At 50.2% G+C, this 56858-nt stretch carries 53 protein-coding genes, 7 tRNA genes and 1 other RNA gene (1 of these 61 only partly in view); 25 read left to right on the top strand and 36 right to left on the bottom strand.

Annotated features, from left to right (window positions below):
• Window positions 1-11: 11 nt before the first annotated feature.
• Together HRH59_RS02135 and HRH59_RS02130 are read left to right on the top strand one after the other, a co-directional pair.
• The gene (locus HRH59_RS02135; protein ID WP_173499622.1) at window positions 12-416 is read left to right on the top strand and encodes a glutathione S-transferase N-terminal domain-containing protein; all 405 of its coding nucleotides are present in this window, start codon (window positions 12-14) and stop codon (window positions 414-416) included.
• Between the two features lie 105 nt (window positions 417-521).
• Window positions 522-1268, top strand: coding sequence for a class I SAM-dependent DNA methyltransferase (locus tag HRH59_RS02130; protein ID WP_269435429.1), 747 nt, complete (start codon window positions 522-524; stop codon window positions 1266-1268).
• 176 nt (window positions 1269-1444) lie between these two features.
• Here the strand turns inward: HRH59_RS02130 and HRH59_RS02125 are convergent, their stop codons facing one another.
• On the bottom strand, window positions 1445-1924 hold the full coding sequence (locus HRH59_RS02125) for a carboxymuconolactone decarboxylase family protein (RefSeq protein ID WP_173499621.1): 480 nt from the start codon (window positions 1922-1924) through the stop codon (window positions 1445-1447).
• A 28-nt stretch (window positions 1925-1952) separates the two neighbouring features.
• Window positions 1953-2573 (bottom strand): FMN-dependent NADH-azoreductase, encoded by a 621-nt coding sequence (locus HRH59_RS02120; protein ID WP_173499620.1) that lies wholly within the window; start codon window positions 2571-2573, stop codon window positions 1953-1955.
• Window positions 2574-2691: 118 nt separating this feature from the next.
• Between HRH59_RS02120 and pdxR the strand changes: the two genes are divergently transcribed.
• The 4 genes from pdxR (at window position 2692) to katG (ending at window position 9796) form a co-directional block, all read left to right on the top strand.
• Window positions 2692-4083 (top strand): MocR-like pyridoxine biosynthesis transcription factor PdxR, encoded by a 1392-nt coding sequence (gene pdxR, locus HRH59_RS02115; RefSeq protein ID WP_173499619.1) that lies wholly within the window; start codon window positions 2692-2694, stop codon window positions 4081-4083.
• 127 nt (window positions 4084-4210) lie between these two features.
• A complete protein-coding gene (locus tag HRH59_RS02110) occupies window positions 4211-6448 on the top strand; it encodes a TonB-dependent siderophore receptor (RefSeq protein ID WP_218573437.1) in 2238 nt (745 codons plus the stop codon).
• A 186-nt stretch (window positions 6449-6634) separates the two neighbouring features.
• Window positions 6635-7405, top strand: a complete 771-nt coding sequence (locus tag HRH59_RS02105) for a substrate-binding periplasmic protein (protein ID WP_173499618.1) — start codon at window positions 6635-6637, stop codon at window positions 7403-7405.
• Window positions 7406-7540: 135 nt separating this feature from the next.
• Window positions 7541-9796 carry a catalase/peroxidase HPI gene (gene katG, locus HRH59_RS02100; protein WP_173499617.1) on the top strand — a complete coding sequence of 752 codons (2256 nt, stop codon included), beginning with the start codon at window positions 7541-7543 and terminating at the stop codon, window positions 9794-9796.
• Window positions 9797-9896: 100 nt separating this feature from the next.
• Here katG and HRH59_RS02095 read toward each other — a convergent pair whose 3' ends face one another.
• From HRH59_RS02095 to HRH59_RS02080, 4 genes are read right to left on the bottom strand one after another with little or no spacing between them, the layout of a single operon-like run.
• Window positions 9897-10418 (bottom strand): GNAT family N-acetyltransferase, encoded by a 522-nt coding sequence (locus HRH59_RS02095; protein ID WP_173499616.1) that lies wholly within the window; start codon window positions 10416-10418, stop codon window positions 9897-9899.
• Between the two features lie 40 nt (window positions 10419-10458).
• Complete coding sequence (locus HRH59_RS02090) at window positions 10459-11070, bottom strand: DUF1294 domain-containing protein (RefSeq protein ID WP_173499615.1); 612 nt, start codon at window positions 11068-11070, stop codon at window positions 10459-10461.
• A 27-nt stretch (window positions 11071-11097) separates the two neighbouring features.
• Window positions 11098-11409, bottom strand: coding sequence for a cupin domain-containing protein (locus HRH59_RS02085; protein WP_173499614.1), 312 nt, complete (start codon window positions 11407-11409; stop codon window positions 11098-11100).
• 54 nt (window positions 11410-11463) lie between these two features.
• Complete coding sequence (locus HRH59_RS02080; RefSeq protein ID WP_173499613.1) at window positions 11464-12447, bottom strand: DUF4932 domain-containing protein; 984 nt, start codon at window positions 12445-12447, stop codon at window positions 11464-11466.
• Window positions 12448-12592: 145 nt separating this feature from the next.
• Between HRH59_RS02080 and HRH59_RS02075 the strand changes: the two genes are divergently transcribed.
• Window positions 12593-13057 (top strand): CreA family protein, encoded by a 465-nt coding sequence (locus HRH59_RS02075; protein ID WP_173499612.1) that lies wholly within the window; start codon window positions 12593-12595, stop codon window positions 13055-13057.
• Between the two features lie 89 nt (window positions 13058-13146).
• Here HRH59_RS02075 and HRH59_RS02070 read toward each other — a convergent pair whose 3' ends face one another.
• Both HRH59_RS02070 and HRH59_RS02065 read right to left on the bottom strand, forming a co-directional pair.
• Window positions 13147-15279 (bottom strand): TonB-dependent receptor, encoded by a 2133-nt coding sequence (locus tag HRH59_RS02070; protein WP_173499611.1) that lies wholly within the window; start codon window positions 15277-15279, stop codon window positions 13147-13149.
• Window positions 15280-15526: 247 nt separating this feature from the next.
• Window positions 15527-15856 (bottom strand): winged helix-turn-helix transcriptional regulator, encoded by a 330-nt coding sequence (locus HRH59_RS02065; RefSeq protein ID WP_173499610.1) that lies wholly within the window; start codon window positions 15854-15856, stop codon window positions 15527-15529.
• 93 nt (window positions 15857-15949) lie between these two features.
• On the opposite strand from HRH59_RS02065, the gene HRH59_RS02060 reads away from it, so the two are divergent.
• On the top strand, window positions 15950-16276 hold the full coding sequence (locus HRH59_RS02060) for a nuclear transport factor 2 family protein (protein ID WP_173499609.1): 327 nt from the start codon (window positions 15950-15952) through the stop codon (window positions 16274-16276).
• A 63-nt stretch (window positions 16277-16339) separates the two neighbouring features.
• On the opposite strand, the gene HRH59_RS02055 is transcribed toward HRH59_RS02060, so the two are convergent.
• The 3 genes from HRH59_RS02055 to HRH59_RS02045 all read right to left on the bottom strand — a co-directional run bounded on the left by HRH59_RS02055 (window position 16340) and on the right by HRH59_RS02045 (window position 17657).
• A complete protein-coding gene (locus HRH59_RS02055) occupies window positions 16340-16564 on the bottom strand; it encodes a PhzF family phenazine biosynthesis protein (RefSeq protein WP_408015039.1) in 225 nt (74 codons plus the stop codon).
• 65 nt (window positions 16565-16629) lie between these two features.
• A complete protein-coding gene (locus HRH59_RS02050; RefSeq protein ID WP_173499608.1) occupies window positions 16630-17319 on the bottom strand; it encodes an RluA family pseudouridine synthase in 690 nt (229 codons plus the stop codon).
• An 80-nt stretch (window positions 17320-17399) separates the two neighbouring features.
• Window positions 17400-17657: a type II toxin-antitoxin system ParD family antitoxin gene (locus HRH59_RS02045; protein ID WP_173499607.1), complete on the bottom strand. Its 258-nt coding sequence runs from the start codon at window positions 17655-17657 to the stop codon at window positions 17400-17402.
• An 11-nt stretch (window positions 17658-17668) separates the two neighbouring features.
• On the opposite strand from HRH59_RS02045, the gene HRH59_RS02040 reads away from it, so the two are divergent.
• Complete coding sequence (locus tag HRH59_RS02040; protein WP_173499606.1) at window positions 17669-17917, top strand: type II toxin-antitoxin system YhaV family toxin; 249 nt, start codon at window positions 17669-17671, stop codon at window positions 17915-17917.
• 182 nt (window positions 17918-18099) lie between these two features.
• On the opposite strand, the gene HRH59_RS02035 is transcribed toward HRH59_RS02040, so the two are convergent.
• From HRH59_RS02035 to HRH59_RS02015, 5 genes are all read right to left on the bottom strand, one after another.
• Entirely contained in the window at window positions 18100-19440 is a 1341-nt protein-coding gene (locus HRH59_RS02035; RefSeq protein ID WP_173499605.1) for a PepSY-associated TM helix domain-containing protein, read from the bottom strand.
• Between the two features lie 21 nt (window positions 19441-19461).
• Entirely contained in the window at window positions 19462-21693 is a 2232-nt protein-coding gene (locus HRH59_RS02030) for a TonB-dependent siderophore receptor (RefSeq protein WP_173499604.1), read from the bottom strand.
• A gap of 440 nt (window positions 21694-22133) precedes the next feature.
• Complete coding sequence (locus HRH59_RS02025; RefSeq protein WP_173499603.1) at window positions 22134-22433, bottom strand: HigA family addiction module antitoxin; 300 nt, start codon at window positions 22431-22433, stop codon at window positions 22134-22136.
• A 273-nt stretch (window positions 22434-22706) separates the two neighbouring features.
• The gene (locus HRH59_RS02020) at window positions 22707-23801 is read right to left on the bottom strand and encodes an alpha/beta hydrolase (RefSeq protein WP_173499602.1); all 1095 of its coding nucleotides are present in this window, start codon (window positions 23799-23801) and stop codon (window positions 22707-22709) included.
• A 10-nt stretch (window positions 23802-23811) separates the two neighbouring features.
• On the bottom strand, window positions 23812-24279 hold the full coding sequence (locus HRH59_RS02015) for a cyclophilin-like fold protein (RefSeq protein ID WP_173499601.1): 468 nt from the start codon (window positions 24277-24279) through the stop codon (window positions 23812-23814).
• A 170-nt stretch (window positions 24280-24449) separates the two neighbouring features.
• On the opposite strand from HRH59_RS02015, the gene HRH59_RS02010 reads away from it, so the two are divergent.
• Window positions 24450-25355 (top strand): LysR family transcriptional regulator, encoded by a 906-nt coding sequence (locus HRH59_RS02010; RefSeq protein ID WP_173499600.1) that lies wholly within the window; start codon window positions 24450-24452, stop codon window positions 25353-25355.
• Window positions 25356-25436: 81 nt separating this feature from the next.
• Here HRH59_RS02010 and gcvP read toward each other — a convergent pair whose 3' ends face one another.
• The 6 genes from gcvP to HRH59_RS01980 form a co-directional block, all read right to left on the bottom strand.
• Window positions 25437-28328: an aminomethyl-transferring glycine dehydrogenase gene (gene gcvP / locus HRH59_RS02005; RefSeq protein ID WP_173499599.1), complete on the bottom strand. Its 2892-nt coding sequence runs from the start codon at window positions 28326-28328 to the stop codon at window positions 25437-25439.
• Window positions 28329-28428: 100 nt separating this feature from the next.
• Window positions 28429-28815: a glycine cleavage system protein GcvH gene (gene gcvH / locus HRH59_RS02000; protein WP_173499598.1), complete on the bottom strand. Its 387-nt coding sequence runs from the start codon at window positions 28813-28815 to the stop codon at window positions 28429-28431.
• Window positions 28816-28872: 57 nt separating this feature from the next.
• Entirely contained in the window at window positions 28873-29952 is a 1080-nt protein-coding gene (gcvT, locus tag HRH59_RS01995) for a glycine cleavage system aminomethyltransferase GcvT (protein ID WP_173499597.1), read from the bottom strand.
• A 190-nt stretch (window positions 29953-30142) separates the two neighbouring features.
• On the bottom strand, window positions 30143-31366 hold the full coding sequence (locus tag HRH59_RS01990) for an FAD-dependent monooxygenase (protein WP_173499596.1): 1224 nt from the start codon (window positions 31364-31366) through the stop codon (window positions 30143-30145).
• Between the two features lies 1 nt (window position 31367).
• The gene (gene ubiH / locus HRH59_RS01985) at window positions 31368-32552 is read right to left on the bottom strand and encodes a 2-octaprenyl-6-methoxyphenyl hydroxylase (RefSeq protein ID WP_173499595.1); all 1185 of its coding nucleotides are present in this window, start codon (window positions 32550-32552) and stop codon (window positions 31368-31370) included.
• Window positions 32553-33134, bottom strand: coding sequence for a UPF0149 family protein (locus HRH59_RS01980; protein WP_173499594.1), 582 nt, complete (start codon window positions 33132-33134; stop codon window positions 32553-32555).
• Between the two features lie 195 nt (window positions 33135-33329).
• On the opposite strand from HRH59_RS01980, the gene ssrS reads away from it, so the two are divergent.
• The 4 genes from ssrS (at window position 33330) to serA (ending at window position 36396) form a co-directional block, all read left to right on the top strand.
• Window positions 33330-33514: non-coding RNA, 6S RNA (ssrS, locus tag HRH59_RS01975), on the top strand.
• Between the two features lie 35 nt (window positions 33515-33549).
• Window positions 33550-34170 carry a 5-formyltetrahydrofolate cyclo-ligase gene (locus HRH59_RS01970; protein WP_173499593.1) on the top strand — a complete coding sequence of 207 codons (621 nt, stop codon included), beginning with the start codon at window positions 33550-33552 and terminating at the stop codon, window positions 34168-34170.
• A 259-nt stretch (window positions 34171-34429) separates the two neighbouring features.
• A complete protein-coding gene (gene rpiA, locus HRH59_RS01965) occupies window positions 34430-35086 on the top strand; it encodes a ribose-5-phosphate isomerase RpiA (RefSeq protein WP_173499592.1) in 657 nt (218 codons plus the stop codon).
• 80 nt (window positions 35087-35166) lie between these two features.
• A complete protein-coding gene (gene serA / locus HRH59_RS01960) occupies window positions 35167-36396 on the top strand; it encodes a phosphoglycerate dehydrogenase (protein ID WP_173499591.1) in 1230 nt (409 codons plus the stop codon).
• Window positions 36397-36460: 64 nt separating this feature from the next.
• On the opposite strand, the gene HRH59_RS01955 is transcribed toward serA, so the two are convergent.
• Entirely contained in the window at window positions 36461-37258 is a 798-nt protein-coding gene (locus tag HRH59_RS01955; protein WP_173499590.1) for a DUF481 domain-containing protein, read from the bottom strand.
• 162 nt (window positions 37259-37420) lie between these two features.
• A complete protein-coding gene (gltX, locus tag HRH59_RS01950; RefSeq protein ID WP_173499589.1) occupies window positions 37421-38836 on the bottom strand; it encodes a glutamate--tRNA ligase in 1416 nt (471 codons plus the stop codon).
• Window positions 38837-39036: 200 nt separating this feature from the next.
• Here gltX and HRH59_RS01945 point away from each other — a divergent pair.
• The 8 genes from HRH59_RS01945 (at window position 39037) to HRH59_RS01910 (ending at window position 41969) form a co-directional block, all read left to right on the top strand.
• Window positions 39037-39112 (top strand) — tRNA-Val (locus HRH59_RS01945).
• A 118-nt stretch (window positions 39113-39230) separates the two neighbouring features.
• Window positions 39231-39306 (top strand) — tRNA-Val (locus tag HRH59_RS01940).
• A gap of 34 nt (window positions 39307-39340) precedes the next feature.
• Window positions 39341-39416, top strand: a tRNA-Val gene (locus tag HRH59_RS01935).
• A gap of 118 nt (window positions 39417-39534) precedes the next feature.
• Window positions 39535-39610: transfer RNA gene (locus tag HRH59_RS01930), tRNA-Val, on the top strand.
• Between the two features lie 118 nt (window positions 39611-39728).
• Window positions 39729-39804: transfer RNA gene (locus HRH59_RS01925), tRNA-Val, on the top strand.
• A gap of 118 nt (window positions 39805-39922) precedes the next feature.
• Window positions 39923-39998: transfer RNA gene (locus HRH59_RS01920), tRNA-Val, on the top strand.
• A 34-nt stretch (window positions 39999-40032) separates the two neighbouring features.
• A tRNA-Val gene (locus HRH59_RS01915) sits at window positions 40033-40108 on the top strand.
• A gap of 238 nt (window positions 40109-40346) precedes the next feature.
• Complete coding sequence (locus HRH59_RS01910) at window positions 40347-41969, top strand: tetratricopeptide repeat-containing response regulator (protein ID WP_173499588.1); 1623 nt, start codon at window positions 40347-40349, stop codon at window positions 41967-41969.
• Here HRH59_RS01910 and HRH59_RS01905 read toward each other — a convergent pair.
• The 10 genes from HRH59_RS01905 to HRH59_RS01860 all read right to left on the bottom strand — a co-directional run bounded on the left by HRH59_RS01905 (window position 41966) and on the right by HRH59_RS01860 (window position 52420).
• The gene (locus tag HRH59_RS01905; protein WP_173499587.1) at window positions 41966-42457 is read right to left on the bottom strand and encodes a DUF2919 family protein; all 492 of its coding nucleotides are present in this window, start codon (window positions 42455-42457) and stop codon (window positions 41966-41968) included. The two genes, HRH59_RS01910 and HRH59_RS01905, sit on opposite strands and share 4 nt — an antisense overlap.
• Window positions 42454-42789, bottom strand: a complete 336-nt coding sequence (locus tag HRH59_RS01900; RefSeq protein WP_173499586.1) for a DUF3392 domain-containing protein — start codon at window positions 42787-42789, stop codon at window positions 42454-42456. The genes HRH59_RS01905 and HRH59_RS01900 overlap by 4 nt, the downstream gene beginning before the upstream one ends.
• Window position 42790: 1 nt before the next feature.
• Complete coding sequence (ligA, locus tag HRH59_RS01895) at window positions 42791-44833, bottom strand: NAD-dependent DNA ligase LigA (protein ID WP_331460144.1); 2043 nt, start codon at window positions 44831-44833, stop codon at window positions 42791-42793.
• A gap of 99 nt (window positions 44834-44932) precedes the next feature.
• Window positions 44933-45796 (bottom strand): cell division protein ZipA, encoded by an 864-nt coding sequence (zipA, locus tag HRH59_RS01890; protein WP_173499584.1) that lies wholly within the window; start codon window positions 45794-45796, stop codon window positions 44933-44935.
• 14 nt (window positions 45797-45810) lie between these two features.
• Window positions 45811-49224, bottom strand: a complete 3414-nt coding sequence (gene smc, locus HRH59_RS01885) for a chromosome segregation protein SMC (RefSeq protein ID WP_173499583.1) — start codon at window positions 49222-49224, stop codon at window positions 45811-45813.
• 76 nt (window positions 49225-49300) lie between these two features.
• The gene (locus tag HRH59_RS01880; RefSeq protein ID WP_173499582.1) at window positions 49301-49918 is read right to left on the bottom strand and encodes a mechanosensitive ion channel domain-containing protein; all 618 of its coding nucleotides are present in this window, start codon (window positions 49916-49918) and stop codon (window positions 49301-49303) included.
• Window positions 49919-49942: 24 nt separating this feature from the next.
• The gene (locus tag HRH59_RS01875; protein ID WP_173499581.1) at window positions 49943-50437 is read right to left on the bottom strand and encodes a YcgN family cysteine cluster protein; all 495 of its coding nucleotides are present in this window, start codon (window positions 50435-50437) and stop codon (window positions 49943-49945) included.
• Between the two features lie 2 nt (window positions 50438-50439).
• Window positions 50440-51102 (bottom strand): fumarylacetoacetate hydrolase family protein, encoded by a 663-nt coding sequence (locus tag HRH59_RS01870; RefSeq protein WP_173499580.1) that lies wholly within the window; start codon window positions 51100-51102, stop codon window positions 50440-50442.
• 4 nt (window positions 51103-51106) lie between these two features.
• Window positions 51107-52123, bottom strand: coding sequence for a lytic murein transglycosylase (locus HRH59_RS01865; RefSeq protein ID WP_173499579.1), 1017 nt, complete (start codon window positions 52121-52123; stop codon window positions 51107-51109).
• A gap of 24 nt (window positions 52124-52147) precedes the next feature.
• Complete coding sequence (locus HRH59_RS01860; RefSeq protein ID WP_173499578.1) at window positions 52148-52420, bottom strand: YcgL domain-containing protein; 273 nt, start codon at window positions 52418-52420, stop codon at window positions 52148-52150.
• 163 nt (window positions 52421-52583) lie between these two features.
• Between HRH59_RS01860 and minC the strand changes: the two genes are divergently transcribed.
• From minC to minE, 3 genes are read left to right on the top strand one after another with little or no spacing between them, the layout of a single operon-like run.
• Window positions 52584-53315 (top strand): septum site-determining protein MinC, encoded by a 732-nt coding sequence (minC, locus tag HRH59_RS01855; protein ID WP_173499577.1) that lies wholly within the window; start codon window positions 52584-52586, stop codon window positions 53313-53315.
• A gap of 10 nt (window positions 53316-53325) precedes the next feature.
• A complete protein-coding gene (minD, locus tag HRH59_RS01850; RefSeq protein ID WP_173499576.1) occupies window positions 53326-54135 on the top strand; it encodes a septum site-determining protein MinD in 810 nt (269 codons plus the stop codon).
• Window positions 54136-54138: 3 nt separating this feature from the next.
• Window positions 54139-54399, top strand: a complete 261-nt coding sequence (gene minE / locus HRH59_RS01845) for a cell division topological specificity factor MinE (protein ID WP_173499575.1) — start codon at window positions 54139-54141, stop codon at window positions 54397-54399.
• Window positions 54400-54503: 104 nt separating this feature from the next.
• Here the strand turns inward: minE and HRH59_RS01840 are convergent, their stop codons facing one another.
• Both HRH59_RS01840 and rnd read right to left on the bottom strand, forming a co-directional pair.
• The gene (locus HRH59_RS01840) at window positions 54504-55883 is read right to left on the bottom strand and encodes a DUF4397 domain-containing protein (RefSeq protein WP_173499574.1); all 1380 of its coding nucleotides are present in this window, start codon (window positions 55881-55883) and stop codon (window positions 54504-54506) included.
• Between the two features lie 147 nt (window positions 55884-56030).
• Window positions 56031-56858 carry the 3' portion of a ribonuclease D gene (rnd, locus tag HRH59_RS01835; protein WP_173499573.1) on the bottom strand. It continues 306 nt past the right edge of the window, so 828 of the gene's 1134 nt are visible here — the last part of the coding sequence; its start codon lies off the right edge, out of view — the gene reads right to left on this strand; its stop codon occupies window positions 56031-56033.

The raw sequence follows: 56858 nt of genomic DNA, 5'->3' as shown, positions 1-56858 counted from the left end.
CAGAGTAGTCTATGCGCTTGTTTATTCGTTTATTTTTCCGCTTTATTCGCCTGATCTTAACGCCGTTTATGCTACTGGCAGAAAAGCTTACTACGCCCAAAGCCATAGTGCGCAGCCAGGCAGAACAACAAGATATCGATGCCGCCTGCCGGCAACTGGCACTGTATCAATTCAGTGCTTGCCCGTTTTGCATCAAAGTACGCAAAGAAATGGCACGGCTGGGGCTTAATATCAGCAAACGCGATGCGCAGCATAATCAGCAATACCGTAGCGAGCTTGAAACTGCCGGTGGCAAGATAAAGGTGCCCTGCCTGCGCATTGAAACAAGCGCCGGTGATACAGAATGGCTGTATGAATCGACGGCTATTATCGCGTATTTACAACAACGTTTTGAGCAAAGCCCGGCTAAGGCATAGCGGTATCTGCCGCGAAATAATCCTGCTTCGCAAAACAGCTTAACTGCTATAGAATGCGCCACCCTAAATTGTGCCTGCGCACGTTGTAACAATGGTTATGCAGCAATGATGTCGTCCAATGCGTTATACACGGATTTATCCGGCTACTATGATTTAATGTGCTGCGACATCAACTACCCGGCGCAGAGCAATACCGTACACCGCTTAAACCGTTTGCTGGGTAACGGTGGCAATAACCATCTTGATTTAGCCTGCGGCACCGGGCCGCATATCCGCCACTTTATCGACTATGGTTACCACAGCAGCGGGCTGGATATAAACCAGCCTATGCTGGATTTGGCCAAAGCCCGCTGCCCGCAAGCCAACTTTATGCTGCAAAATATGTGCAGCTTTACGCCGGATAAACCGGTGGATTTAATTACCTGCTTTTTATATTCAATTCATTACAATCAGAATATTGCCCTGTTGGCGCAATGCATTGCCAGTGTTTATGCCGCCTTAACCCCGGGCGGGGTATTTTGCTTTAACGCGGTAGATAAAGACAAAATTTGTAACCACAGCGCCGTGCGCCACAGCACTGTGCACGACGACAGCTATTTTGTATTTGAATCGCTGTGGCATTACCGCGGCGATGGCGAGCAACAAGCACTGCGGCTGAGCATCGCAAAAACCAACAGCGGCAATACTCAGCTGTGGCAAGACGAACACTCCATGGTAGCCGTCAGTTTTGCACAGTTACAGGCGCTGTTAAGCCCTTATTTTGACGTGCATATGCTGGCGCACGACTACGACAAAATATCCCCCTGGGACACCACTTCCGGCAATGCATTATTTGCCTGTGTAAAACGCTGATTGCTATCGTCACTTTCTGCCGCGTTTAATAGCCCGGCAGCGTGTTACTTGCAAAACATGGCAACGGACTACTTAGCGCGACATTACAGTTTTTGTCACCGAAATGACCGGCCCTCATAGCGATTTATAATAGTAAAGCCGGAGGTGCAGTGGCACCTCCTGCTTTAAGCGGCTAATCAGTTCAAACCAGCTTTAGTTAAACCAAAAGCCGCATCTTGCGAGCCAGGCTGCATCAATGCCAAAATCTGCATCCGGTTCCAAAAGTTAATCAGGCCAATGCTGTAGGTCAGTTCAGACATTTCTACATCGGTGAAATGCTCTTTTGTGGCCGTGTACAGCTCGTCGCTGACACCGGTATCCGGCAATTTTGTTAACGCTTCGGTTAACGCCAGGGCGGCTTTTTCTTTGGCGTTAAATAGTGGTGATTCGCGCCAGATAGCCACATGGTAAATACGCAATTCACGCTCGCCTTTAATTTTTGCCTGTTTGATATGCATATCCAGACAAAAGGCACAGCCGTTTAACTGCGATGCACGAATATCGATCAGGCTTTTGATCAACGGATCAATTGAGGTTTTGTAAGCTGCCATGCTGGCATCCATCAACGCCTTGGTTAAAGCCGGTGTGGTTTCAAAGTGGTTTAGTCTTGTAGTCATGGTAATTACTCCGGTGTTTAAGGTTAAGTTAAGCGGGTAACATGTTGACGAGCAGATCAGCAGCAGCGATAGCCTCCGGTACCGCTGCTGTTTTAGTTAATGGATGATGGGTACCGTCGACCCGGATAAAACGCACATCGGTAATGCCGATGTAACGCAAAGCTGTGGTGATATAAGGGGTAAACTGGTCGTCCGCTTCAGTGGGCCAGCCAATAAGAGGTGTGCCGTTAGCCAGCACAACAAAAACTTTTTTATCAGTTACCAGGCCGACTTTTTCGCCTTCGGCGGTAAAAGCAAAGGTGCGACCGGCGCGGGTAATATGGTCAAACCAGGCTTTTAATACTGACGGCAGGCCTAAATTCCACATTGGTGATGAGATCAGCAGCGTATCGTGTGCCAGCAATTGATCTACCAGTTGTTCTGATAACGCTAAAGCTTGCCGTTGCTCTGCGCTACGTTCTTCGGCTTTAGTCAAAAATGCACTGACAGTTAACGCATCCAGATGTGGCAGCGGTTGCTGTGCCAAATCCAGTACCGTTTCGGTCAAAGCCCGGTAGCGCTGATTTAATTTGGTCAACAGGTGGTTGGCAACGATTCTGGACGCCGAGCCGGTTAAGTTCGGGCTGACTTTAATATGTAACAGTTTCATACATTCTCCTGGCAAAGCCTTTGGCAATTGGGGCTTGCTGTGTCGTTCTGATGTGCAAAGTCTAGCCTTTCATGCCATATTTGAAAGATACAAAAACAATGTATTTAGGTAGGACATAATGACCGGCTATCAGGCAATTTATCAGCGCTATAAACAGCAAATCTTAAGCGGCAACCTGAAACCGGGCGAAAAAGTACCGGCTATCCGCGTACTGGCGGCAGATCTTGGCGTTGCGAAAAAAACAGTGGAAACGGCCTATAACATTTTGATTGGCGAAGGATATCTAGTCAGCAAAGGCGCGCGCGGCACTCAGGTTAACCCGGATTTGCAGCTGAACATTGCCAGGGTGGCGATAAGCACGCCGGTTGAAGATAGCAAATTGCAGCAATTAATTGATTTGCGCGACAACCCCGGTTTTTTCCGGCTGGGCATTCCGTCACTGGATGAATTTCCGTATAAAAAGTGGTTGCTGCTGTCAGGTAAAGCCATCCGGGCGATGCGGCCCGAACAAATGCTGACACCGCCGGTAATGGGCCACCCGCCGCTGCGTGAAGCTATTGCTAACTACGTTAATATCTCGCGTGGTCTGAATTGCAATGCCAGCCAGATTTGTATTACCAGTGGCTACAAACACAGTATCGCGCTGATTTTACAGGCACTGGCGACACGACAAGATAAAGTCGTATTTGAAGACCCCGGATACTTTTTCGGCCAGAAGCTGTTAAAACGTATTGTTGAAAACCTGCACTACGTGCCGGTTGACCGCCAGGGACTGAATATCGGTTATTTGCTGCAGCACCATCAGGATACCCGCTTTGTCATTACCTCCCCGGCACACCACAGCCCGCTGGCGGTTACGTTGTCACTGCCAAGGCGGCAGCAGTTATTAGACTGGGCGCAAAACCAACGTGCCTGGATAATAGAAGATGATTACGACGGCGAATTTCATTACACCAAAAAAGTGCTGCCTGCGCTAAAGAGCCAGGACGCGGCCGACCGCGTAATTTATGTTGGTACCTTTAGCAAAACCATTATGCCGGCCATGCGCATCAGCTACATAGTGCTGCCCAAAGCGCTGATCAATCGCTTTCATGAAACAGCAGAAATTGTTGAAACCAGCCTGCCGCTGTTACCGCAGCAAATTCTCAGCCGCTTTATTGCTGAAGGACATTTTTTTAAGCACTTAAAAAAGATGCGCACGCTGTATCAGGCGCGCCGGCAAATGGTATTAAACGCCTTACAGCAGGTATACCCAACACAGTTTTATGTCGAGCTAACTGACGGCGGGATGCACATAGTGGCTTTTTTAACAAGCGGTAGCCAGGACGAACAATTAGCCGAAATATGGCAGCAACACCGGTTGTTAGTTTTTCCGCTGTCGGTATGGTACGCCGGCAACAGCAAACGCTATGGTTTGGTGATCGGTTATACCAATATTAAATCAGAGCAGGAAGCCATTGATGCCTTACGCCTGCCCTACCAGCAAACGATAGCGCTACTTGGCGGGTAGCATCGCTGCACTATAGCCGTTGGCTAACGGCAGGTATTTGCTTAGCTTTGACAACTTGTGCTAACTCCAACATATGGTTACAATGCAAATGATAACAATTAGCATTAACATATAAAGGAGTTTCCGCTTGCGCTATCATCCGCTTTTCACTTATGCCTGTTCCGTTAACCCAACTGTTGCAGCACCCGCCTCACGGCCTGACAGTACAACCGGCTCTGCTTTTCGTCCACTGCCGCTGGCGTTAGCGGTTGCTCTGGCGGTTTCGCCGCTCAGTACTCTGGCTGCCACAACAAACGGGCAGGAAGACACACAACAAACTGACTCTTCAGTTGAAACCATCCGTGTTACCGGTAAAAGGTTGTTGGAAAGCACGCCTACCCGCATGCCGCTTACTGCGCGGGAAATACCGCAGTCTGTCAGTGACGTGTCTGCCGAACTGATGGCAGCCGCTAATATGATTGATATCAATGATGTAATGATGAACGTGCCAGGCGTAAATGTTACCTTGTACGACACCCAGCGCCCGTTGTACTTTGCCCGCGGTTTTCAAATCACTGATTTTCAGGTTGACGATATTCCGACTTACAGCGGTAACACTAACCAGGAGTACGACACCGCGCTGTACGAGCGCGTTGAGGTGATCCGCGGCGCCAACGGTTTATTCTCCGGCGTCGGCTCACCCTCAGCTACGGTAAATTTACTGCGTAAACGGCCGGGTAAAGAGCTTGCCGCGTCGTTGTCGGCCAGTATTGGCTCCTGGCAGATGCGCCGCGCAGTGGCTGACGTGAGTACGCCGCTAACGGCAGATGCATCTGTACGCAGCCGGTTAGTAATAGCCGGGTTGGATGCCGACAGTTTTCGCGACCGCTACCGGGAAAAGAAACTGGCCGGTTTACTAATTACCGAAGCCGATTTAACCGACAGCACCACGCTAACTGTAGGTGTGCAAGGCCAGGACAATAAACCGGAAGGCACTATTTGGGGCACCATACCCATTTTTGCCGCTGATGGCAGCGAGGCTAACCTGCCGGTATCTGCCAGCTATGCGCCGACATGGACCCACTGGCAGCGCAACAGCTATACGCTGTTCAGCGATATCAGCCACCGTTTTGACAATAATTGGCACCTCAAAGCCGCTATTAACCAAACCAAAGGCGAAGTGTCCAGTTTGCGGGTGTATGCCAGCGGCTTTCCGGATCCCACTGATGGCAGCGGTTTAACCCTGCTGGCCGGTGTAGGTGCCGGCGAAGATACCCGCAACAGTTTTGATGTTTATCTTACCGGCAGTTATCTGCTGTTGGGCCGGGAACACGATTTAATCGCCGGAGCCTCAGTATCGGAACTGGAAGCCGAAACTACGCTATTCAGTTCAGTAGCCGACTGGTCTTACGCTGTTCCGGATGCATGGCACTATGATGGCACAGCACCAATGCCGCAATACAGTGAAACCGGAGCCTACCGTTTGGCCACGACCAAACAGCACGGTGTTTACCTGGCTAACAGATTCAGGCTGCATGACAACTGGTCACTGGTAGCCGGTGCACGTCTCAGCAGTTGGCAAACCGCGACAGACAACTTTGATACCGGCGGCCAATATACCGCCACCAGCGGCGCCTATAAAGTCAGCAATGAAGTAACACCTTATGTTGGTTTAATTTGGGATCTGTCGCAGCAGCATAGCTTGTATATCAGCTACACCGACATTTTCAGCCCGCAAAACTACAAGGATAAAGACAACAACTTACTTGCACCGGTGCTGGGTGAAAACCTTGAACTGGGCGTTAAGAGCAGTGTATTTGACGGCCAGCTGTCGGTTAATGCTGCTGTTTTCAAAACCAGGCAAGACAACTATGCGGTGCGTGACCTGAGCCAGCCGGAAAACAGCCTGCCGGATGGCAGTTCGGCTTACCGCGGCGTTAACGGCACAGAAAGCAGCGGTTTTGAGATCAGCGCCAGCGGCCATGTATTTGCCGGTTGGCTGCTGAATGCCGGCTACAGCTATGTCGATACCAAGCGCCATGCTAACGATAAAATTTGGACCAACCTGCCGAAGCACTCAGCGCAGCTGTCAACGCATTATCAGTTCAGCGGCAGTCTGGCTAAGTTAATGCTGGGTGGTGGCTTTAACTGGCAGGGCGAAACCGTTGGCTATGGTGTAAGTCATCCGACAGAAACTGCCGGCGTTACCTATACCCAGGATGCCTATGTGCTGGCCAACTTGTTTGCCAGTTGGCAGTTTAACGACAAACTCAGCAGCACCTTAAGCGTAACCAACCTGTTTGATAAGGAGTACTGGGCCAACATTGATTACGCTAACTACGGCAAGCCACGCCAGCTAACCCTGAGCGTACGCTGGCAATATTAACCCCTGTAATATGCGGGCAGCGCCGGTTGCCCGCTTAGTTTAGCGGCAAAACAGCTTAATTTTTCCACATTCTAACAATACACTACATTTTCTTTGTTGCCGTAGCATCAGACACAATACAGACTGGTTAACGCGTACTTTTCACCGTAGACTGATTACGCCATGCTCAACCGGGGTGCTGAAACGATGCTGAAATTGTCTGCCTTATTACTTTGCCTGTTTAGCGTTTATCCGTTACATGCCAAACAGCAACTACGCTGGTGTGCCTGGGAGTTTCCCGGCAATGTTAATTTTGATAACAAGGCCAAACAAGCACAGGGAGTATCAGTTGATTTTATGCAGGAAGTGGCACACCGTGCCGGATTTGAGCTGTTGATCAGTAAAGCCACGCCGCCGGTTCGCTGCCTGAAAGAGCTAAGCGACGGCAACAGTGATCTGGTGATCAACATCATTAAAAGCGGCGACGGCAGGCCGGAAATTGACTATCTGCCTTATGGTGCACGTCAGCCGGACAAAGTGTATTTATCTGCCAGCGATAACCGCCGTCTGGACCAGGTGGCGGCATTGTCTACCATGACGCTGGCGGCGATACGCAACTACGGTTTCCACCCTAAAGTAAAACACATTGTTGATGCCATGCCGGCGGCACAAGTTATACGGGTTAATTCAGTATATTCAGCGCTTGAAGTGGTTGCCAAACAACGGGTAACGGCGGCATTACTGCCCCCCACCCAAGTCGCTGCTGTGCTGCAACAGCACCCGGAGCTTGCCAGCCAAATAAGGGCCGTTAGTTTCCCGGTAAATATTGTTGAACCGCAGCCGGTGTATATTGGCCTGGCTAAACGCTGCCAATGCCCTCAGCTTGCGCAAGCTATCCGGCACAGTCTTGCCGCTATGAGTGAAGATGGCACAACCAAACGCATCATGGGCGACAGAGTCATCGAGTTTACCGATTAACACCATCGCTTTAATTCACATCAATCAATCAGCTTCTTACTATACTCTTGTTGCGGTTATTTAGTTAAGTGCCTGATGCATCACCGCATCAGCGCCGCAGATAACAACAAAACGTTAACTAAAAGGAAGCTGACAATGAATAGACAAACTTTTAAAACCAGGGCGCTGGCCGGCATGATAAGCATGTTGCTGGTATCCGGTGCCGCCTTTGCCAGTGATAAAACCATGACCAAGCCAGCCGGCGCTTCAGGCCAGGGTAGTACTCAGCAAGGTGCCGTAAGAACTAATCAATTTTGGTGGCCGGACCAACTTAATCTGTCGGCACTGCGCGATCACGATGCCCGCTCGAACCCTTACGGTCCCGATTTCAATTATGCCGCCGCGTTTAACAAGCTGGACCTGGACAAGGTAAAGCAGGATATCAACGCGCTGTTAACCCAATCACAAGACTGGTGGCCGGCCGACTTTGGTAACTATGGCCCGTTCTTTATCCGTATGACCTGGCACAGCGCCGGTACTTACCGTACCCTGGACGGCCGCGGCGGTGCAGGTGGCGGTCAGCAACGGTTTGAGCCACTGAACAGTTGGCCCGACAACGCCAGCCTGGATAAAGCCCGCCGCCTGTTGTGGCCGGTAAAACAACAATATGGCGAAGCGCTGTCATGGTCAGATCTAATGGTACTGGCCGGCAATGTCGCACTGGAGAACATGGGCTTTAAAACCTACGGCTTTGCCGGTGGCCGTGCTGACGACTGGGAACCGGATATGGTGTACTGGGGGCCGGAAGTTGAAATGCTGGCCAGCGATCGTGAAGATAACAACGGTAAGCTGCAACGCCCGCTGGGCGCCACCCACATGGGGCTGATTTACGTCAACCCTGAAGGGCCCAAAGGCGTACCGGACCCAATGGGCTCGGCGAAAAATATCCGTGTTGCCTTTGAGCGTATGGCCATGAACGATGAAGAAACCCTGGCGTTAATTGCCGGTGGCCATACCTTCGGTAAAATGCACGGTGCACACAAACCGGCAGATTGCGTCGGCGCAGAACCTGCTGCAGCCGGTATTGAAGAGCAAGGCCTGGGCTGGAAAAACAAATGCGGTAAAGGCCACTCAGAAGATACCGTTACCAGCGGTTTAGAAGGCGCCTGGACTCAAGCGCCAACCCAATGGACATCCTTGTATTTAAGCAACCTGCTTAACTTTGAATGGAAACAAACCCGCAGCCCTGCCGGTGCCATTCAGTGGATCCCAACCGATGAATCACTGCATAAAATCGTACCGGATGCTCATGTTAAAGGCAAGTTTAATGCGCCGGTGATGACAACAGCCGACTTAGCACTGAAGTTTGACCCGGAATATCGCAAAATCGCCGAGCGCTTCCTGGCAGACCCGGAAGAATACCGCTTAGCCTTTGCCAAAGCCTGGTACAAGCTGACCCACCGCGATATGGGGCCACCACGTAACTTTTTGGGTAAAGAAGTACCTAAAGACGTGTTGATTTGGCAAGATCCTATCGACGAGAAAACCCAATCCACCATTAAAGCCGGTGATGTTAAAGCCCTGAAAGCAAAAATTTTGCAATCCGGACTTAGCGTTCCTGAGTTAGTGCGTGTTGCCTGGGGCTCAGCTGCCAGCTACCGTGACACCGATATGCGTGGCGGTGCCAACGGTGCCCGTATTGCGTTAGCGCCGCAAAAAGACTGGGCGGTTAACAACCCGGTCGAAACCGCTAAGGTAGTTAAAGCCTTAAGCGCTATTCAGGCTGATTTTAACAACAGCAGAAGAAAAGTATCACTGGCCGATTTAATTGTGCTTGGTGGTGCGGCGGCAATTGAAAAAGCAGCCAAAGACGCCGGTTATACGGTAACAGTGCCCTTTACCCCGGGCCGCGGTGATGCCACTCAGGACATGACAGACGTTAATGCGTTCAGCCTGCTTGAGCTGACGGCTGACGGTTTCAGAAACTACTTCGACGCGGCAGCAAGCTACAAATCGCCGACAGAGATGCTGGTAGATAAAGCTGACCAACTGGACCTGAGCGTACCGGAAATGACCGTGCTGGTAGGCGGTTTACGCGCACTGGATGCCAACTATCAGGGCGCGAAACACGGTGTGTTCACCGCTAAGCCAGGTACGCTGAATAACGATTTCTTCGTTAACCTGCTGGATATGTCCACAGTGTGGAAGAAATCAGCGACCGACGGCGTATACGAAGGTTTTGACCGTGCATCAGGCAACAAAAAATGGACTGCCACTTCTGTTGATTTGGTTTTCGGCTCAAACTCTGAACTGCGCGCCGTAGCTGAAGTGTATGCTTTTGATACGTCAAAGAAAAAGTTTGTTGACGACTTTATCAAAGCCTGGACCAAGGTAATGAACCTGGACCGTTAACCCCGGCCCCGCAAACCAAAGCGCTGCTACCTGACAAGGTGCAGCGCTTTTTTACTTACGGCAACAGCCTGGGTCGGCTTACTCTGTTGCGACAGCCGCGTCAGGTTTCCTGTGTGATCTGAGTTAATTGCATATAACACGCCTGCTCGCCATGATAACCGGCCAGCGCAGTTATCGCGCTATCCGACAATTGGTTAACCACAGCAAAACCATGGCGTTGCCAATACGGCACCGAGCCCTGCACCGCCACCAGCGCCAGTTTTGTCAGCCCCAGGCTTAACGCATGCTGCTTTGCCTTTGCCAGTAACCGGCTGGCCAGCCCCAAACCGCGCGCGGCCGGGTTTACCGCCATATCGTGTAAATACAGCAGCTCTGGTGCGGCAGCCGGCGCAAAAGCCGACGCCAGCGGCGTAACATAGCCGTTTATGGACGGATAACTGAATAAATACGCCAGCAGCTCACCGGCGCTGCTTTCTGCCAACCAGCAACTGTTAGCCGCCGCTTGCAAGCGCTGGCTTAACAGTGCCGGGCTTTCATATAAGGCATCGCTGTAGCAGCAGTCTTGCAACGCCACAACAGCAGGCAAATCAGCCTGGCTGATTAAACGATAACTAAGGTTCATAACGGTTTTCTGCCACCAACAAAAGGCGCACTATAACAAATTAAGCGGCCGCGATTAACGCTGTTGCCGTTAATCGCAACGGCGATATCAACCAAACTAATGCCGCTATATTTAGCAGCACTGTAACGCAAAACATCAGCCGGAAACTGCGTTTTTTCGATTTATGCCGCAAGCGGCTTTGCGCCAGCCAGGCCCCCGGCCAGCCGCCCGATAATGCCAGCAGATGCAGGGTAGACTCCGGCGTACGCCAGTGGCCTTTTTGCGCTTTGCGTTTATCCCACGCATAGCACAGGTAGGTTATCAGGCTGGCCACGGCATACCCGGCTACAACATACAGCGGCAGCTTACCGGCGTAGCACGCCGCGCCCAGGAGGATAAAAAACAGCAGCACCAAACGCAGCGGCCAGGCAGATGTCTGCTTCGCTGCTTTTAGCTTTAATTTTTCACCGGCAAAAGTAACGCTGTGGGCCTGCCGGCGGCCGTTATTATCTTTAGTTACCGAGTAGGTTACCACATCGCCGCCAAGCGGGCGGCGCCGGCGGTTTTGCAGCGCGTTGGCATGCACAAATACCCGCTCACCGCGTAGCGCCGGCACAATAAAACCAAAGCCTTTGGCATCATCCCATTGCTCTATTTTGCCTTTTAACCGCATTGTTATTCCCTTAAACAGATAAATGCACTACACACTGCCGGCTGTTTCCACCACTAAAATCCGCGCTTCACCTACCGGGTGGGCAACATGCTCGCAGCCGATAGCGGCGTAAAAAATATCCCCCGCTTCTAACCGGCTAACCTGCTCCACCCCACCTTCACGGTAATGCATATCCACGGCACCATTCAGTACTACAAATACTTCTTCACCGTCATTGATATGCCACTTGTACGGCTGATTAGTCCAGTGCAGCCGGGTAGTAATGCCGTTCATACTGGCAATATCCAGCGCCCCCCAGGCACGGCTGGCGGTAAAATCTTTACTGCGGATTATTTTCATTACTTACCTTTAACGGTGCTGATAAACGAATCTTATCTACCCTTTGCCATAACCTTATTGACAATTAAACAGCTGTTTTGTCTGGTCGAACATCGCATTTACATCCGTTAGCTGGGCAAATTTATTGGCCAGGGTCGGTAAATCCTGAAACCCCATATCTTGCTCTTTTTTCACAACCTGAGCTTTGTAAGCAGGCGCCAGCTGTTCGAGCACATTCCACACTATTGCCCTAACCATATGCTCCGTGATGATAGTGTTGACTTCAGCATAGCCATTTTTCTGCATATTCTTTTTGAATGTTTCGCTTGTGAAGGCCTGGCACGCTTTTACATCCGACGAGTACACGACCTGGTCGATAAAGCCATGCGACAGCTCATGCGCGACAATTTCCGTGATCCGCCCTTTGGGACCAAAATCGACGGCATTACCCCGATTAGACGTTGGACCAATTAACGAATGACTATTGCCGCCGACTTTGAAGAAGAACCCGCCATCGTGCAGCAACGGGTGAAAGATAATACTGATGTCCTGTGGGAACATAGTAAAACTATGTTTTAATGCGTCTTTGGTTTGTTTGATGATTGACCTATGCAACGCATGATCGATGTCAAAGCCATCGGATAGAGTCTGCAACTGGCTGATGAGCCCATTGCTAAGTTCGTTGTTTAAAGACGAGACAAAATCAGCAAACAGCTGCTCTTTATCAGCAGGTAGTCTTATTTCTGTAGCAGGAGCAGCGCTGCTTTGCCTGAACTGACAATCTAACGACAGAAAGTATGCTGGCAAAGTACTGAATCTAAATCCATTCTTAGTTAATATACGAAAGCTTGTCAGTGTTTCAGCATCGAATTGCACTGCCTTGTACTGTTCTTTGACAGGTATATCTAAGTTGTTATTCAGAAAATATCCGGTTTGTAACTGCAGCGCGAACAGTAAATCTAATCTGCTATCGCTTTGGCCGCTATCACCACTGTGACAAGCTTGGCCGGAAAATACCGGGAAGCTAAGTAAAAATACTATTACACTGATTATCTTCAAGAAAGTTCGCCTAAAAATTTGCCTAGTCCAAAGCAAAACAATAAACAACTCACAATAAAAAATAAAGCCTGCTTTGCTGTGGTTTTGCTTCTTTGCTGGCTGAAAAGGTGCCAGTATGGACAGACTTAACCAAAGGAGCCCCGCTATGCGCGCTATTTACGCTGTATTACTGCTGCTAACGCTGGCAGCTTGTGACAAAAATGAAGTGGGTGATGTATCGCTGGGTGTGTTTACCACCAAGGATATTAAGCTCGATGCCATTGTCGACCCGGTGGTAACCGGCGTGACCTGTCATGTCTCCAGTATCGAAGCCAATCTGAACTTGTCTGATCCGTCAGACAGCTCTATCGCCTGTCGCCAAACCGGCCCTATCAGCGCTGCGATGATAGCCCAAATAGACAAAAGCAAAAACGGCGAGGTGCTGTTCACTAAATCAAAAAGCATTTTCTTTAAAAGCATGAAAATACGCCGTATTTTTGATGCACAAAACCAAACCCTGATGTATCTGTCTTACTCCACCAAAGAAACTTCCGGTAGCTTTAAGCACAGCTTATCTACTGTGCCGCTGTGGGGAACGGAAGCTTATGGTGTAGTGAAGGTGCCAAATTAACAAACAAAGCCTTGGGCAAGTACCGTCTTTCAGCGTTAAATGAGCAGATAACATCACGTGGCTTAAGCTTGTGATGTTATCTGTTACTCTTAAAACCTGTAACTAACGCCCATATTTAACGTCGCACCTAATCCTTTAACGCTGTAACCAGTGCCGTAGCGGAACGACTGCGAACGGGCCGGAAAGTAATCCTCGTTCAGCAGATTTTCAATACCGGCGAATAACTGCCACTTATTCAACTGATAGTTTGCTGACAAGTTCAGCACGTCGTAACTGTTGACCGGGCCCTGATCACCGCTATAAAAACCATCTGCGTTAGGACTAAAGCGGTCGCGGTTAAACACGTGTAGCCAGTACAGGCTGACACTTAAATCAGCACCTGGCCGGTAGCGCACAGAGCTGGTCAGTTTTGGCGCACTAATTTGCCGCGCGCCCAGGTAAACGTCGTTTTCGGTATCTTTACCTTCCGCGTGGCCGTAAGCCGCACTAAATTGCCAGGCATCTGACAGACGATACTCAGCGGATGCTTCATAACCCCAAATTTTTTGTGGTGAGCGCACCGGCCGGTAAATACCTGTGGCGCTATCAAGTTGGCTACCGGTACCTAACTCTGACTCACTGCGGTAAATCGCAACATTAAGATATAACGCATCAAGTTGACTGCTAAAGCCGGCTTCATAGTTTTTCACTACTGAAGCTTCGCTTTGGACCAAACTGATATCATTTACCGTTGCGGTACGCAGTAGTAGCCCCAGGTCCGGCACTTCAAACCCTTCGGAGTAACTGATAAAAGGCGAGAACGCATCAGACCAGCGATAACGTAAGCCAAGGTTGTAAGTGGTAGCGTCGTAATCTATTTTGCCGCCAATGACAGCCATCGGTGTTGAACAGGTTTGCGCATTGCGGCACAACCTTAAGGTGTCATAATCGGCCACCTTCACGCTGATTGATTCACGTCGCGCACCGGCTTTCAGCGTCCAGTCATCGCCCAGCGCCCACTTGCTTTGCACAAATAAACCCAAAGAGCCCATATCCATTTCCGGTACCCAGATGCGGCCATCTAACAATGGCTGCGATGTGACATCCTGCAGCACATCAACACCATAGATGAAAGTGGCATCAACCTGACCTAAAGTCGCGGCGCTGGTCAGTACGGCGCGCAAGCCGTCTTTTTCCGATAAGATGGCCGATTGGCCACCGTCAAAACCCTGCTCCGGGTTCGCCAGCGTTGCTGACCAGAAAAACACGTTGTCGATTTTCTGCCGGTAAGCATCCACGACCAGGTCGGTGTTGCTAAACACCTCATTATGCTGATACTTCAGCATCAGATTATAATTACCTTCAGGCCCTTGCGGCGCTCCCTGTGCAACTTCACCAGCCGCCAGCGGCACAGCATAGGTTTTCTCACCCAAATCAATATTGCCGGCAACATCGCGGTACTTTGCATCCTGATCCGAGTCGTAATAATTGTAACTGAACTGCAGCGACTGCTCGTCATCAAGCTGGTAGGCCAATTTAACAAAGGCATCACGCTGACGGCTGTCCGATAAGCCATATTGCAGGCCTGGAATATCGCCGTCAGCATCGCGTTGTACGCCGTATTTCTCCTGCGATAACTTAGCCACATAGCCCAGCTTGCCGGCGTTTCCGTTAACCGACAGTACGCTGCGATAACCGATACTGTCTTCAGCTTTTACCAGACTGCTACGGATTGATTGCGACAGCACAACATTAGCCGCACCGTCGCCCGGCTTTTTCGTGATGTAGTTAATCACGCCCCCCGCTGCGCCATTACCCCAGATAGACGTAGCGCCATTGACAACTTCAATACGCTCAATGCTGGCCGGATCTAAAGTACGGATACCCAGGCCGCCGTTACGCAAAGGCGTATCCTGCGGCACGCCATCTATCATCACCAACACATTGCGGCCACGCAGTGTCTGGCCAAAGTTACTGGTACTGCCGGTGCCTGGCGCCATACCCGGCACCGCAACTGCCAGCAGATTTTGCAGTTCAGAGCTCACCTGCAGGTTTTCATTAATGGTTTGCTGATCTATCAGGGTAATGCTGGCCGGAACTTCATCCAGACTTTCTACTATACGGCTACCGGTAACGGTGATCCGCTCAATGTTCTGCGCTTCCGTGCTGCTGTTTGCTTGTGCCACTATAGGGTTTAGCGCCAACAAAACCGCCAAATGCGTCATCTTATAACTACCAGACATAACAACTTCCAAATTAGGTGAATGTTAAAATCGGGCACATTATAAACAGCATAAAAGACAATTAACAATCATTATCATTTGCACTTACCACTGTGTAGCCACTGACGACTAATAAAAGGAGTAAATCAAATATGCTGAGGGAAACAAAAGCCTATGGTGTCGCACAAACACAATAGTAGTAAACCGCGCCAGGCTTAGCTTAACCCCGCCACTGTGGAGCTTGTCGCGGGCAAGCTGTTATTTGCCATCAAAGCTGCTCTTTTTGCTCTACCCAGTGCAACAGCGCATCCAAAGCCGGGCATAACGCCTGCCCCCACGCTGTCAGCCGGTATTCTACTTTGGGTGGCACCTGCGGATACACCTCGCGGCTTACCATACCATCCGCTTCCAGCTTTCTTAATTGCTGAGCCAGCATCTTTTGCGAGATCCCCGGGATCAGTTTTTCAAAATCAGAATAGCGCTGCACTTTGCCATCAAACAAATGATACAAAATGATCAGCTTCCAGCTTCCCTCCAGCAATTTAATTGCTTCGAGCGTATCAGCCGCTGCAGTAGAGGGCGTATAAATCTTTCGCATAAGTACGTCACTTACTTTTTTGTGCGTTCTTGATTGTTGCTCAGTCTAAGCAGAAACTTCCTGCCAGGCAACAATGCAGCAGGAGACATCTCAATGAACATTCAATTAGCTGACCCCATTAAAAACTACTTTGAAATCAGCAACGGTACAGACCCTGTAAGGCTGAAACACTGCTTTAACGCCAATGCGGTGGTATTGGATGAAGGCGGCACCTATCAAGGGCACACAGCGATAGCAGCCTGGTTTTGTGACACCCGGCAGAAATACGCTTTTAGCGCCAAACCCCTTAGTGCAACCACGCAGCAACAGCATGAAATCGTCACTGCAGAAGTCAGCGGCAATTTCCCCGGCAGCCCCATTGAGCTAAGTTATACCTTTTTGCTGCAAGACGGAAAAATTCAATCACTTAAGATTGCTTAATACGATATTGACGGCGGCACAGTGCCAACGGCTTAACGCACTGCACATGCTAAAGTTGCGCCACTAAATATAAACGGTGCCTTTTAAATACAGCACCGCAAAGCCTGACACCAACACCCGATCATTCGCAAGGCGGCAATATAACATGCCGCCGCGCTGTGATGCCTGGTACGCCAGCAACTCAGATTTAGCCAGTTGTTTCGCCCGGTAAGGCGTAAGGCCGGCATGAATGGACCCCGTTACCGGGTCTTCATCGCCGCCGTTAGCGGGCCAAAAATAGCGTGAGATAAAGTCATACTCATTTGTGATGGTACTGCCCCGGCAGTCACTACCACATCATATTACTACCGGTATTAAAAAGGGCTGGCACAGTGGCCGTGGCATGGTTCGCCGGTTAGCGGATGCTGAAAATAGATATCGCTGGCATGCAGCAATAACCGCCTCGCCAATTGTTGGCTGGTGGCACTGTGGTACAAATCACACCCCAGGATCGGGTGGCCAATGCTCAGGCTATGAATGCGCAGCTGATGGGTGCGTCCGCTAAGCGGGGTAAACTGCACCAGGCTGCGCTTTGGTTCGCTTAACCGCTCCAACACTTTGAACTGACTGCTCGCCGCTTTACCGCTGCTATAGCAAATTTTCACCAGCGGAAACTGGTTTTTATCTTTAGCAACAGGCGCTGTTATCAGCCCTTCGTCAGCACTAACCCAGCCTTCCAACATAGCGGTATAGCGCTTTTGCACGGTGCCATCCTGAAACTGTTTATTAAGCTGCGCCGTCGCCTGCTTCGTCAGCGCAACCAACATAATACCCGAGGTACCAAAGTCTAACCGGTGCGGTAATTTAGCCTCTGCAAATGCCGGGCTTAGCCCTGGCTGGCCATTCACTAAACGAAAGTGCACCGAATCGCGGTTAAGCGGGTTTTTACCGGATAAACTCAGCAGGCCTGAAGGCTTATTTATCAATAAGATGGCTTCATCCTGATATAAAACCTGCACGAGGTCTTTACAGGGCGGTGCGATAAAGTTATCAATAATGTCCAAAAGGTTCCCGGTAAGGTTAAGCAGTTTTCGAGTGCATATTAGCAGCACCCGCAACAACAAGTCTGCGCAAAGACAAGAGTTTAGCGTGTTATATCGTCAAACAGTGTATCCAGTGTCGCCTTTGATTCAATTGCGATACCTTCGCCACAGTCCAATTGATCGGCGCCTGCTTTTAGTTGCTCACGCAGGCGGGCCACTTTAACTTCAAGGATCCAGTCTTCGTGGGTATCCATAAAACGCAGTGCTTCGCGGATAACTTCGCCGGCATTGTTGTGTAAGCCGCTGTCAACTTTAGCTTTAATGCGAGACTCTAATTCTGGCGTCAGGGATACATGCATAATGGCCTCCAATGGTAAACATTAACAGCAATCTTCGTCTGATAGCTGTCTCATTACAAGCTGGGACCATCATCAGTGGATTTATTGGTGAAGCAAAAATTATCGTTTATGCCTGGGTGAATGATGAAGACAATAAGCGGGCATTTGCCGGTACAACCGATGCTTACAAAGTGTTCGCAAAGATGCTTAAGTTAGGCAATCCGCCGGATGATTGGGATTCGCTGCTAACAGCAGCCAGAGGCGCGAAACTTACGCTTTAGAAAGTTACCCCGCGATGCCTTTGCCCTACTCTACCAGAGAAAACTCAGTCAGCTTTAAGCACAACTTGCCTGGCCATAAGGCGTAGGTTTTGTTACTCGTGTTTTTAAGTGGCAAAAATCAAGACCTGCCCCGGCGCCGCACCCAGAAAGCAACAATAACATAGTAGGCACTGTGGCAGCAGTTAATTTGTCGGTAAACTGGCGCGTAGTAGCCAACGCCCCCAAACGAGGCAAATAATGCCGGTGATTAACGTCCATAGTAGCAGGAAGGTTGCGACCGGCATGGGTATCTCAATAATACGCTGTCCATTGACAACAGGAAGCATCGCATTAATGCGCAGCGCGCCCATCACTAACGTGAGTCCGCCAATAAGCAACGAAACGACAATCGTATTTTTTAACAATTTGCGGTTGATACGTTGTGGCCGGCCGGCGAGCCGTTTTATATACATCCAGCTGCCGCTTAATGACAAAAAGCTCAGTAGCAGCCCGAAAATGACCCACAGCGTTTTTGTTATCCAGCCGCCAAAGTTACCAAAATGCAGCGGATCTGCCATGTTGGACCAATACCAGTACGCCGGTAAATCAGTTGCACGCTGTACGTAAGTAGCATTGCCGGTTGAAGGCTCGATGTAAATTTTGTTGGCGCGATTTCTTACCAATAAACTGCTGTCTGTTTGCCCAGCAAAATAAACGTAGCCGCCGCGGTTCAGGGTAATTTCTTTGATATCCAGCTCAGGCATAGCATTTTGCGCCGCCAAGGTAAGTTGTTGCAGCGATAGAGCCATACCCGCAGCAGGCTCTGGCAACTGATACACGGCATTGCTAAAAGTGTCAGTGTAGGAAAAACGCCCGTCCAATATGTCATTACGGGTTTGTTCGAACAAATACCACACGCCGGTAATACCAATAACCAGCAAAAACCAAATTGACCACAAGCCCAGAAGACGATGTAAACTGCCCCAGAACGCTCTGGTGCTGCTTGTCGCCGGAAACTCAAAAAAACGTTTTAACGTAGGTTTGTAAAAAAATAAAATCGAGATTAGCGAAGCCATCAGGCTAACAGCAAAAATACAAACCAGATATTTGCCGATGCCATAGAAACCAAACAAGCTCATATGAAAGTCACGGAAAAAGCGTGACACAGTGAGAAAAGATGTTGTGCCGCTAAGTCGCTGTGAGTGAGGGTCAAAAAATGCGTGAGTTAGCGCCCCTTGCTCTGATTTATACAACACACTTAAGCTGTAATTAGCCGATGCCAGTTCATCAATACGTATTATTTGCGCCGCCGGGGATGTCCGCTGTACAGCCTGATATGCGGCGAGTAAATCCGTATTATCAACCTGGGTCGCATTGGATCTGATATCGCTGTTTAACAGCCAGTCCAGCTCAAGAGATATCGTGGCAAAAGTACCGCTCCAGCAGATGATAAACATCATTAAGCCAGTGGTGATGCCCAGCAAGCTGTGCCAGTCAAGCCATTGCTTTTTCTGCGGCCAGACAACGGAGCGGCTTTTTGCCATGTTTTAAGAGCCTTTTACTGGTTAAAACGTGGCCGATACAGAGGCGAATACGCTTCTTGGCTGGCCAATGTTAATGCGTAAATCGCCACCGCTGGCGCTGTAATAGGTTTCATTGAACAAGTTTTTCACCGAAAGTTGGAACCGCATATTTTGTTTAGCATTCGCCAGGGGGAGCGTGTACCACACTGACAGATCACATGTGGTATAGCTGCCTAAATTCCAGCTGTTGGCATTGTCGCCAAAGCGGTCTCCCATGTAGAATACACCTGTGCCTGCACCTAATCCTGTCCATTGGCCTTGGGTAAACTCATAGCTGGTCCATAAACTGGCATTACTTTTAGCCACATTACTGGGCCGGTTACCGGCGTTGCTGCCTGTCTTTATGCTGGCATCGGTATAAGCGTAGCCACTGACAATTGTCCAGCCGGGTACAGGTTGCCCGGAAATGCTGATTTCAAGGCCTTGTGAGTCCTGGCCTTTTACTAGTGCCGGTAAACCATCGGCACCGACAGTTAAAACATTCTCTTTTTCGATGTCATAAACTGACACGCTGCCGTTTAACTTACTGTTAAAGAACTGAGCTTTAACACCGGCTTCATACTGCGTGGAGTTTTCTGCCGGATACAGCTCAGTTTCCGATTGCGCACCTGAGTTATCGAAACTCAATACCGTATTGGGCTCAAAGGCTTCTGAATAACTGACAAACGTTGAAATATTAGCGCTAGGTTTATAGTTCAGCGCGACTTGTGGCGAGAATGCATTGACATCTTTAATCTCGTCATCACCGTCGACATCTGAGTAATCCTGCCGCCCACCAATCAGCAACGCCAAGCTGTCAGTAAAATTTATGTAGTCGTTGATGTAGATGCCGAAGTCTTCTGTCTCATCGGTCACCAGATTGCCATTCTCTGTAGATAGACTGTCGGGTAAATTACCATATACCGGGTTGCGCAGGTCAAATAGTGGGCCGGTAGACTGCGTACCGGTCGTCGTTGGGGTAGTAACAAAATATCTGCTGCTGTTAAAACGACGCCGATCCACACCGACAACAATGCGATGATTAACGGAACCTGTCATCACCTCGCCATTTATTGACGCGCTAAGGTAAGAAACATGCTGATCGCGTTCCCGGCTGCCATCGGTGCCGCGCGTTAAAAAGATCTGATCATCGTCTTCATCATAGATGGCTTCCGGCGTAACCGGTGCGGTGAAAAAGCCATTACTGATTGGTGCATCAGCATCCAGAATAATAACGGCCACCGGACGCACCTGCAGATCGTTCGACATAGAGCTTTCCCAGGCCGCGGCTACATTCAGTGCCCAGCCGTTAGCAAAGCTATGATCCAGCTTTAGAGTAGCAAATTCAAACTGAGTATCTATCTCTTCAAAGGCTTCACCAAACCGGCGTGACAGCGGAATATCAGTAATCTTATTAACAATTACCCGGCCATTCGCCGTAGGAATACTGAGCGTGCCACGATCAAAAGAGCGGAACTCATCCCGATATTCATAAGATGTACTAATACGGGTGTTTTCAGATACATCATAACGGCCAGTCAGGGCAATAATGTCTTTTTCTATATCAAAGTTATCACGAAAATAGCCGGCGTCTTGTGAAGAGATATTTACCCGCACTGCAGCATCCTCGCCAATCGGGGTAGAAACATCAGCTTGCAGCAAATAGTTACTCCATGAACCGGCACGTAGTTCTGTATAAACCCGCTGTTCATCCAGCGGTTTCTTGGTAATAATATCAACCAGGCCGCCAGGTTCAACCTGACCATAGGTAACAGACGCCGGACCTTTAATTACCCGGATACTGTCCAGGTTAGCGGTATTCGCCCGGAAATTGGAGGCAATTCGCATACCATCGCGGTAGATAGTATTGCGCCTGAAACCGCGGACAAGGTAGTCGTTATTGCTGCCGCCGAAGCCATCCGACAAGCTTACCCCTGGAATATTCCGTAATGCTTCTTCCAGCTCAGTAACTTTTTGGTCTAACAATAACTGCTCCGGCAGTACATCAATAATACGCGGCAGCTCTAAGTAGTCTAACGGCAGGCCGACTAAACTATCACCACTGGTAGTTTGGTAGCGGTGAGGGCTGGTGCCGACAACAGAGACTCGTTCAATTCCTGTTGCTGCTAATTGCTCTTCTGCTGATAGCGAGGCAGAACAAGCCAACGCTACTGTCAGAGACAGAGAAATTAACGACCGTTGATGTATTGATGTTACTAAGGTGGTTGTAGACATAGCAGCTTGTTCCTGTTAGCTCTGTGCAAAAAGCATCCATTGTCACTCGGTTACCTTGCAGGTTGCGCTCCTATCGCTTTCAAGAACGATTCAGCAGCAAGGTAGATAAACCAATAGATAAATGCAAAACCATCTGTTATCGGCGCAATAGGATACACAACGAACAACCTTTAATGCAAATGCTAATTATTCTTAATAGTGTATTGTTTGTAGTGGACTTATATTTAACACGTTACAGGAGGTACTCTACCGCAGTATTTATGTGTATTAAAAATGATGCCAATGCCAAAGCTTGTAATACTCAGTTGCTGTCATTGTTTATATTGTTGGAAAATCTTCAGTGACTAATGGGAGCGGCTAAACAGCTGTTATTAATAGTAGATCACTCAAGGAAAAGAACTCAATGCGGTTTGCGCTATCTGGCACAGCTATGTTTACGTTCAGGCTGCATGAGGTGAAATATCTTTACTAATTTGCTCACCACTTAATTTCTCGGCCAGTTTAAGGTCATATATCGCCTGTAAATTAAGCCAGCCTTGGGCATCGCCGCCAAAATAGCGAGCCAGGCGAAGTGCCGTGTCAGCAGTAACCCCGCGCTTTTCACGCACTATTTCATTGATCCGTGCAGGTGTTACCCGTAGCGCTTGTGCTAAAGCGTTGGCACTCATATTTAGTGGTAACAAATAATCTTCACGCAATACTTCACCAGGGTGTACTGCGCGCATGCCGCTTTTAAACATAACTCCCCCATTAGTGATAATCGATAAACTGCAAACTAGTGTGTTGCACAACAAGCCAACCAGTTTTAACTGATAAAAAGCCCCGGCACGTTGGCCGGGGTTTTTATTGTTACTGCATAAGCACTAACCGCTTAGCGATATACTTGCGGGCTTGGGCAGGAACAGATAAGGTTGCGGTTGTCGCCAATACGATTTCACTACGGCCAACCTGCCCTTGTGGCATCAAAGAACCCACTCCTTCGGCACGTGATACCTATTTCCCGGTCAATTGCGTTACAGATTTTTGCGGAAGAAATCCGTCAGCTTATCAAAAGGGATTTTGTCTATTTGATCGTACAAATCAACATGGCTGGCCCCTTCGATGATCATCAGTTCTTTCGGCTGTGCCGCCGCATCATAGGCGGTTTCGGCAAAATAACGTGAATGCGCTTTTTCGCCATGCACGAACAGGATCGGCCGCGGCGAAATCTCGTTAATGTAGCTGAGGATCGGCATATTCATAAACGACAGCGGCGTGGTAAGCGTCCAGGCATTGCCGGAATTGACCGCCCGCTGATGATAGCCGCGCGGCGTGCCGTAGTAAGCGTGGTAGTCAAGCATAAACTGTGGCTCACCGCCCTGCGGTGGTGTGTTGTAGGCCGGCTGGTAGGCTGGCTTGCCGCTTGCAGCGTCTTCCCAGCGCTGCCGGCTTAGCTGCTCCAGCGTTTGCGCGCGTTGCGCAGGGCTCACGCTGTCGTTGTAGCCTTTGGACATAACGCGGGTCATGTCGTACATCGTGCTGGCAACGACAGCTTTGATTCGCTTGTCTGCCGCTACGGCATTTAATGCCATACCACCCCAACCGCAAATACCGATCATGCCAATACGCTCACGGTCAACATTTTGTAACAGACCGATAAAATCAACAGCTGCACTAAAATCTTCAGTATTGATATCTGGTGAAGCCACATTGCGTGGTTCGCCACCACTTTCACCGGTATAAGACGGATCAAACGCCAAGGTGATAAAACCGCGCTCTGCCATCATTTGCGCATATAAGCCTGACGACTGCTCTTTTACCGCACCAAAAGGGCCACCTACCACAATGGCGGCCAATTTACCGCTGCTGTTTTTCGGCACATAAAGATCTGCAGCCAGCGTAATACCATAGCGGTTTTTAAAGGTTACTTTGCTATGTTCTACCTTGTCGCTTTTGGCAAAAGTTTTGTCCCACTCGCTGCCAAGTTGTAACGGCGCCGAAGGTTGGGCGTTTACCGCTGTGGCTAAGGTGATAGCAGATAAAACACCTGCCGTGGCTATACCTAAGCTGGTCATTTTTAATAACGCGCGGCGGCTACTATTGCTTACGGGTTCTGCATTGGTAATCATGCGGTATTCCTCATTTGTCAGTTAATGTGGCTAATTCAATAGTCGCCTGCTTGGCACCACTGAACTTAAGCTGTGCTATGCCGCTGGTTATCTCCCCCAACTTAATAAGGCCCGGCGAGTAAGCAAAATCTTTATAGTAAACGGCAATATTGCCCCAGGGGCCGTAGTAGGCAATGTCACCGACAACCGGAGTAATGCCGGCAGGTGCGCCCTCTGTGGTCAGCTTATTGCTCAGATAGGTCACTTTTTCAGTCGCTGCGTAGTCTTCCAGTTTTACCGTCATTGGCAATTGGGCGATAAAATCCCGTACAGTCGGGTTGTTATCAAGCCTGGCCGTAATAACGGCATTATCCAGCGTAATGGTTACCTGATACATGGTGTTCCCCTTGGGCTTAGCGGGAGTTACGTCTGCCTGCGCCCCGCTTATTGCGCTGGTTTGCAGCGCCAGAAGCAAAACAAACCGCGTTATGTTGTTCATAGCGTTATCCTAAGCTGTCTATGCCAAAGTGAGAGCTGCTAACCCAGACAGTGCAGCAGCAGTCATCGAATTACGCTTTTTATAGCTAAAAACACCTTGCTATAGTGGCAGACAGATGACTATTTTATTAGTAGACATAATGTTCATGTAGTTGTGAGAAAAATTCAGCAATGGCAAACAGCAAAATGAACGACCTGCAGGCTTTTTTGGCCGTAGCACAACAGCAGAGTTTTACCAAAGCGGCAGCCGGGTTGCGTGTTACCCCTTCTGCGCTGAGCCACACTATTCGCAATCTGGAAGAAAAACTCGGTGTGCGCTTACTCACCCGTACTACCCGCAATGTGTCGCTGACAGAAGCAGGTGTGCGTTTGTTTGAATCGGTCGCACCACTGCTGGAGCAAATTGATGCCGAACTGGATGCGTTGGCAGAATTACGCGATAAACCCAAAGGAACACTGCGTATTAGTTGTACCGATGATCAGATAGAACTGCATTTACGCCCGATGTTAAGCACTTTTTTGCAAAACTATCCCGATATAAAGCTGGAACTGTACGTTGATTATGGCTTTACCAATGTGGTTGAAGCGCGTTTTGATGCCGGCATCCGGTTAGGCGAAGATATCAGCAAAGATATGATTGCAGTGCGCATCGGGCCTGACTGGCGGCTTGTTGTGGTAGGCTCCCCGGCTTACTTTGCGCGACAACCAAAACCCGCCACGCCCTATGAGTTAACAGAGCATTCGTGTATTAATATTCGTCACCGCGTAGCAGGTGCAATTTATGCGTGGGAATTTGAAAAGCAAGGCCGGGCTTTCACAGTTAAAGTGGAAGGCCAGCTGGTGTTCAACAGCATTATGCATGTGCTAAATGCGGCACTGGATGGTATTGGGCTGGCATACGTGCCGGAACCTTTGGCTGCACCTTATCTGGCCGATGGCAGGCTTAAAGCAGTAATAACTGACTGGAGCCCTTATTTTCAGGGCTTCCATTTGTACTATCCTAATCGCAGACAAGCCTCACCGGCATTTATGGCGTTCGTAGAAGCAATAAGATATCGCGACAACCGTGATAAATAAGCGCAGTTATTTTAGGCGCTGGCATAAAAACCCCGGCGCGCTGGCCGGGGTTTTAGTTGTTACTGCAACAGCGCTAACCGCTTAGCGATATGCTTCCGGGCTTGGGCATGAACAGATCAGGTTACGGTCGCCGTATACGTCGTCGATACGGGTAACCGTTGGCCAGAACTTGTTCTCTGCCACGTAAGCTGCCGGGAAGGCGGCGTACTGGCGCTCGTAGGCGCGATCCCATGCCGGGTCGAAAATATCTTGCATGGTATGCGGTGCGTAGGCCAGTGGGTTGTTGTCCACTGTCCACTCGCCGGCTTCTACCTTGGCAATTTCGGCACGGATGGTGCTCATCGCTTCGATAAACTTATCCATCTCAGCTTTGCTTTCAGACTCGGTTGGCTCAATCATCAGCGTGCCGGCTACCGGGAAGCTCATGGTGGGTGAGTGATAACCAAAGTCCATTAAGCGCTTGGCAATATCCATCTCAGTAATGCCGCTGGCTTCTTTTAACGGACGAATGTCGATAATACATTCGTGCGCCACACGGCCGTTAGTGCCGCGGAACAGTACCGGGAATAACGGGTCGAGTTTGTTGGCCATGTAGTTAGCATTCAGGATGGCGTATTCTGTGGCTTGTTTTAAGCCCTCGGCGCCCATCATGGCAATGTACATCCAGCTGATTGGCAATATGCCGGCGCTACCAAACGGCGCGGCGGATACGGCGCCGTTAGTCTCGCCGGTACCGTCGATGCTTACCACAGCGTGGTTAGGCAGGAACGGTGCCAAATGGCTTTTCACACCGATAGGACCCATGCCCGGGCCACCACCGCCGTGCGGAATACAGAAGGTTTTGTGCAGGTTTAAGTGCGATACGTCTGAGCCGATAAAGCCAGGTGCTGTTACGCCTACCTGAGCGTTCATATTGGCACCGTCCATATACACCTGGCCGCCGTAGCTGTGAATAACGTCGCACAGCTCACGGATACTTTCTTCAAATACGCCGTGAGTAGACGGATACGTAACCATAATCGCGGCTAAGCGGTCGCCCACTTCTGCAGCTTTGGCTTTTAAATCTGCCATATCGATATTGCCGCGCTTGTCGCACTCTACCAGTACTACGTCGTAGCTGGTCATGGCGGCAGTGGCCGGGTTAGTACCGTGCGCCGATACCGGAATTAAACAGATATTGCGATGGCCTTCACCGCGGCTTTCGTGATACTTACGAATTGCCACCATACCGGCGTACTCACCCTGCGCACCCGAGTTTGGCTGCATAGAGATATTGTCGTAACCGGTGATATTTACCAGCCAGTCGCCCAGCAGGTTGATCATCTCGTAGTAACCATCAACCTGGTCGCGCGGCACAAACGGGTGCAGTGAGCCAAATTCAGGCCAGGTTACCGGGATCATCTCGGCCGTGGCGTTTAGCTTCATGGTGCATGAACCAAGTGAGATCATCGAGTGGTTCAGCGATAAGTCTTTATTTTCCAACTTTTTGATATAACGCAGCATCTCAGTTTCAGAGTGATACTGGTTAAATACCGGATGGCCCAGCACGCTGTCGTTGCGCACTAAATCGGCCGGAATAGACTTACTGCCATTAGCTACAATAGCGCCATCCAGTGCATCCACGCTTAAGTCGTGGCCTGCGCCCAGTACGATATCAAACAGCTCTGCGATGTCGGCGCCGCTGGTGGTTTCATTAAAGCTTACCGCTAATGAGTCGGCTACGTCGGTGCGCAGGTTAACGCCGGCAGCTAAGGCACGCTTAACCACAGCAGCACGGTCGCTTACTTTAAAAGTAACAGTATCGAACCAGTGAGCATTTACTAACGCCACGCCTTTGGCTTGTAAGCCGGCGGCAAAAATATCGGCATTGCGGTGAATACGCTGCGCAATATTTTTCAGCCCCTGCGGGCCGTGATACACAGCGTAGAACGACGCCATATTGGCCAGTAATACCTGGGCAGTACAGATGTTTGAGTTAGCTTTTTCGCGGCGGATATGCTGCTCGCGCGTTTGCATTGCCATACGCAGTGCCTGATTACCGCGACGGTCTTTCGACACCCCGATAATACGGCCCGGCATAGAGCGCTTATACGCATCGCGGGTAGCAAAAAATGCCGCGTGCGGGCCGCCGTAGGCCATAGGTACACCAAAGCGCTGGGCGCTGCCTAATACCACGTCGGCACCTAATTGGCCGGGCGCCTTTAACAGCAACAATGCCATCGGATCGGTAGCAACGGCAACTATGGCTTTTTTCGCCTGTAACGCCGCGATTAACGCGCTGTCGTTACGGATATCACCGTTAGTGGTCGGGTATTGAATTAAGGCACCGAATACGTCGTGCGTAGCAGCATCGGCTGCCTTGCCCACTACAATGTCAAAACCGAACATTTCAGCGCGGGTTTTTACCACGTCAATGGTCTGCGGGTGCACATCGTCGCTGATAAAGTACAGATTAGACTTGCTCTTGGTTACGCGCTTGGCCAATGCCATGGCTTCAGCGGCGGCGGTAGCTTCGTCCAGCAGTGAGGCGCTGGCCAGCTCCATACCGGTTAAATCCAGCGTTAACTGCTGGAAGTTTAACAGCGATTCTAACCGGCCCTGAGCAATTTCCGGCTGGTATGGCGTATAAGCCGTGTACCAGCCCGGGTTTTCCAGCACATTACGCAAAATAACATTCGGCGTTAACGTCGGGTGATAACCCATACCAATGTATGACTTGAACATTTTGTTCTTTGCCGCCGCCTGCTTTAACACAGCCAGTGCTTCAGCTTCAGTGCGGGCCGGGCCGGTGGCCAACGGCGTAGTCAGGCGGATATCGGCCGGTACGGTTTGTGCGATCAGCGCTTCAATGCTGTCTACACCCAGCTCATTTAGCATGGCGGCGGTTTCTGCCGCATCCGGGCCGATATGGCGCTGAATAAATTCGTCGTGGTTCGCAAGTTGCGACAGGGTTTTCACAGCGGAGTTGGTCATGCCTTGAATGTCCTGGTAATGTTTCGTTACTGCTAAAGTTAAGCCCCGTGGCTTATTCGGTAACTAATACGGCACGGGGCTTAAATGGGTTTGCTAAGTTTTACTCGTCAATCGAGTTTTTATAACCTTCGGCGTCTAACAGTGCCGATAACTCAGCGGTATCAGACACTTTAATTTTAAACATCCAGCCATCTTCATACGGGTTGCTGTTTACCAGTTCCGGTGAATCCGCTAAGGCTTCATTTACCTCAACAATTTCACCTGACAACGGCGCATAAATATCAGAGGCCGCTTTTACAGACTCGGCTACGGCGCAGTCGTCGCCCTGGGTTACGCTATCACCTACTTCCGGCAGTTCAACAAACACCATATCGCCCAGCAGGCCCTGTGCGTGCTCAGTAATACCTACAGTGTAGATACCGTTACCGTCGTCGCGTGCCCACTCATGGCTGCTGGCGTATTTTAATGTGTTAGGAATTGAGCTCATTGTTTAATCCTTAGCTGGTGTTTTTTATTTAATATAGTTTTTAATTACAGTGATAGTTTAGATGACTTTCTTGCCCATACGCACGAAAGCAGGTTTAACCACGTTAACCGGCACCATCTTACCGCGAATATCTACTTCAGCGACATCGCCCACCGTTGCCGGTACCCGCGCCATCGCAATACTGTAACCCAGAGTTGGCGAAAAAGTACCGGAGGTAATTTCACCCTCACCGCCTTCAACCACTACGCGCTGGCCATGGCGCAATACGCCCTTGGCTTCCATTACCAGGCCAACCAGTTTGAAGGTACCTTCGGCTTTATGTTGCTCTAATGCTTTACGGCCGATAAAGTTGCGATCTTCCGGTGCCCAGGCGATAGTCCAGCCCATATTGGCCGCCAGTGGCGATACGGTTTCGTCCATATCCTGGCCATATAAGTTCATGCCGGCTTCTAAACGCAGGGTATCACGTGCACCTAAACCGGCCGGGGCAACGCCGGCATCCAGCAGCTTTTGCCAGAAATCGGCCGCTTGCTCGTTTGGCAGCGCAATCTCGTAACCGTCTTCACCGGTGTAACCAGTGGTGGCAATAAATAAGTCGCCAGCCTGCACACCAAAAAACGGCTTCATGCCCGCTACGGCGGCTTGCTGCTCAGCAGTTAATAGGTTAGCAACCTTAGCTTTGGCATTCGGGCCCTGTACCGCAATCATCGCAAACTCAGGACGCTCTGTTACTGTTACGTCAAAAGCTTTAGCTTCATTGTTGATATGGGCTAAATCTTTTTCACGGGTGGCCGAGTTAACCACCAGACGGAAGAAATCTTCCTGCAGAAAATACACAATTAAGTCGTCAATTACGCCACCGGCTTCGTTTAACATGCCGCTGTACAGCGCCTTACCCGGCACAGTCAGTTTAGCGACATCGTTGGCCAGTAAATAACGCAAAAAGGCGCGGGTTTGGGCGCCTTTTAAGTCAACAATTGTCATGTGAGATACGTCGAACATACCGGCGTCACGGCGCACGGCGTGATGTTCTTCAATTTGAGAGCCGTAATTAATTGGCATATCCCAGCCGAAGAAGTCGACCATTTTGGCACCGGCTTCCAGGTGTTTGCCATGTAACGCAGTTTGATTGGCCATTGCTATTTCCTGCTTATTGTAAGGCCCGCAAGGCGCCGGAAATTCAGCGCTACAGCATAGTTATATGACAACTTATGCAGTATCAGCGGATAAAAAGGCAGCCGGATTATAACGCAAGGCAAGGCTGGCAAACAGCCCCTGATTAATTAGTTTTTGTAATGCGACAACCAGAATAACTAAAAAAACTAACTCAACCGCGACGGGTTACTTTTGTCTCTGGCTGAGCCAATTTGGGTAAGTCACCACTGTTACCAAGGGCTGCAGCGATAATTTTACTTTTGAACCACGGCGCTTGGTTAATGCTGCTCATGCCAACAGCTCTTACCAGCTTAAACATCGGCTGCTTATTACTGAAACCGCGTTTAAAAGCTTCCATCGCAACGATCAGTGTTTGCGCTTCAGCCTTGCGCCAGCGCTCATAACGGCGCAGTAGTCGCGTTTCGCTAAAATCGTTACCGTCTTCAACTGCCTGCGTTATTAGTTCTGCTAATGCAGCAACGTCCATCAGGCCTAAATTCATACCCTGCCCCGCCAGCGGGTGAATGCTGTGCGCCGCATCAGCGACCAATACAACACGGCCGCGCAGCCAACTGCTGGCATAGCGCATTTTAAGGCCAAAGGCTTTAGGTTGTGTGTGCAGTTGCAACACGCCCAATACGCTGTTAGAGGCAGCGGTAAGTGCCTGATTAAACTGCTCTGCCGGCATAGCCAAAAGCTCTGCCGCACGTTCAGGGTTACAACTCCAGACAATGGAGCACTGCTGTGAGTCCGGCAGCGGTAACAGTGCTAAGGGCCCGGTGGGTAAAAATACCTGGCGGGCGGTTTTGTTATGCGGTAACTGTGTGGTAATGGTGGCCACTATGGCCTGCTGCTCGTAATCCCAGTGGGTAAGAGGTAACTGCATGCTGCTGCGTACCAACGAATTTACGCCATCAGCGCCTACCAGTAAGCGGCTTAGCAGTAATTGCTGCTGGTTAATGTTAATCAGTACATCACGCTCGCTTTGCACCAGGCTGTTGATGCTGCAATTAAACTCCAGCCGCACATTTTTGTGCTGCTGCAGCTGCCGGTACAAGGCAACACGAATTTGCTCGTTATCGCAAATCCAGCCCAGTTGCTCCAGGCGCTCGTTAGCGGCGTCAAATTCAATATTGGCAAAGCTGTCGGCGTCCCACACCTGCATGCGGCTGTAGCTTTGTGCTGTGGCGGCAATTGCCGGCCAGGCACCGGTATGACTAAGCAGCCTCATCGACGCCGGATTAAGTGCACTGACGCGCTGGTGGTTAATGTTGTCGCTATGCGGCGCATTGCCGTGCTCCAGCACCACGATGCTCAGCCCCAGAGGTGCCAGCAATAACGCCAGCGTTAAACCGGCACTGCCGGCGCCGACAACAGTAATATCGACATTTTGCATCTTAGCTCCGCAGCCCCATTGCCTGTTCGGCCAACGGGCGCTTTAATTCATCACATAATGTCATGGCCAGCAAACCACTGTTACGCGCCAGCGCCATTAAGCGCGAGCGGTTAGAGAAAATACGCACCAGCGCATCGGTGGCAGTGGTTACCGTGTTGATGTCCTGCTGGCGTGCCTGCTGATAGCCGCGCAGCATGGCATAGCCGCCGATATCCTGCGGCGCAGTGCTAACCTGACGCACTAATTCAGCAATATCGCGCAGTGCCAGGTTAAAGCCCTGGCCGGCTATCGGGTGCACATTGTGCAGGCTGTTACCGAGCAACGCGGTGCGGTGGCGCACTATATCGCCGCTTACGCGCAGGCTAAGCGGGTAGCTTGCCCTGCGCCCCGCTGCAGTAAAGACACCGGCGCGATAGCCAAAGGCTTGCTGTATATGCTCAATAAAAGCGGCGTCGCCCAACTGCATAATCCGGTTTACCGCTGCCTCATCTACCGTGTACACCAGCGAATAACGCTGCGCGTTAAGCGGCAGCAATGCGATGGGGCCATGTTCAGTAAAACGCTCGTAAGCTTTGTGCTGATGCCCTTCTGCCAGCGCCAGATTAGCAATAACCGCATATTGCTGATAAGCGCGCTCCTGCACGCTAAAACCGGCCAGGGCGCGGCTGGGTGATAAACCGCCTTCCGCAATAACCAGCAATGCCGTTTGTAACACCGTACCGTCATTTAATGTCAGCAGCTGATGTTGCTGCGTGCTGGTTATGGCGCTGATGCTGTTGGGCGCATAGCGGCTAAGGCTACTGTACTGCGCCAATTTACCGGACAGCACGGCGCCGAAGGGTTCGACTTCCAGTACATATCCCAGCGCATCCTGCTGATATTCTGCCGCCGTAAGTTGTGTTTTACCAAAATGGCCGCGATCAGACACATGAATATGCTTAATAGCACAGGCGCGGGTGGCCAGCTCCGGCCACAGGCTCCACTGCGCTAACAACTGCGCACTGGCGGCAGCAAGGGCGATGCTGCGGCTGTCAAAGCTGGCACTGCTGATTTGTTCAGCCTGTTGTTCAATAATGGCCAGTTTCAGCGCCGGATTGGCCTGCAGTAATGCCACGGCTAAGGTACTGCCGGCCATACCGCCACCGGCAATAACAATATCGAACTGCTGCGCAGCTGGGTTAGTCATTTAATGTAATGTCTTATTGCTTACCGGCTTCACACCGAACTTTTGCCCTACTTCGGTATAACAGGCCAGCACCATAATGCGGATATGCTCCAGCACCAAATAATAAGCTTCTTCATTTTCTTCGCTGCTACCATCATCGGTGGTATGAATATCGATTTTGGTTACTTCGGTTAACTGATCCAGCGCTTCGCGCACATCGTCTGACACCAGGGATAAATCGGTTTGCTGCACAGCAAAACCGACTAAAAAGGCCTGGGTCCATTCCACCATAGCGTCTAACCGCTCCGGCAGGCTGTCGTCGTCACTTGGCAATAACATACTGAAACTAAAATCGTTTTGCGCTAATTGTTTGGCGCTGTTGTCTATCAGGGTGGCGACATGTTGTTTTACGTCGGTCGGCAGCGCCTGGCCATCATTAAGAAAGTCGTGCAGCACCGGCATTAACTGCTGTGCATCCGGCTCTACCCCGGCACTGAGCAAACCGGCAATTAAACCGTGCACTTCAGCGGCTGAGGCCATTACATAGGCCTGGTCCAGCTTGTACGTCCATTCATCGTAAGTCAGTAAAGAAAGGCTGCTCATATAACTATTCGTGCTGTGATTAACTGCCTTTATGCTACCACCACAGCGAAAAAGCGCCAACTTTCAGGCCGCAGAAATAATAACGGTGCAAAGCGTAAACAAAAGTTGCTGTAAAACCATGCAACTAACACCAGAAGCGATAAAACTGCGATGAATAACCTTATCCGCACCAAACTGCGGTGTTATACTCAGGTCTGTTCTCTGGATTGTTGGTGATCAGGTGGATGTCCCTGAGCCGATAATTGTTTTTACCCAGGGATTCTTCTGCGCCGCCAGTGTGCAAGCCCGGCCCGTACCGGGAAGCCTGAGGTGGCCAATTGACTCCCGCCTTGAACCTATGGTTCAAGGGCTAACACCAGACACGGCAATTTGGAGAACCCCTTTTTTTCTGCCGCCATTCAGGCATACTCGTACCATGTCCACAGCATCACAGACGTCTACCTTGGCCGATACCAGCACTCAGCGCCAACAACTCAGAAGCCTGATCCGTAAACGCCGGCAACAGCTCAGCGCAGAGGCTCAGCAGCAAGCAGCAACAGCACTAACCGCAGAGGTTATGGCCTGTGACATGCTCAACTCAAGCCAACATATCGCCCTGTATTTAGCCAACGATGCGGAGATTGATACCTATCCGCTGATCCAGGCCCTGTGGCAACAAGGTAAAAGCGTGTATTTGCCGGTGCTGCACCCGTTTGTTGCCGGTTATTTACTGTTTGTGCGCTACGATAAAGACACTCTGCTGTACCCGAATAAATTCGGCATACCCGAGCCCTTGCCTGCCTGTCATAAGTTAATGCCGGTGCAGCAACTGGATATTATTTTTACCCCCCTGGTGGCCTTTGATGCTGCCGGTAACCGCCTGGGTATGGGTGGCGGTTTTTATGATCGCACTCTGTCGCAGTTGCCGCAAGGTAGCCACTGTCAGGTAACAGGCCTGGCACATAACTGCCAGCAGGTAGATGCCGTGCCGGGTGAAGCCTGGGATATTCCGTTAAAGCAGATTATTACGCCGGGTAAATATTTTGATTTTCGCTGAAACTCAGCGCTGAGGTGGTAAAAATCCGGCCACAATACCCGCTCTGGCTCGTCACAGCAACTCGCCCTAATGCCTGCGGCAGGGCTCAGACACTCTGTGACGACCAGATCGCGTTTCTGGCCTCCTTTTATGGCCGGCGACACTTACGCCTAACCCATGCGGTAAAACAGTTTTGGCCTTTTTCTGTTTTTGCCCTTTTGTCGGCAGGCCCTTTCGATATAATATCCATCTGTATGGCTAAACGAATTTGGATCAGCTGATGACACAAGATGAAATGAAGAAAAACGCGGCCTGGGCTGCACTGGAGTTTATCCCGCGTAATACCGTGGTTGGCGTGGGTACCGGCTCTACGGTAAATCATTTTATCGATGCGCTGGCCAGCATTAAGCATGAGATCACCGGTGCCGTGTCCAGCTCAGTACAATCTACCGAAAAACTCAAGGCGCTGGGCATTAACGTGCTGGATTTAAACAGTATCGACAGCTTTAGTGTTTACGTTGACGGCGCTGATGAAATTAACGCGCAAAAACATATGATTAAAGGCGGCGGTGCGGCCCTTACCCGCGAGAAAATTGTTGCTGCAGTGGCAGAGCGCTTTATTTGTATTGTCGATCAAACCAAGCAGGTTGAGGTATTAGGTAAGTTTCCGCTGCCGGTAGAAGTGATCCCGATGGCCGCCGCTTATGTGGCGCGCGAGCTGACAAAACTGGGCGGCCGCCCGGTGTTGCGCGACGGTGTTATTACCGACAACGGCAATGTGATCCTCGATGTACACGATTTAGCCATCAGTAAGCCTGTCGAACTGGAGCAGCAGATTAACAATATTGTTGGCGTGGTAACTAACGGTATCTTCGCACAGCGCCCTGCCGATATGGTATTGGTAGGCAGCGCTACCGGTACACAGGTTATCCGCTGATACAGCAGCATAAGGCCACGAAACACTATAATAAGAATAACTAACTGATTTTACTTTTAAATTTAATGAAGAGATGTGACATGGAAAAATTTTCACTGGCCAAAGACAAAATAAAAATACTGCTGCTGGAAGGCTTGCACCAAAGCGCGGTGCAAAGCTTTAAAAATCAGGGCTACAGCAATATCGAATATTTAAAAACCTCATTACCGGAAGACGAGCTGATAGAGCGCATTAAAGATGCGCATTTTATCGGTATCCGCTCGCGCACCCAACTGACCGAAAAAGTACTGGATGCTGCCGGCAAACTGGTGGCTATCGGCTGCTTTTGTATTGGTACCAACCAGGTAGATTTAACGGCCGCGTTAAAGCGTGCTATTCCGGTATTTAATGCGCCCTTTTCCAACACCCGCTCGGTAGCCGAGCTGGTACTGGGCGAAATTATTATGCTGCTGCGCGGTATTCCGCAGCGCTCTGCCGCAGCCCACCGTGGCGAGTGGCAAAAAACCGCGAATAACTCCTTTGAAGCGCGCGGTAAAACCCTGGGTATTATCGGTTATGGCCATATCGGCACTCAGCTGAGCATCATGGCGGAAAATATCGGCATGCGGGTGCAGTTTTACGATATCGAAGATAAGCTGGTACTGGGTAATGCCAGCCAGGTTAACTTTGGCACCTTACTGAAAACCTCCGACGTTATTACTTTGCATGTGCCGGAAACGCCGCAAACCAAAAACATGATTGGTGAAGCCGAGCTGGAACTGATGAAACCCGGCAGCATTCTTATCAATGCCTCGCGCGGTACTGTGGTCGATATCGACGCGCTAACGGAAGCGCTGCGCAGCAAAAAGCTGGCCGGTGCTGCCATAGATGTGTTCCCGACCGAGCCCAAAGGCAATGATGAAGAATTTATCTCGCCACTGCGTGAGTTCGACAATGTGATCTTAACCCCACACATTGGCGGCTCTACCCAGGAAGCGCAGGAAAATATCGGCTTTGAAGTAGCAGGCAAGCTGGTGAAATACAGCGACAACGGCTCTACCCTGTCGGCAGTAAACTTCCCGGAAGTATCACTACCGGAGCACAAAGGCCGCTCACGCTTGCTGCACATTCATAAAAACCAGCCTGGCGTACTAACAAAAATCAACGAAGCCTTTGCTAAGCACAATATCAATATTGCCGGCCAGTATCTGCAAACTAATGCCGATATCGGTTATGTGGTAATTGATATTGATTCTGACGATGTAGAGCAGGCATTAAATGAACTGCGGGCCATACCGGCTACCTTGCGGGCACGGGTACTGCATTCGTAAGCAGCTCTGGCGGATGCTTGATAATAAAAGCCGGTATTAGGTATTAATACCGGCTTTTTTACTGTTAAAAGGTATACACCAGTGAGGCTGAAGTTTCAGTATCGGTGCTACGCAGCGTGCCCTCGGGCATGGAGTTATATTTCACCACAAAATTTAACCGCATAGATAACCTGTCGGCTATGGTGGCGGTAATGCTGCTGCGGCTGAGTAAAGTGGTGTTTTGGCCGTTTAATGATACCGCGCCCTCCAACGTTTGCCGAAAGCTGCTGGTATCATATAAGGCATAGTTTATATTTGCTGCCAAAAACCAAATGGCGCCGCTTCTGTCTTCCCGTGCCGCTGTTTGCTGGTGGGCATAACCAGGCCCGGTCTCCAGGTCAATGTAATCGGTTAATTGCTCATACAGCCGGTTACCGTAACCCACAGCTAAAGACGCTTGTTCACGAAAAGCACCGAATTTGTCATGCAGGAAAGCACCACGGCCGAAAATAGATTCGTTACCTGACACCAACTTATAGTTACTCTGGCCGGTAAAACCATACCGACTGGCTGTCGTTACCTGACTTTTGTCGCCGCTTGCCGAATCAACAACATTGTTTTTCTGCAACAGGCTTTGTAATTGGTAGCGGTTACGAAAACGCTGCAAGTCATGTACTAACTCGCTGTTGGCGCGGATGGCAAAAGAGTCGGTATTGCCGGATGTAAGCAAGAACCCCAGCTCGACATCACCGGTTACCGTACCAAAGAAACCTATCGGCTGCAGTGGTTCTTCGCTGACAGGTAAGTTATCTGTCTCTGCTGCTTGTACCCCATACAAGCAAAGCATCAGCGCCAGGCTGATACCGGTTGAGAAAAAATGCATTATCTTGCTGTATTACTCCGTTGTTTTCGTTTCACCCATGAGTTATATCTTCCCGGTTGTTATTATTCATTCCCTGACACACTGTAGCATTGTAGCAAGCTATGCTGCTCAGCCCGGTTGCACCGGACTGAGTATTTGGTGTATTGACCGAAAGTGCCGGCTTTATTCGCTGTCGTTTGCGCGCTGTTGCACAAAATCTATCGCCAGTTGTAATCGCGCCAGACTGCGCGCTTTGCCGATTAAACTTAAGGTTAGATCCAATGCCGGCGAATTACCGCCACCGGTTACCGCAACCCGCAGTGGCATGCCAATTTTACCCATACCCACTCCAAGCGTTTCTGCGGTAGCATTAATGGCATCATGAATTGTGGCTTGTGACCAGTCGCTTAATGCCTCCAGTTTGGCTGCAACGGCTTGCAAAGGTTCCAACGCCACCGGACGTAAATGTTTTTTCGCGGCATCGGCATCAAACTGGCTGAAGTCTTCATAAAAATAGCGACTTACTTCTACCATTTCTTTAAGCGTTTTAACCCGCTCAGCCTGAGCTTTAACCAACTCAGTTAACGCCGGGCCGTTGCCGATATCCAGTTTTTGTTCGGCAATATGCCATTGCAGTTGTGCTGCCACCTGCTCTGCCGGCAGGGTTTTCATATAATGCTGATTTAACCAAATCAGCTTGTCAGTATTAAATGCCGACGGTGCCCGGTTACAGCTATCCAGGTCAAACAGCTGAACTAACTCGTCTTTGCTGAAAATCTCCTGGTCGCCATGTGACCAGCCCAGGCGTACTAAATAGTTAAGCAAGGCTTCGGGCAAAAAGCCGTTGTCGCGGTATTGCATAACACCCACAGCACCGTGGCGCTTGGATAAGCGTTTGCCGTCATCACCTAATATCATCGGCACATGGGCGTATTTCGGGATATCGGCACCCAGCGCGGCCAGAATATTCATTTGCCTTGGCGTGTTGTTCACATGGTCATCACCACGGATAACATGGGTAATGCCCATTTTCCAGTCATCAACCACCACGGTAAGGTTATAGGTTGGTGTGCCGTCGCTGCGGGCAATAATCAGATCGTCCAGTTCACTGTTGGCAATTTCAATGCGGCCTTTAATTAAATCATCAATAACTACAGTGCCGCTTTGCGGATTTTTAAAGCGGATCACGAAGGGCGTATCCGCCGGATGATCGGTGCGATCGCGCCACATCCCGTTATAGCGCGGCTTTTCACCGGCGGCAGTTTGCGCTTCGCGCATGGCGTCCACTTCTTCGATGGTACAAAAACACTTATAAGCTTTGCCATCAGCTACCAACTGCGCAACCACTTCTTTGTATAAATCAAAGCGCTTGGTCTGGTAGTACGGGCCTTCGTCGTAGTCCAGCCCCAACCAGCTCATGCCTTCTAAAATAGCATCGACTGATGCTTGGGTAGAACGCTCTAAGTCAGTATCTTCAATCCGCAGAATAAATTTTCCGCCCTTCTTTTTGGCATATAGCCAGCTGAATAAGGCAGTACGGGCGCCACCAACGTGCAAATAACCGGTTGGGCTTGGTGCAAAACGGGTAACAAGAGACATAGTTTATCCATCACAGTGCAATAATGGCGGCTATTGTAACAATGCCACGCGCCGGATGCACCCGCTAAGGCATCGGCACTGCATCTGTTTTGCGCTAAAGCACGACAGAATGTTTACTTTTGCAGCAGACAAACCGCTATTACCAAAATAATGTTGACAGCTTTTTCATGCTCCCTATAATGAGCGCCATCAAACAGCGTGGATTGTTAGCTCAGCTGGGAGAGCACCGCCCTTACAAGGCGGGGGTCACTGGTTCGAACCCAGTACAATCCACCAATTGATGTCTTATCATGAAAAGCACCGCCCGCTCTTCACGACGAGACGGTGGACACTGATTAAAACCCAGTACAATCCACCAATCTTAAAAGCGTTTAATTACAAATTGATATCCCATGGATTGTTAGCTCAGCTGGGAGAGCACCGCCCTTACAAGGCGGGGGTCACTGGGTCGAACCCAGTACAATCCACCATCACTTAATAGTGAACAAATAGTGGTACTCCCTAGGAGTGTTAGCTCAGCTGGGAGAGCACCGCCCTTACACGGCGGGGGTCACTGGTTCGAACCCAGTACAATCCACCAAGTGCTGTCTTATCATGAAAAGCACCGCCCGCTCGTCACGACGAGACGGTGGACACTGATTAAAACCCAGTACAATCCACCAATCTTAATAGCGTTTAATTACCAATTGATATCCCCTGGATTGTTAGCTCAGCTGGGAGAGCACCGCCCTTACAAGGCGGGGGTCACTGGTTCGAACCCAGTACAATCCACCATCTTCTTTCTTATCATGAACAGCACCGCCCGCTCCTCACGACGAGACGGTGGACACTGATTAAAACCCAGTATAATCCACCAATCTTAATAGCGTTTAATTACCAATTGATATCCCCTGGATTGTTCGCTCAGCTGGGAGAGCACCGCCCTGACAAGGCGGGGGTCACTGGGTCGAACCCAGTACAATCCACCATCTTCTTTCTTATCATGAACAGCACCGCCCGCTCCTCACGACGAGACGGTGGACACTGATTAAAACCCAGTATAATCCACCAATCTTAATAGCGTTTAATTACCAATTGATATCCCCTGGATTGTTCGCTCAGCTGGGAGAGCACCGCCCTGACAAGGCGGGGGTCACTGGTTCGAACCCAGTACAATCCACCATCACTTAATAGTGAACAAATATTGGTACTCCCATGGATTGTTAGCTCAGCTGGGAGAGCACCGCCCTTACAAGGCGGGGGTCACTGGTTCGAACCCAGTACAATCCACCATCTACTTTCTTATCATGAAAAGCACCGCCCGCTCCTCACGACGAGACGGTTGTCACTGGTTCTAACCCAGTACAATCCACCACTTCCTGATACAAACCATCGTAAAAACTCCCGTTTAAGTATTTCTGTCGCTAACAGCGCTCGCTTTGACATAATTTCTGCAGCTTTTGGTTTTTCTGCGAAAAATTATTGCTATAGTAACGCTAATTTTACTTTTGACGGCTTTGTTGGCAGCAGTATGGATAATAGCGTCAAACGCGACGAACGCATTCTGATTATTGACGATCAAAGTTTAAGCCAAAGCTATCTGCGTTATGCGTTGGAGCAGTTGGGCTATCAGAATATCAGCTATGCTGACCGCGCGCAGACTGCGTTGAGTTTATGTAAGCAAAACAGTTACGACTTAATTATCTGTGCTTACAACCTGCCCAAAGGCAAAGACGGTTATCAGTTATTCGACGAGCTTAAAGTCAGCGGTTTGCAGCAACTAAACTGTGGCATGATTTTTATCAGCGCCGAGACTGACCCAGCGCTGGTGCACAGTGTGCTGGAATTGCAGCCGGACGAGTTTTTAGCCAAACCTTTTGTTATTCGTGATTTGCAACTGCGTATTGAACGGGTGTTCCGCCGCAAGCAACAACTGCGACCGGTGTACGAGCTGCTGCAGCAAAAGGCGTATGATCGCGCACTGCTGGCGGTTGACCAGCAACTGGCGCAAGCCGAACTGCATAAGTATTTTCCGCTGCTGCTTAAACTTAAAGGCGATATTCTGCTGGAGCAACAAGCTTTTGCAGAAGCAGCAACCTTTTTTGATGCCATGCTGCGCATACAGCCATTTAGCTGGGCGCGTATCGGCCGGGCACGCTGTTTACTGCACAACAATCAGGAGCAACAAGCCTTTGCTGAGCTGGAACATATGCTGGCGCGCAGCGAAACACGGCTGTTTGCGCTGGACTGCCTGGCCGAGCTGGAGTTTCAGCAACAGCACTACCAACAGGCACAGCAACATATTCTGGCAGCGGCAGATATAGCGCCGCGTAATTTATTACGCCAACAGAAATTATTGCAGTTATCCAGATTAAACCACGATTACGAGCTGCAGTACCGTGCCGCCCGCGATATGGTGAAGTACGCGCGAAACTCGATATACGAGCAACCGGATCTGTACCTTAATCTGGCCCGAGCCAGCATCGATTTTGCGTTAAGTACTGACGACAGCGAACAGCAAGCACGACTGAACCGCCAGGCCACCTTGTCAATTAACACTGTGCAGCGCCAATTTGCTGATCATAAACATACCGCAGCACAACAAGTGCTGCAGGCGCGGTTGTTGTATTTACAGGACCACCGCGATAAGGCACGCTTGCTGCTGGCTGATTTAGCTACTCAGAGCGATATAGACTCACTGGAAGATGCGCTGGATAAAGCCAAAGCCCTGCATGAAGTGGGGTTAAGCGATGCCTCGCGTGCGTTGTTTAAGCAAATAAGCGAACATTGCCGCCGCCAGCAGCCGGAACCGGTATTAAGCGCCTACTTACAGCAAGAGCAACGTGAGCGCGCGGCGATGGCACATGGCCCGCGTGAGCTGAACAACAATGCGGTGCATTTATATCAGCATGGTAACTGGCAGGAAGCCTTTTCGGCTTTTGCACTGGCGTGGCAGGTAATGCCGAAAAATGCCGGTATCGCGCTGAATTTATGGCAAACGCTGCTGACATCGCCAAGGCCGCTGTGTCCGCCACAGCAACGCGAACACCTTTTGCAGCAATGCTACCGGCTGATTGAAAATACCAACCTCAGGCCGGAGCAACAGCAGCGTTATTTGCAATTAAAGCAAAAGTACCTGAGCAAGCTGGCTTAAGGCTTAGTGCTGTTAGCGTTAACCGCGTCAGGCCATTCAGCAAATACTGCGCGCAGCGTACGCGAGCGCAGCAGCCAAAACACCCCGGCCAGCAACACTACCGGCGCCGCCATACGCCAGGGCGCATCCAGCATTACCAGTGCCGGTAGATCGGCGATAGTCAGCACCAGGTCAGCTAGCGCCACCAGCAATAATATCCCGCGGCCAAAACGCCAGATATGGCGCCAACCGCGATTACCTTTGGGTTTGCGCTGGCTAAGCGCCGCCAGCAGTAATAACAACGGCGCCGCCACAGCACAGGCGAGGATAAAATCGGTTTGCTGCGGATAAAACAGCGCCAGCATATCGCGTTGTGTTTGCGGTAATGTCAGTACCAATACCCAGCAGATATAAGGCCGCAGCAGCAACAGCAGCAACCAGTAAAAGCGCAGCGGCACCTTGTGTAAGCCATAATCATCTAATACCGGCCACAGCGGTGCCTGGCTCATAGCTGGCGTTTACGCTGTGCCAGGCTGCCAAGCGCAATAAAAATCGCCAGGCTTATCCAGGGCAGCCACAGATTACTTAACTTAGCCAACTGGCCTGCTACCACCGGGGTTAAGAAAATGGTCAGGGCGCCATAACCAAAAGCACACAGTAAAATAAAAATACCGGTACGCCAGATAAAATGCAGCGCAGCTGTCTGGCGACGCACAAAGCGGTTTACATCATCACCAAACACTACCAGACAGGTTGCAACCATCGCCAATGCGATATCACGCACATAAGGCCGGAAAAAACTGCCCCAATCCAACAACAGCTGATAAACCACATCCGGCATTTTAGCTCACTCCATACTGCGTAAATAAATCCAGCATTTGCTGCTCTGTCCACACCGCTACATTCAGCTCATTAGCTTTAACCAGTTTAGAGCCGGCATTATCACCGGCGATAACGGCGTGGGTTTTCGCTGATACCGAGCCGGACACTTTAGCACCCAGCCGCTGCAGTTTCGCTTTAGCATCATCACGGCCCATGCTAATCAAAGTACCGGTAAGCACTATAGTTTGCCCCGCCAGCGGCTGTTCGGTTTGGGCCTGCTGCGCTATCGCCGGCCAGCTAATGCCGGCATCAACCAGCGCCGCTATCACACTTTGATTGTGCGGCTCGGCAAAAAAGCCTTTTACATGCTCGGCCACCACAGTACCAACATCGCTGACTTGCAGCAGTTGCTCTACCGTAGCCTGTTGCAGTGGCGCTAAGGCAGTGAAATGATTCGCCAGGTTAAGCGCCGTAGCCTCACCGACTTCGCGAATACCCAGCGCATAAATAAAGCGCGCTAAGCTGGTGTGTTTTGACTGTTCAATCGCCGCTAATAGCTTAAGGGCGGATTTTTCGGCCATCCGCTCCAGGCCAACTAACGCCGCCATATCCAGGCTGTAAATATCAGCCGGGGTTTTCACCAGTTGCTGATCAACTAACTGTTCAACTAACTTATCACCCAGCCCCTCGATATCAATGGCTTTACGCGAGACAAAATGCTTTATCGATTCTTTAAGCTGAGCGGCACAAAACAGACCGCCGCTGCAACGCGCCACGGCTTCGCCACTGACCCGTTCTACCGCCGAGCCACATACCGGGCAGCTTAGCGGAAACACAATATCGCGCACCGTGTCAGGCCGCTGCTCTGTCACTACGGAAACAATTTGCGGGATCACGTCACCGGCACGGCGCACTATAACCCTGTCGCCGATTTTCACCGCCAGCCGGTCTATCTCATCCTGATTATGCAAAGTGGCATTACTGACCGTAACACCACCGACCAATACCGGCTCCAGCCGCGCCACCGGCGTAATGGCACCGGTACGGCCAACCTGGAACTCCACATCTAACAAGGTGGTCAGCATTTCCTGGGCCGGAAATTTAAAGGCAATAGCCCAGCGCGGCGCCCTCGCCACAAACCCCAGAGCTTGTTGTTGCGCAAGGTCGGACACTTTTATCACCACACCGTCAATTTCATACGCCAGCGCACTGCGGCGCTGCATAATGTCCTGATAGTACGTCAGTGCCGCATCGGCGCCGGTTACCAGGCGAATTTCCGGACACACCGGCAGCCCCCAATCTTTCAGCTGCATTAAACGCTGATAATGGCTGCGACTGTCGAGCAGCTGTGCAGGGTCTTCTACCGCACCTACCGCATAGGCGTAAAACATTAATGGCCGCTGTGCAGTAATTTTCGGGTCCAGTTGGCGTAAACTGCCGGCTGCGGCATTGCGCGGGTTGGCAAACACTTTGTCCCCCGCAGCACGGGCCTTATCGTTCATCCGGTTAAAACCGGCCAGCGGCATAAATACTTCGCCGCGCACTTCCAGCACCGCCGGAACTGCCGCACCTTTTAGTTTTAACGGCACGGCGCGAATGGTTTTTACATTGACGGTAATATCTTCACCGGTATAACCATCACCGCGGGTTGCTGCCTGCACCAGCACGCCGTTTTCATAGCGAATGCTGACTGCCAGGCCATCCAGTTTCGGCTCGCAGCAAAAGCTGAACTCCGCGCTGCTGTCCAACATATCGGCCATACGTTTACAAAAGGCGCTGAATTCATCCGCGCCAAAGGCATTATCCAGCGACAACATCGGAATGTTGTGGCTTACCTGGCCAAATTTTGCCAGCGGTGCCGCGCCAACCCGCTGCGTGGGCGAGTCCGCTGTAACCAACTGCGGATAGTCTGCTTCTAACTGCTGCAACTGCCGATATAAGCGGTCATACTCTGCGTCCGGCACCGAGGGGTTATCCAGCACATAGTACTGATAGCTGTAGTCTTCCAATTGCTGACGCAGTTGCTGTACCTGCTGCAAAATTGCCTGTTCCATAACCTGAATGTACCTGTAAAAATTTACGCCTGAGTTTGCCATAACAAAAACGGCAGGACTACTGCCTGCCGTTTTAGCTGCTGTTATTTTCGCCGTAAGCGGCGCGCTTTAGCCGTGGATCAAACGCTGGCGCTGAAATTCGCGGATTTTATCCACATAATGCCGCACCGTTTGTACCGTGAGCACACTGCGCTGACCGTCTAATACCTGGCCACCGAACTCTTCTGCCAGCTTCTTCGCTGCATTGTGCATCAGGTTAAAGTTTTGCAGCGGCTCACCGGGCCCGGGTAAGGTCATAAATAAGCTGACCCCGCGGGTGCTGAGCTTTTCAATGTTTTCCAGGTCAAAGGTGCCCGGGTTAAACATATTAGCCAGGCTAAATAACACTGCACCTGAGCCGGCACTGTCTATATGGCGGTGAAAAATATCCATGTCGCCGTATTTAAAGCCCAGCGTTAACAATGACGATAATAAGTCCGGGCCTTTCATGTCTTTGCTTTCCGGCAATAACACGTACAAAATCAGCACTTCTGCCGGCTCTTCGGCTGCAGCGGCGGGTTCATCTTGCTCTGTTGGTGCTTCAAACGCCGGTTGCTGTAATTCGTCATCGCTCAGCGCACTGAAATTAAGCTCAGGCTCTTTTGGCTCCTCAAAGGCTAATTCAGTTTGCACTTCGGCTGCCGGCTGCCGTGGCACCGGGCGTTTTACCGGTTCAGCGTTGGCGGTTACCGGTTTAGCCGCTGCGGCGTAATCTGTTGGCGCGGAGCTACCCTTTTTAACTACCCGCACCTGGCCGACGCCAAAGTCATCAAAGCCGTCAGCCTTTTCGGCTTTGTCTTGCTGGTCTTCATCGTAATAACGGTGTCTTGGCTGGCCGGAATTTTTTCGCACTGTCCACAAGCCGTGCAACAGTAACGCCCCCAGCAACAGGGCGCCGATAATAATAAACACTAAACGTAATTCGTCAGCCATAAGGTTACCTTTTATTAAGAGGCTGCTGCCATTTTGACAGCATCATCCACATCGACAGCGACCACACGTGACACGCCCGGTTCCTGCATTGTCACGCCCATCAACTGCGCCGCCATTTCCATGGCAATTTTATTGTGGCTAATATAAATAAATTGCACTGTTTCTGACATTTCCCTCACCAAATTGCAAAACCGGCCGACGTTAGCGTCATCCAGTGGCGCATCTACCTCATCTAACATACAAAATGGTGCCGGGTTAAGCCGGAAAATCGAAAACACCAATGATAAAGCCGTTAGGGCTTTTTCACCACCCGATAATAAATGTATTGTACTGTTTTTTTTGCCCGGCGGCCTTGCCATGATAGTGACACCGGTTTCTAACAAGTCATCTTCGGTCAATGCCAGGTAAGCACTGCCACCGCCAAACACTTTGGGAAACAGTGTTTTTAAGCCGTCATTAACCTGCTCAAAGGTATCTTTAAACTTCTGCCGCGTTTCTTTGTCAATTTTGCGGATCGCCGTTTCCAGCGTATCCATGGCAGCGGTTAAGTCATCATTTTGCGCATCCAGATACTGTTTACGCTCAGCCTGTTGCTCGTATTCTTCAATGGCCGCCAGGTTAATCGGCCCTAAACGGCCAACAGCATCCACGGTTTTGTCCAGTTGCTGCTGCCAGACAGTTTCTTCGGCATCCGGCGCCAACTCTGCCAAAACGTCCTTCATATTGGCCTGCTGTTCACGTAAAAGTTCCAGCATATTATTGGCCCGCACGCGGTAGCCTTCAGCATCAAGGCGTAATTCTGCCAACTCAGCACGTTTTTTGTTTAACAGCTGCAAAATACCATGTTGGCCCTGCTCCAGCTCACGAATTTGCTGCTCTACCGCAGCCAGCTGGTCTTGCTGTGCGATCATTTGCTGTTCGGCCTCTTCGCGCTCCAGCAAAGCTTGCTGCAGCTGCTCTTGCAGCAATAATTCCGGCTCGTCATCCTGTTGTAGCTTTGCCGTCAGTGTGCCGGCTTGCTCCTGCAATTGTTGCTGTTGCATCCGCGCACGTTGCAGGCTTTGCTGCAGCGCACTTAATTGCTGCTCTGCCACCTTTTGTTGCATCAGCAGTTGCTGTTGCTGCGTGCGCTTTTGTTCAAATTGGGCACGTAATTGCTGCAACTGCTGCTGTTGGTTGCCGCTTTGGCTGTGCAGTTGCTGCTGTGCACCTTCGTGCTGCAACAGCTGCTCAGCACTGTCTTCCAGCGCCATTGCCAGTTGTTCTGTGCTTTCTTCCAGTTGTGCTTGTTTCAGCTGTAACTGTTGTTGCTCCGTCACCAGCTTTTGCGCCAGTTTTTCTGCTTGTTGCAACTCTTGCTGAGCCAACAGCTTCGCGGTCAGTTGCTGCTGTTGTGTCCGCTCAGCATGTTGCAGTTGCTGCAGCGCCTGCTGCTGCTGTTGCTGTGCCTGTTGCAGCGCTTGTTGCTGTGCGGCGTACTGCCCGCTGAGCTGCTGAACCTGCTGCTCAGCGGCTGCTAATTCTTGCTGCAGTTGCACTAAACGTTCTTCGCGCAACAAGTAGTTATCCTGTTGTTGCGCTCCGGCCTGCAAACACCAGTTAGAACCAAGCCAATAGCCTGATGTCGTGATCACGCTGTGGCCGGCAGCCAGCTGCGACAGCCTTTGCTGCGCGGCGTTGATATCGGCAACGCAGAAAATCTGGTTAAAGCTTTCAGGATACACACCGCTGACAATAACCTCTGCCAGGCTGCCGGGCGCAGCAGCACAGCTGTTACGGCTTACCATACTTTGCGCCGTAGCCTGCAGTTGCTCAGTTACCGCAGCATGTTGTAACTGTCCCAGCACCAGCGCCACTGCAGCGGCCCAGCCGGGTTTAAGCTGCAGCTGGCGTAATAATTGCTGCTGTTCACCGTCTTTTTGTTGCTGCTGCTGTTGCAGTTGTTGTTGCTCGCGCTGCAACAGCAATAATTCCGATTTGGCCTGTAACTGTGCAGCATCCAGCTCACGGTTAAGCTGCTCCTGCTGCTGTACCGCCTGCTGCGCTTGTTCATGCAACGCTGTGCTTTGCTGCACTTGTGTGGCGCCATAGCTAAGTTCAGTTTCAAGCTCAGCAACACGCTGTTGCAACGGCGCCAGTGCCAGTGCGGCCTGCTCCTGTTGCAGCTGCTGTTCCTGCTGGCGTAACTGCGCTAACTGACTAAGCTGGTTTTGTTGTTGCAACTGTTGCTGCTGCTGTTGCTGCTGCAAACGAAAATGTTGTTGTTGCCACTGATTAAAAGCCTGTTGCTGCTGGTACTGCTCGTCTTCCAGTTGTTGTAACTGCTCTGTCAGCTCTGCCAGTTGCTCATCCAGCAATGCCTGCTGCGGCTCGTCTTCTGCCAGTTGCTGTTGCAGCTCTGCTTGTTGCGCCTGCTCGGTGGCAATAAACTCTTCTGCCTGTGCCAGGGTATGTTGTGCCTGTTGCAATTGCGCCGTTAACGTTTGCTGTTGTTGGCGCTGATGCAAAATTTGCTGCTCTAAACGGCTGATGCTGCTGCCCAGCTGATAAAAGTTACTCTGCACTTTCTCCAGCACTTGCCGGCCATCCTGTGCCTGCTGTTTTAACTCCAGCAACACGCGCTGATCGCCCAGCTCCTGCGACTGGTATTTGTCCAGCTCGGTTTGTTGCTGCGCCAGTTGCTGCTCTAATGCGGTAAAGCGGTTGTTATATTGCAACCACTTGATGGTGGTCAGTTCAGCTTTAAGCTTGCGCTCCTGAGCTTTCAGCTCTTTGTAACGTTGCGCCGCATTAGCCTGGCGTTTTAACTTATCAATATTTTTGCCCAGCTCTTCGCGTACATCGGCTAAGCGATCGAGGTTTTCCCGTGTGTGCTTAATACGATTTTCTGTTTCGCGCCGACGCTCTTTATACTTGGAAATACCGGCTGCTTCTTCGATAAAAACCCGCAATTCCTGCGGTCTGGATTCAATCAGCCGTGAAATCATGCCCTGTTCGATAATGGCGTAACTGCGCGGCCCCAGGCCAGTGCCTAAAAAGATATCGGTAATGTCACGGCGGCGGCATTTACTGCCGTTAAGAAAGTAATTTGACTGCGCATCGCGGGTAACAATACGCTTAATGGAAATTTCGCTGCGATCGGCCATGCCGCCGGCTAAACGGCCCTCAGTGTTCTCAAACACCAGCTCTACCGACGCTTGTGACACCGGCTTGCGCTGCGACGAACCGTTAAATATAACGTCGGTCATGGCATCGCCGCGCAGGTTTTTGGCTGAGCTTTCGCCCAGCACCCAGCGCACTGCATCAATTACATTAGATTTACCGCAGCCATTGGGGCCGACCACCGCCGTCATTTGCTGTGGGAAAGGCACATTGGTGCTGTCAACAAACGACTTAAAGCCGGACAGTTTGATCTGTTTTAAGCGCATCAGGGCAATATAGAATTATTGTTATCATTGCGTTTTGCCGAATGTAGCAGTGCTCTTGCTTGCTGTCACGGGAAAATCACTCGCTTTTCTGACCAATCAAGGTCTTACGGCGCCAACGCTCGGCTTTTTCTACCACAGTATTACTCACCACTTTGCGGCTTTTCTTCGGAAATACCACTACCGGACGTGAAATAAGCAGGTTGTTTGGGTACACCACCAGTTCGTTGTCTTTGGTGCGCAGTACGGTGCTAAACAGGTTAATTTCGATAATACGGCCTTCCAGAAAGTTGCCGCCATCTACTACCCGCACTTCCATACCTTCGGCAAACGCCTTTTGCCCCAGTAATATGAAAAACGCGGTGATATTGCTCAGCAAGCTCCAGGCAGCAAACAAGGCTACGCCGACTACCGCTATCATCGATGACGCCAGCACTAATAAGCCGCGGATATCCACGCCCCAGACAATGCTCAGCACCACTATCAGCAGCAGTGCCAATATAATATGGAACACCACCAGCGCACGCTTGTTCATTTCGGCTTTTAACTGGCTGGCCGCGATAAAACGATACAAAACCGGGGCGATACGCCGGCTGATAATAAAGTACAGAATAACCACCAATACGCTGATAACCAGTTGTACTGTGGTCGGACTGAAATGCTGCATCAGCTGTTGCGAATATTGCAGGAATGACAAAGTTAAGTTCCCGAAAAGTATGGGTTAATCCAGATCGTTCAGTGGCCAACGCACGATAAAGTCTTCAAAATCATCCAGGTTAACCTGCAACTCTGAGATGGTTTTGTTGCGCACCGACATTTGCTTTTTATGCATCAGGCTTTTTTTGCCGCCGTTTAACAACGGGTGCCAGTGCGGTAAACCGCGGCCTTCATGTAAACGGCGGTAGGCACAGCTGGTGGGCATAAAAAAAATGTCTTTCAGGTTTTGTTTGGTTAACGCGATGCAATCGGGCACCAATACCGTGCGCTGACTATATTCGCTGCACTCACATTTGTGGCTGTTTAAATAGCGGCAAGCAATATTGGTGTAATGCACCTGTTCATCCTGATGCAACACAGCTGTCGGGCCTTCGTATTCGTCGTCATCGATAAACTTGTTCAGGCAGCATTTGGCACAGCCGTCACACAAGGCTTCCCACTCTTCGGTATTCATCTCATCGAGCGTTTTGGTTTCCCAATAGCGTTCTGCTAAAGCCATGTTTAATTTACCTTGCTGTTTACTGTAAATATATCAGCCAGTTGTAACTGTAACTGATCGCCGCTTTGCAGCGGCCCTACACCGGCTGGTGTGCCGGTAAGTACTATATCGCCCGGCAACAGCGTGAAATGTTGACTCATTTCACTGATAAGTTGCGTAATGCCGCGGATCATATTCGCGGTATTGCCGTGCTGACGCAAACTACCGTTTACCGTTAAGCGAAACTCCGTTTGCTGCGGATGTTGCAAGGCGGCTTTTTCGACAAAACCGGCTATCGGACAGGCATCGTCAAAACCCTTGGCAATCTCCCACGGCCGGCCTAATTTTTTCAGCTCTGCCTGTACATCACGAAGCGTCAGATCCAGCGCCAAACTGTAACCCCAGATAGCTTCATTTACTGCGGTAAAGTCAGCCTGCTTCAGTGGTTTGCCAATCAGTACAGCCAGTTCAGTTTCATTGTGCACCTCGCCCTGCTGCTGCGGCAAACTAAAACGAGGCGCAAAGTCGCACAGTGCGGTAGAGGGCTTAATAAAAAACAGCGCTTGTGGTGCTGTTTTGCTTTGCATCTCAGCAATATGGTCCTGATAATTCTGGCCTATGCACAGCACCTTGCCCACCGGCAATGCTATGGCTTTGCCGTCAACCGTGCGATGTTGATATGTCATGTTATTATTCCGCTGCCACAATTAAATCGGCCAGATAACCAACACTGGTTACAAAGTAATAAGACCGGTTCCAATGCATCAATGCTTTGTAGTTATCATAGGCTAAAAAAGCCCGACCGCCTTCACCATCCGGCAATACCAGTGCGGCGTTAATATCGCGCACCGGCAGTGCGGTTTTATTTAACCGCTGCAACCCCAACTGCTGCCAGTCTGCCAGGCTGCGTTCTGACTCTGCCCAGCGCTGCAACCATTCGCTGCGTTGCAGGCTGCCACGGGCAATGGCATGTGTGATATCAAAATCTTGCGGCAACAGCACTTCCCGGCCCCAGGTTTTGCTGTTATCCCAGCCCTGCTGTTTTAAATAATTGGCAATAGAGGCAAATACATCGGCCTGATTGGTCCAGATGTCTTTTTTGCCATCGCCGTCACCGTCTTGCGCATAGGCCATAAACGAGCTAGGCATAAACTGATTTTGTCCCATGGCTCCGGCCCAGGAGCCTTTCATCTCATCCAGGCTGATATGGCCCTGGGCTAAGATATCCAGCGCCTGATAAAACTCTTGTTTAAAAAAGCTTTCACGCCGGCCATCATACGCCAGAGTTACCAACGCAGAGGGCACCGAATAAGTACCCATAAAATTACCGAAACTGCTTTCCAGCCCCCACAGTGCAACAATAAACCGCGCTTGTACGCCGTATTGTGCAGCGATTTTTTCCAACTGCGGTAAATATTGCTGATAACGCTCACGCGCCATGCGGATCCGGGTTTCACTAACCCGCTTAGGCAAATAAGTACTGAGGGTTTCCACCACTTCCGGCTGGGTTTTATCGGCGGCAACGATTCGCTCATGATAGGTCAAAGAGGCAAACACCGGTTCTATTAACTCTGATGAATAACCCTTGCTCAGCGCTTCTTGCTTTAAGGTAGCGACATAATCAGAAAACTCAGGCTTGGTGTCGGCGGCAAAGACAGAGACACTGAAAACAGCCGCAATGGTAAGAGAAACAACAGATTTAAACATAATAAGAGCCCGTTAAATAAAGAATTATTGCTGATGCTGCGCCTTGTGCTGTGCCAGCATATCTTGCGGCGGCGGTGGCAATTGCAGGTAAAAGCCCTGCTGCTGTAACTGCTGCCGTACCTTATCGATATCTGCCAGCGCTAAATGTTCCCGCGCGGCTAAATTAATAATGGTTACCAGCTGCGGTATGCCAAAACTGGTAAGCAAGTTAGCCGGTACTTTGCTGAAGTCATCACGGCGTTCCACATAAAGATAGGTACTGTCCTTATTCGGACTTTTATAAACTGCACACAGCATCGAATAAAACCACGCCTCAACCTTGCTTAACGAAGGTCTAAACTATAACATGAAGCCCAGGTATTGCGTACCGGCAAACAAGCGGCAACGCAAATAAAAGCGCGGCCTGCAAGCAGTAAATCTAAGCCCGCAACAGATAATAATAAGTGCGCACAAAACAGTTATGTCAGATCAGACTTTGGAATTAAAAGGTAGTTTATTTCCTTTATCGGTACTCTCCTGCGCCGATCTCAGCGTTAACGCTCTGCGCGCCGGTTTAAGCCAAAAACTGGCTCAGGCACCGGCTTTCTTTTATCAGGCACCTATAGTGCTCAATGTAGCCGACTGCCGGCAAACACCCGACTTTGCTGCGATAAAACAGCTGTTTGCTGAGTTAAACCTGGTATTAGTCGGCGTATGCGGTGCCGGTACAGAATTAAAGCAGCAAGCACAGCAGGCCGGCTTAGCCGCTTTACAGCTGGGTAAAGATAACAAAGCCGCCACTAAAACCAGCGCTGCAGCGTCAAACAGCAATTCAGTAAACAACAATTCATTAAACAACAGTGCAGAAAGCGCCACGGTGGCAATGGACGCAAAAATTGTTGAGCAAACTGTGCGCTCCGGTCAGCAACTCTATGCCAAAGGCACCGATTTAATTGTTCGCGGTACCGTAGGCGCCGGCGCCGAAGTGATAGCCGACGGCAATATTCATATTTACGGCACTTTGCGTGGTAAAGCCATTGCCGGGGCAGCCGGCGATCGCAGTAAACGTATTTTTTGTTACAACTTGCAGGCCGAACTGGTGTCTATTGCCGGTAACTACTGGCTTAGCGAAAGCCTGCAGGGTGAATTTTGGGGTAAATCGACTTGTATCAAATTACAAGACGATCAACTGGTATTAGCAGAATTAGGGTAAGGATCTCACTATGGCAAAAATCATAGTTGTTACGTCAGGAAAAGGCGGCGTGGGTAAAACCACTTCCAGTGCGGCTATCGGCACCGGCCTGGCATTAAAAGGCCATAAAACGGTAATTATCGATTTTGACATTGGCTTGCGTAATTTAGACCTGATTATGGGTTGCGAGCGCCGCGTTGTGTACGACTTCGTCAATGTGATTAACGGCGAAGCCAATTTAAAACAAACACTGATTAAAGATAAACGTACCGACAACCTGTTTATTTTACCGGCCTCGCAAACGCGTGACAAAGACGCGCTAAGCAAAGCCGGGGTAGAAAAGGTACTGAACGAGCTGGCAAAAGATTTCGACTTTATTTTATGCGACTCACCGGCCGGCATCGAATCCGGTGCCATGATGGCGCTGTATTTTGCTGATGAAGCCATAGTGGTTACCAACCCGGAAGTATCATCAGTACGCGATTCAGACCGTATTTTGGGCATGTTAGCCAGTAAATCACGCCGTGCCGAGCAAGGGTTGGATGCAATAAAAGAGCACTTGCTGCTAACCCGTTACAACCCCGAGCGGGTCGAAAAAGGCGAAATGCTCAGTGTTGAAGATGTAAAAGAAATTCTGTCGATTGACCTGTTAGGCGTTATTCCTGAGTCACAAGCCGTACTTAATGCCTCTAACTCAGGCCAGCCGGTGATCCTCGATAGCGAAAGTGATGCCGGCCAGGCTTACCTGGATACAGTCGAACGTTTACTCGGTGAAAAAGTGCCGTTCCGCTTTTTAACAGTGGAGAAAAAGGGCCTGTTAAAACGGATTTTCGGAGGATAAAGGATGTCATTACTGGATTATTTTCGCTCAACCAAGAAAAGCAGTGCCAATACAGCCAAAGAGCGCTTACAAATTATCGTTGCACACGAGCGCAGACGGCGTAACAGCCCGGATTACCTGCCGCAGCTGGAGCGCGATATCTTAGAGGTGATCCGCAAGTACGTGGATATTTCACCGGAAGATATTGCTGTAACATTAGAGCAGCGCGACGACGAGCTGTCAGTGCTGGAGCTGAATGTCACTTTTCCGGATGAAAAGCGCTAGTTTTACTACGCCAATAGTTAGAAAAACAAAGCCCGCGAAATGCGGGCTTTAACTTTGCTACAGGACCTTAGTAATCACTATAATCCGGCTGTTCCGCTACATCATTAGCGCACTGCAAAATCATCCATCAGGATCAGGCCAATCATAGTGGCGTCTAAGTTTGCACCATCGCGGGCAATGGCCGTGTAAATGCTGTTGGCAGCCAGTTCTACCGGTACTTCTATAGCGGAGGTTTTAGTGCCGGCCAGAGTAACAGTCACCACATAGTCGCCGGCCGGTAAAGGCACATAACCGGTCTCAGCTTTAAAGGCTACATTAGCAAAAGCAGGGGTAGCATCGGCAATATCGCCATCGGCGGTAACATAAATATCAACGTTTCCGGCAAGCGTGGAGCCGTGCACAATACGTACTTTAGCTTCAGTAGCGACGCGGCGCGGCATATCGGTTAGCACCAGCGGCTCAATAGCGAAGTCATCCGTTGCATCTAATGAACCAACTGCCAATACGCTGTAGAAGCTACCGGCGTCTAAGGTTACGTCTGCATCTATTACAGCAGTCTCAGTACCTGATACAGCTACTTTAATATTGTAATCACCGGCTGCCGGTGTCAGATAGTCGGTAAAGTCAGGGAAAGCCAAAGCAGTAACCAATGGCTCAGCAAAATTATCATTTGCAACCACGTCCACTGCAGGCGCATCCGAGACATTGTGTACTACCCGTACCGAAGCGGTAGCTGCTGCATCTAAAATGGCTAACTCACTACCGTCTTGACCCACGGCCAATAGAGATACCGGAGAATCACCGGAATATTGGCTGTCTATTGCCGCTACAACCAGATCGGTACCTGCCGTGGTTAATGGTACAGTACCGCTGTCAAACACTACCGTTTCGTTGTCAGTCAGCGTAATGCGTACACGATATTCCGCAGGGTCCAGTTCCAGCGGATCGGTAAAGTCTTTGAAAGCGAGAGTATCTGTTGGAGTTCCCAGTTCCGCCTCAGGTGGAGTAACGTGAATACTAACTTCTGGTGCGGTTGAGGCAGCATGCACTACCTGTAAGCGAATTTTACCGGCAGCAACATCATTTACAGTGCCGGTAACCACTAATGGCTCCAATGTTTCTTCAGCCACTTTACCCACAGCAAACACGGTATAACGCTTGGCTTCTTCCAACGCCAGGTCCAGCGGACCAATTACTGTCGCGGTGGTATCGTCAGCTAATAGTGCATCAACTGCTACGCTGTAAGTGGCCGGCGGTAGGGACAGTACGTCAGATGCTTCGCCAAAAGCCAGGCCCTCAATAACCGCATCGTCATTGGCCAGTATATTAACGTCCGGAGCGTCTATTGAGGTATGCACAACCTGCACTGTGGCGTTCACTACCGGAGGTGGTGGTGGCAACGGATCATTATCATCATCTAACCAACATCCTGTAAGAGACAGCGCCAACAAAGCGGGAAAAGCAAGTTTTTTTATTCCATTCATTGTTATAACCCTTCAGTTGATAAGTGCTGAAGTGTTACGCCAAGATTTTTTACTCCGATCAAAAAAACGGCTTGCTAAAAATCGGACAAAATTGCCGAAAATTTATACTGATCTGACTACTATACCGGTACGTTTACAGTTAGTTTATTAAAACACTATATGTACCGGTTTTGGTAAGTATGGTAGTAAGCGGCTTTGTCGCCAGCCTTGCATGTATTCCGGTAATGGTAATAACTGCCTGTCATCATCTGCTATACGCCAACACCAGTTCAGATATTCATTTAACTGCCGTTTAACCGACATAAATTCTGCCGGAATACCCTGCTCTGCGGCGGCACGTTTTATGGCTTGGGTTAACTGCGCAACAGTTTCTTTATGGCCGGCAAACTGCTGTTCATGGTAAAAGCGCTGCGGGCAATGTGCCTGTGGCAACTCTTTCGCCTGAGCAATGATTTCAACCAGCGTTTTAGCATGACGGCGTAATTCGCGCGGTGGCATACCGGGAATATTTAATAAGCTCTCTGCTGTCGATGGCCTGCGTTTGGCCAGCTCAATCAACTGGATATCTTTTAATATCAGACCTAATGCCAGGTCTCGTTCCATGGCATAGCGTTGACGCCAGGCTGCCAGCTCACGTAATACTGCCAACTCACGCGGTGTAAGTTGCCAGCTGTTTTTAATTTCGAGATATTTAAATTCCAGCGGCAGCTGTTGTTCTTTGCGCCGGGTTAGTTGCTCACCCTCTTGCAGTAACAGCTGTTGCTGCTCCGCACTCATCTGTGCAACAAACTTTTCGTACAGCGGAAACAGGAAATGCACATCATTTGCGGCGTAGGTAAGCTGGGTGTCAGATAAGGGCCGGGCTAACCAATCTGTACGTGACTCGCTTTTGTCCAGTATTTCACCTGTTAATTGCTCTACCAGCCTGGCATAACCCATGCTGCTGCCCCAACCAAGTAACTCAGCAGCCAGTTG

It is taken from the genome of Rheinheimera lutimaris, assembly GCF_013283795.1.
Classification (GTDB): Bacteria; Pseudomonadota; Gammaproteobacteria; order Enterobacterales; family Alteromonadaceae; genus Alishewanella; species Alishewanella lutimaris.
This window is presented reverse-complemented; position numbering and strand designations above follow the sequence as displayed.

Excerpts from the sequence above, each read along its gene's own strand:
- HRH59_RS02135 (WP_173499622.1), top strand. The coding sequence starts at position 12 with ATGCGCTTGTTTATTCGTTTATTTTTCCGCTTTATTCGCCTGATCTTA.
- HRH59_RS02045 (WP_173499607.1), bottom strand. The coding sequence starts at position 17,657 with ATGCATGTATCCCTGACGCCAGAATTAGAGTCTCGCATTAAAGCTAAA.
- HRH59_RS02025 (WP_173499603.1), bottom strand. The coding sequence starts at position 22,433 with ATGTTTAAAAGCGGCATGCGCGCAGTACACCCTGGTGAAGTATTGCGT.
- HRH59_RS01840 (WP_173499574.1), bottom strand. The coding sequence starts at position 55,883 with ATGAATGGAATAAAAAAACTTGCTTTTCCCGCTTTGTTGGCGCTGTCT.
- minE (WP_173499575.1), top strand. The coding sequence starts at position 54,139 with ATGTCATTACTGGATTATTTTCGCTCAACCAAGAAAAGCAGTGCCAAT.
- HRH59_RS02015 (WP_173499601.1), bottom strand. The coding sequence starts at position 24,279 with ATGAACAACATAACGCGGTTTGTTTTGCTTCTGGCGCTGCAAACCAGC.
- HRH59_RS02090 (WP_173499615.1), bottom strand. The coding sequence starts at position 11,070 with ATGCGGTTAAAAGGCAAAATAGAGCAATGGGATGATGCCAAAGGCTTT.
- smc (WP_173499583.1), bottom strand. The coding sequence starts at position 49,224 with ATGCGCTTAAAACAGATCAAACTGTCCGGCTTTAAGTCGTTTGTTGAC.
- serA (WP_173499591.1), top strand. The coding sequence starts at position 35,167 with ATGGAAAAATTTTCACTGGCCAAAGACAAAATAAAAATACTGCTGCTG.
- gcvP (WP_173499599.1), bottom strand. The coding sequence starts at position 28,328 with ATGACCAACTCCGCTGTGAAAACCCTGTCGCAACTTGCGAACCACGAC.
- rpiA (WP_173499592.1), top strand. The coding sequence starts at position 34,430 with ATGACACAAGATGAAATGAAGAAAAACGCGGCCTGGGCTGCACTGGAG.
- HRH59_RS01905 (WP_173499587.1), bottom strand. The coding sequence starts at position 42,457 with ATGAGCCAGGCACCGCTGTGGCCGGTATTAGATGATTATGGCTTACAC.
- gcvH (WP_173499598.1), bottom strand. The coding sequence starts at position 28,815 with ATGAGCTCAATTCCTAACACATTAAAATACGCCAGCAGCCATGAGTGG.
- gcvT (WP_173499597.1), bottom strand. The coding sequence starts at position 29,952 with ATGGCCAATCAAACTGCGTTACATGGCAAACACCTGGAAGCCGGTGCC.
- HRH59_RS02105 (WP_173499618.1), top strand. The coding sequence starts at position 6,635 with ATGCTGAAATTGTCTGCCTTATTACTTTGCCTGTTTAGCGTTTATCCG.
- HRH59_RS02040 (WP_173499606.1), top strand. The coding sequence starts at position 17,669 with ATGGTAAACATTAACAGCAATCTTCGTCTGATAGCTGTCTCATTACAA.
- minC (WP_173499577.1), top strand. The coding sequence starts at position 52,584 with ATGTCAGATCAGACTTTGGAATTAAAAGGTAGTTTATTTCCTTTATCG.
- HRH59_RS02035 (WP_173499605.1), bottom strand. The coding sequence starts at position 19,440 with ATGGCAAAAAGCCGCTCCGTTGTCTGGCCGCAGAAAAAGCAATGGCTT.
- gltX (WP_173499589.1), bottom strand. The coding sequence starts at position 38,836 with ATGTCTCTTGTTACCCGTTTTGCACCAAGCCCAACCGGTTATTTGCAC.
- pdxR (WP_173499619.1), top strand. The coding sequence starts at position 2,692 with ATGACCGGCTATCAGGCAATTTATCAGCGCTATAAACAGCAAATCTTA.
- HRH59_RS01980 (WP_173499594.1), bottom strand. The coding sequence starts at position 33,134 with ATGAGCAGCCTTTCTTTACTGACTTACGATGAATGGACGTACAAGCTG.
- zipA (WP_173499584.1), bottom strand. The coding sequence starts at position 45,796 with ATGGCTGACGAATTACGTTTAGTGTTTATTATTATCGGCGCCCTGTTG.
- minD (WP_173499576.1), top strand. The coding sequence starts at position 53,326 with ATGGCAAAAATCATAGTTGTTACGTCAGGAAAAGGCGGCGTGGGTAAA.
- HRH59_RS01970 (WP_173499593.1), top strand. The coding sequence starts at position 33,550 with ATGTCCACAGCATCACAGACGTCTACCTTGGCCGATACCAGCACTCAG.
- HRH59_RS02130 (WP_269435429.1), top strand. The coding sequence starts at position 522 with ATGATGTCGTCCAATGCGTTATACACGGATTTATCCGGCTACTATGAT.
- HRH59_RS02010 (WP_173499600.1), top strand. The coding sequence starts at position 24,450 with ATGGCAAACAGCAAAATGAACGACCTGCAGGCTTTTTTGGCCGTAGCA.
- HRH59_RS01990 (WP_173499596.1), bottom strand. The coding sequence starts at position 31,366 with ATGCAAAATGTCGATATTACTGTTGTCGGCGCCGGCAGTGCCGGTTTA.
- HRH59_RS02075 (WP_173499612.1), top strand. The coding sequence starts at position 12,593 with ATGCGCGCTATTTACGCTGTATTACTGCTGCTAACGCTGGCAGCTTGT.
- HRH59_RS02070 (WP_173499611.1), bottom strand. The coding sequence starts at position 15,279 with ATGTCTGGTAGTTATAAGATGACGCATTTGGCGGTTTTGTTGGCGCTA.
- HRH59_RS02020 (WP_173499602.1), bottom strand. The coding sequence starts at position 23,801 with ATGATTACCAATGCAGAACCCGTAAGCAATAGTAGCCGCCGCGCGTTA.
- HRH59_RS02095 (WP_173499616.1), bottom strand. The coding sequence starts at position 10,418 with ATGAACCTTAGTTATCGTTTAATCAGCCAGGCTGATTTGCCTGCTGTT.
- HRH59_RS01910 (WP_173499588.1), top strand. The coding sequence starts at position 40,347 with ATGGATAATAGCGTCAAACGCGACGAACGCATTCTGATTATTGACGAT.
- HRH59_RS01955 (WP_173499590.1), bottom strand. The coding sequence starts at position 37,258 with ATGCATTTTTTCTCAACCGGTATCAGCCTGGCGCTGATGCTTTGCTTG.
- HRH59_RS02030 (WP_173499604.1), bottom strand. The coding sequence starts at position 21,693 with ATGTCTACAACCACCTTAGTAACATCAATACATCAACGGTCGTTAATT.
- HRH59_RS02065 (WP_173499610.1), bottom strand. The coding sequence starts at position 15,856 with ATGCGAAAGATTTATACGCCCTCTACTGCAGCGGCTGATACGCTCGAA.
- HRH59_RS02085 (WP_173499614.1), bottom strand. The coding sequence starts at position 11,409 with ATGAAAATAATCCGCAGTAAAGATTTTACCGCCAGCCGTGCCTGGGGG.
- HRH59_RS01860 (WP_173499578.1), bottom strand. The coding sequence starts at position 52,420 with ATGCTGTGTGCAGTTTATAAAAGTCCGAATAAGGACAGTACCTATCTT.
- HRH59_RS01865 (WP_173499579.1), bottom strand. The coding sequence starts at position 52,123 with ATGTTTAAATCTGTTGTTTCTCTTACCATTGCGGCTGTTTTCAGTGTC.
- HRH59_RS02120 (WP_173499620.1), bottom strand. The coding sequence starts at position 2,573 with ATGAAACTGTTACATATTAAAGTCAGCCCGAACTTAACCGGCTCGGCG.
- ubiH (WP_173499595.1), bottom strand. The coding sequence starts at position 32,552 with ATGACTAACCCAGCTGCGCAGCAGTTCGATATTGTTATTGCCGGTGGC.
- HRH59_RS01870 (WP_173499580.1), bottom strand. The coding sequence starts at position 51,102 with ATGACATATCAACATCGCACGGTTGACGGCAAAGCCATAGCATTGCCG.
- HRH59_RS02060 (WP_173499609.1), top strand. The coding sequence starts at position 15,950 with ATGAACATTCAATTAGCTGACCCCATTAAAAACTACTTTGAAATCAGC.
- HRH59_RS02125 (WP_173499621.1), bottom strand. The coding sequence starts at position 1,924 with ATGACTACAAGACTAAACCACTTTGAAACCACACCGGCTTTAACCAAG.
- katG (WP_173499617.1), top strand. The coding sequence starts at position 7,541 with ATGAATAGACAAACTTTTAAAACCAGGGCGCTGGCCGGCATGATAAGC.
- HRH59_RS01900 (WP_173499586.1), bottom strand. The coding sequence starts at position 42,789 with ATGCCGGATGTGGTTTATCAGCTGTTGTTGGATTGGGGCAGTTTTTTC.
- HRH59_RS01875 (WP_173499581.1), bottom strand. The coding sequence starts at position 50,437 with ATGGCTTTAGCAGAACGCTATTGGGAAACCAAAACGCTCGATGAGATG.